General features: G+C 68.8%; 34 protein-coding genes, 1 tRNA gene and 1 pseudogene (1 of these 36 only partly in view). 23 read left to right on the forward strand and 13 right to left on the reverse strand.

From position 1 onward, the window contains the following. The 17 genes from motB to BM388_RS05665 all read left to right on the forward strand — a co-directional run. Positions 1-697 carry the 3' portion of a flagellar motor protein MotB gene (motB, locus tag BM388_RS05585; RefSeq protein WP_089848054.1) on the forward strand. The gene continues 260 nt to the left of window position 1, outside the view, so only the last 697 of its 957 coding nucleotides appear in the window; its start codon lies off the left edge, out of view; its stop codon occupies positions 695-697. Positions 698-731: 34 nt separating this feature from the next. Next, positions 732-2,906, forward strand: a complete 2,175-nt coding sequence (cheA, locus tag BM388_RS05590; protein WP_089848056.1) for a chemotaxis protein CheA — start codon at positions 732-734, stop codon at positions 2,904-2,906. Beyond that, positions 2,903-3,400, forward strand: a complete 498-nt coding sequence (gene cheW, locus BM388_RS05595; RefSeq protein ID WP_089848057.1) for a chemotaxis protein CheW — start codon at positions 2,903-2,905, stop codon at positions 3,398-3,400. The genes cheA and cheW overlap by 4 nt, the downstream gene beginning before the upstream one ends. A 61-nt stretch (positions 3,401-3,461) precedes the next feature. Further along, positions 3,462-5,081, forward strand: a complete 1,620-nt coding sequence (locus tag BM388_RS05600; RefSeq protein WP_089848059.1) for a methyl-accepting chemotaxis protein — start codon at positions 3,462-3,464, stop codon at positions 5,079-5,081. A gap of 54 nt (positions 5,082-5,135) precedes the next feature. Continuing rightward, complete coding sequence (locus tag BM388_RS05605; protein ID WP_245781467.1) at positions 5,136-6,863, forward strand: methyl-accepting chemotaxis protein; 1,728 nt, start codon at positions 5,136-5,138, stop codon at positions 6,861-6,863. 88 nt (positions 6,864-6,951) lie between these two features. Beyond that, the gene (locus BM388_RS05610; protein WP_089848061.1) at positions 6,952-9,117 is read left to right on the forward strand and encodes a methyl-accepting chemotaxis protein; all 2,166 of its coding nucleotides are present in this window, start codon (positions 6,952-6,954) and stop codon (positions 9,115-9,117) included. A 20-nt stretch (positions 9,118-9,137) separates the two neighbouring features. Beyond that, positions 9,138-9,992: a CheR family methyltransferase gene (locus tag BM388_RS05615; RefSeq protein ID WP_089848124.1), complete on the forward strand. Its 855-nt coding sequence runs from the start codon at positions 9,138-9,140 to the stop codon at positions 9,990-9,992. 93 nt (positions 9,993-10,085) lie between these two features. After that, positions 10,086-11,147 (forward strand): protein-glutamate methylesterase/protein-glutamine glutaminase, encoded by a 1,062-nt coding sequence (locus BM388_RS05620; protein ID WP_089848063.1) that lies wholly within the window; start codon positions 10,086-10,088, stop codon positions 11,145-11,147. 62 nt (positions 11,148-11,209) lie between these two features. Beyond that, positions 11,210-12,916: a methyl-accepting chemotaxis protein gene (locus BM388_RS05625; protein ID WP_089848065.1), complete on the forward strand. Its 1,707-nt coding sequence runs from the start codon at positions 11,210-11,212 to the stop codon at positions 12,914-12,916. A gap of 72 nt (positions 12,917-12,988) precedes the next feature. Further along, complete coding sequence (cheY, locus tag BM388_RS05630; protein WP_089848067.1) at positions 12,989-13,378, forward strand: chemotaxis response regulator CheY; 390 nt, start codon at positions 12,989-12,991, stop codon at positions 13,376-13,378. 33 nt (positions 13,379-13,411) lie between these two features. Continuing rightward, positions 13,412-14,104, forward strand: a complete 693-nt coding sequence (gene cheZ, locus BM388_RS05635; protein ID WP_089848070.1) for a protein phosphatase CheZ — start codon at positions 13,412-13,414, stop codon at positions 14,102-14,104. A 134-nt stretch (positions 14,105-14,238) separates the two neighbouring features. Then, positions 14,239-15,405 (forward strand): flagellar biosynthesis protein FlhB, encoded by a 1,167-nt coding sequence (gene flhB / locus BM388_RS05640; protein ID WP_089848126.1) that lies wholly within the window; start codon positions 14,239-14,241, stop codon positions 15,403-15,405. Positions 15,406-15,413: 8 nt separating this feature from the next. Further along, complete coding sequence (gene flhA, locus BM388_RS05645; RefSeq protein ID WP_390882395.1) at positions 15,414-17,486, forward strand: flagellar biosynthesis protein FlhA; 2,073 nt, start codon at positions 15,414-15,416, stop codon at positions 17,484-17,486. A gap of 3 nt (positions 17,487-17,489) precedes the next feature. Beyond that, positions 17,490-19,754, forward strand: a complete 2,265-nt coding sequence (gene flhF / locus BM388_RS05650; protein WP_089848074.1) for a flagellar biosynthesis GTPase FlhF — start codon at positions 17,490-17,492, stop codon at positions 19,752-19,754. Then, positions 19,751-20,248: a hypothetical protein gene (locus tag BM388_RS05655; RefSeq protein ID WP_139233897.1), complete on the forward strand. Its 498-nt coding sequence runs from the start codon at positions 19,751-19,753 to the stop codon at positions 20,246-20,248. The genes flhF and BM388_RS05655 overlap by 4 nt, the downstream gene beginning before the upstream one ends. Beyond that, entirely contained in the window at positions 20,245-20,670 is a 426-nt protein-coding gene (locus BM388_RS05660) for a flagellar protein FlhE (protein WP_089848078.1), read from the forward strand. The genes BM388_RS05655 and BM388_RS05660 overlap by 4 nt, the downstream gene beginning before the upstream one ends. A gap of 63 nt (positions 20,671-20,733) precedes the next feature. Beyond that, positions 20,734-21,438, forward strand: a complete 705-nt coding sequence (locus BM388_RS05665) for an RNA polymerase sigma factor FliA (RefSeq protein ID WP_089848080.1) — start codon at positions 20,734-20,736, stop codon at positions 21,436-21,438. Positions 21,439-21,495: 57 nt separating this feature from the next. On the opposite strand, the gene BM388_RS05670 is transcribed toward BM388_RS05665, so the two are convergent. After that, positions 21,496-22,695, reverse strand: coding sequence for an EAL and HDOD domain-containing protein (locus tag BM388_RS05670; RefSeq protein WP_089848082.1), 1,200 nt, complete (start codon positions 22,693-22,695; stop codon positions 21,496-21,498). A gap of 189 nt (positions 22,696-22,884) precedes the next feature. On the opposite strand from BM388_RS05670, the gene BM388_RS05675 reads away from it, so the two are divergent. From BM388_RS05675 to BM388_RS05685, 3 genes are read left to right on the forward strand one after another with little or no spacing between them, the layout of a single operon-like run. Then, positions 22,885-23,736 carry a motility protein A gene (locus BM388_RS05675; protein ID WP_089848084.1) on the forward strand — a complete coding sequence of 284 codons (852 nt, stop codon included), beginning with the start codon at positions 22,885-22,887 and terminating at the stop codon, positions 23,734-23,736. After that, a complete protein-coding gene (locus BM388_RS05680; protein ID WP_089848086.1) occupies positions 23,729-24,415 on the forward strand; it encodes an OmpA/MotB family protein in 687 nt (228 codons plus the stop codon). The genes BM388_RS05675 and BM388_RS05680 overlap by 8 nt, the downstream gene beginning before the upstream one ends. A gap of 30 nt (positions 24,416-24,445) precedes the next feature. Beyond that, on the forward strand, positions 24,446-25,246 hold the full coding sequence (locus tag BM388_RS05685) for an EAL domain-containing protein (RefSeq protein ID WP_089848088.1): 801 nt from the start codon (positions 24,446-24,448) through the stop codon (positions 25,244-25,246). A 122-nt stretch (positions 25,247-25,368) separates the two neighbouring features. Here the strand turns inward: BM388_RS05685 and BM388_RS05690 are convergent. Next, positions 25,369-25,445, reverse strand: a tRNA-Arg gene (locus BM388_RS05690). 281 nt (positions 25,446-25,726) lie between these two features. Between BM388_RS05690 and BM388_RS05695 the strand changes: the two genes are divergently transcribed. After that, positions 25,727-26,470, forward strand: a complete 744-nt coding sequence (locus BM388_RS05695) for a c-type cytochrome (RefSeq protein WP_245781468.1) — start codon at positions 25,727-25,729, stop codon at positions 26,468-26,470. A gap of 112 nt (positions 26,471-26,582) precedes the next feature. On the opposite strand, the gene rep is transcribed toward BM388_RS05695, so the two are convergent. From rep to pyrE, 3 genes and pseudogenes are all read right to left on the reverse strand, one after another. Beyond that, entirely contained in the window at positions 26,583-28,649 is a 2,067-nt protein-coding gene (gene rep / locus BM388_RS05700) for a DNA helicase Rep (RefSeq protein WP_089848090.1), read from the reverse strand. 104 nt (positions 28,650-28,753) lie between these two features. Then, positions 28,754-29,227 (reverse strand): annotated as a pseudogene (gene trmL, locus BM388_RS05705) (tRNA (uridine(34)/cytosine(34)/5-carboxymethylaminomethyluridine(34)-2'-O)-methyltransferase TrmL); the annotation flags it as partial. Positions 29,228-29,322: 95 nt separating this feature from the next. After that, entirely contained in the window at positions 29,323-30,015 is a 693-nt protein-coding gene (gene pyrE / locus BM388_RS05710; RefSeq protein ID WP_089848092.1) for an orotate phosphoribosyltransferase, read from the reverse strand. A gap of 91 nt (positions 30,016-30,106) precedes the next feature. Between pyrE and BM388_RS05715 the strand changes: the two genes are divergently transcribed. Beyond that, complete coding sequence (locus BM388_RS05715) at positions 30,107-30,874, forward strand: exodeoxyribonuclease III (protein WP_089848094.1); 768 nt, start codon at positions 30,107-30,109, stop codon at positions 30,872-30,874. Between the two features lie 300 nt (positions 30,875-31,174). Here the strand turns inward: BM388_RS05715 and rph are convergent, their stop codons facing one another. Beyond that, positions 31,175-31,912 carry a ribonuclease PH gene (rph, locus tag BM388_RS05720; protein WP_089848096.1) on the reverse strand — a complete coding sequence of 246 codons (738 nt, stop codon included), beginning with the start codon at positions 31,910-31,912 and terminating at the stop codon, positions 31,175-31,177. Between the two features lie 141 nt (positions 31,913-32,053). On the opposite strand from rph, the gene BM388_RS05725 reads away from it, so the two are divergent. After that, positions 32,054-32,917, forward strand: coding sequence for a YicC/YloC family endoribonuclease (locus BM388_RS05725; protein WP_089848097.1), 864 nt, complete (start codon positions 32,054-32,056; stop codon positions 32,915-32,917). A gap of 77 nt (positions 32,918-32,994) precedes the next feature. Here the strand turns inward: BM388_RS05725 and BM388_RS05730 are convergent, their stop codons facing one another. From BM388_RS05730 to BM388_RS05755, 7 genes are all read right to left on the reverse strand, one after another. Then, a complete protein-coding gene (locus BM388_RS05730; protein ID WP_089848099.1) occupies positions 32,995-34,218 on the reverse strand; it encodes an MFS transporter in 1,224 nt (407 codons plus the stop codon). Positions 34,219-34,268: 50 nt separating this feature from the next. Next, positions 34,269-35,456 (reverse strand): MFS transporter, encoded by a 1,188-nt coding sequence (locus BM388_RS05735; RefSeq protein WP_089848101.1) that lies wholly within the window; start codon positions 35,454-35,456, stop codon positions 34,269-34,271. A gap of 113 nt (positions 35,457-35,569) precedes the next feature. Beyond that, positions 35,570-36,085 carry a tetratricopeptide repeat protein gene (locus tag BM388_RS17805; RefSeq protein ID WP_425431908.1) on the reverse strand — a complete coding sequence of 172 codons (516 nt, stop codon included), beginning with the start codon at positions 36,083-36,085 and terminating at the stop codon, positions 35,570-35,572. Continuing rightward, positions 36,009-38,210 (reverse strand): tetratricopeptide repeat protein, encoded by a 2,202-nt coding sequence (locus tag BM388_RS05740; protein WP_089848103.1) that lies wholly within the window; start codon positions 38,208-38,210, stop codon positions 36,009-36,011. The genes BM388_RS17805 and BM388_RS05740 overlap by 77 nt, the downstream gene beginning before the upstream one ends. Next, positions 38,207-39,406, reverse strand: a complete 1,200-nt coding sequence (locus BM388_RS05745) for an alginate lyase family protein (RefSeq protein WP_245781469.1) — start codon at positions 39,404-39,406, stop codon at positions 38,207-38,209. The genes BM388_RS05740 and BM388_RS05745 overlap by 4 nt, the downstream gene beginning before the upstream one ends. A gap of 56 nt (positions 39,407-39,462) precedes the next feature. Further along, the gene (locus BM388_RS17810; RefSeq protein WP_089848107.1) at positions 39,463-40,326 is read right to left on the reverse strand and encodes a polysaccharide lyase; all 864 of its coding nucleotides are present in this window, start codon (positions 40,324-40,326) and stop codon (positions 39,463-39,465) included. Beyond that, the gene (locus BM388_RS05755; protein WP_175535039.1) at positions 40,323-41,585 is read right to left on the reverse strand and encodes an efflux RND transporter periplasmic adaptor subunit; all 1,263 of its coding nucleotides are present in this window, start codon (positions 41,583-41,585) and stop codon (positions 40,323-40,325) included. The genes BM388_RS17810 and BM388_RS05755 overlap by 4 nt, the downstream gene beginning before the upstream one ends. Between the last annotated feature and the right edge of the window lie 96 nt (positions 41,586-41,681).

Raw genomic sequence — 41,681 nt, forward strand, 5'->3', positions numbered from 1 at the left:
CCCGGTGCATGCCGAAGGCGAAAGAGCGCGCATCGATCTGCGCACCCAGACGCGCCCCAGCGATCAGCAGCGCCGCGCCTTTCGCGACCTGCAGCAGCGAATCGAGAGCGCCATCGACGCGGATCCGGACCTGCGCCAGCTGCGCCAGCAGCTGCGCTTCGACATGACGCCCGAGGGCCTGCGCATCCAGCTGCTCGATACCGAGCAGCGCCCGATGTTCGAGCTGGGCAGTGCCCGGGTCGCGTCCTACATGCGCGACCTGCTGCGCACCATGGCCCCACTGCTCAACGAGCTGCCCAACGATCTCAGCATCGGCGGCCACACCGACGGCCTGGCCTATCTCAACGGCTATCGCGGCTACAGCAACTGGGAGCTCTCGAGCGACCGGGCCAACGCCTCACGTCGCGAATTGGTGGCCGGGGGGCTGAACCCCGCCAAGCTGCTGCGGGTCTCCGGCTTCGCCGACCGGGTCGTCATGCCGGGCACCGACGCCAGCGACCCCGTGAATCGACGCATCGAACTGCTGGTGCTGTTCCGCGAGGTCGCCCAGCGCATTCGTTCACCGGGCCTGCTCAACGGCGCGGTGGCACCGTCACCGATCAGCCGACAGGCGGAGAGCGCAAGCGATGAGGCGCCGGTCGAGCGATTCAACCGAAGCCTGCAGCAGGCCCTCGGCACCGAACAAACGCAGCCCTGAGGGGCGACAACCATTCCTGGGTGGGGACACGCGCATGGATATCACCGATTTCTATGAAACCTTCTTTGAGGAGGCCGAAGAGCTGCTCGCCGACATGGAGCGCCACCTGCTCGAGATCGACCTCGAGGCGCCGGATGCCGAACAGCTCAACGCGATCTTCCGGGCCGCGCATTCGATCAAGGGGGGCGCCGGCACCTTCGGCTTCGACGTGCTGCAAAAGACCACGCACCTCTTCGAGAACCTGCTCGACCACACGCGCCGCGGGGAACTGACGCTCCGCCGGGACATCGTCGATACCTTTCTGGAAACCAAGGACATGCTCCACGACCAGCTGGACGCCTATCGCAACGAGGAAGCGCCCGATCAGGAAGCCTTCACTCGAATCTGCCAGACCCTGCAGCAGCTGGCTCGCGAGGAGATCGGCCAGGAGCTCGAGGCGCCCAGCGGCACGCCTGGCGTCGCCGACGCGGCTCCCGCGGCACAGGCCGAGCCAGCACCGACGCCGGACAGCACGCCCGCGGACAGTCAGACCACCGAGTCCGCGAGCGGCGAGCAGACGCTGATCGTGGCGCTGCTGAACGTCGGCGAGAAGGATCGCGGCCTGCTGGTGGAGGAGCTGGGGCAGCTCGGCACGGTGCAGGACCAGCATGGCGACGAGGCCCGCTACGAGGTCACGCTGCTCACCGCGACCGGCCGTGACGACATCGAGGCGGTGATGTGCTTCATCGTCGAGCCCGACCAGCTGCAGATCGAGCCCGTCGCGGCAGCGCCGGCCGCTCCAAGTGCCTCACCGACGCCGCCGGAAGCCGCCGAGGCCGTCGCCGCCTCATCAGCAAGCGACGCGGCAGGCGCCGCCGACGCCAAGAAGGCGGAGGCCCAGAAGGCAGAAAGCAAGAAGGAAGAGAACAAGAAAGAAGAGAGCAAGCAGGAGGGCAGCAAGCCCAAGGCGAAGAAGGCCAAGGCCGGCGGCGAGTCCAGCTCGATCCGGGTCTCGGTGGACAAGGTCGACCAGATCATCAACCTGGTAGGCGAGCTGATCATCACCCAGTCGATGCTCGACCAGACAGTCAGCGAGCTCGACGGCATCACCCACGGCGGCCTGCTCAACGGCATGAGCCTGCTGCAGCGCAATGCCCGGGACCTCCAGGAAGCGGTCATGTCGGTGCGCATGGTGCCCATGGACTACGTGTTCAGCCGCTACCCGCGCCTGGTGCGCGACCTGGCGGGCAAGCTCGACAAGGACGTCGAGCTGGTCACCGAGGGCGAATCCACCGAACTCGACAAGAGCCTCACCGAGCGCATCATCGACCCGCTTACCCACCTGGTGCGCAACAGCCTGGATCACGGCATCGAGGACCCGGACACCCGCGAGGCGGCCGGCAAGCCGCGCACCGGGCGCCTGACCCTCTCGGCCCAGCACCAGGGCGGCAACATCCTCATCGAGGTGATCGACGATGGCGCCGGCCTGGATCGCGACAGGCTGCTCGCCAAGGCCCGCGACAGCGGCCTATCGGTCTCCGACACCATGAGCGACGACGACGTGTGGCAGCTGATCTTCGCCCCCGGCTTCTCCACCGCCAAGGAGGTCAGCGACGTCTCCGGGCGCGGCGTGGGCATGGACGTGGTCAAGCGCAACATCCAGGGCATGGGCGGCCACGTCGAGATCATGTCCCGCAAGGGCCAGGGCACCACCACGCGCATCGTGCTGCCGCTGACCCTGGCGATCCTCGACGGCATGTCGATCAAGGTCGGCAAGGAGGTCTTCATCCTGCCGCTCTCCACCGTGCTCGAGTCCCTGCAGCCCTCCCGCGATGACCTCTATGCCATGGCCGGCGACGACGTGGTGCTCAAGGTCCGCGACGAGTACCTGCCCGTGGTGGCCGTGCATTCGGCGCTGGACGTGGAGGGCGCCAAGACCGAGCTCAACGAGACCATCGCGGTGATCGTTCAGGGCGAGGGGCGCCGCTATGCCCTGCTGGTGGACGATCTGATCGGCCAGCAGCAGGTGGTGGTGAAGAACCTCGAGACCAACTATCGCAAGGTGCCGGGCGTCTCGGCGGCGACCATCCTGGGCGACGGCAGCGTGGCGCTGATCCTCGACATCGCCGACATGCATCGCCTGAACCGGGCAAAGAAGGAGGCGCGACGCCCTCAGCGCGCCACCACCGATCACTCAACGCTGTTCCGCACGGAGGAAGAACCATCATGACCAGCCTGACACGCAACGCTGACCACGCCGCATCCGAGGCCCACAACCGCGAGTTCCTGGTGTTCTCGCTGGGCGAGGAAGAGTACGCCATCGACATCCTCAAGGTGCAGGAGATCCGCGGCTACGAGAATGTCACGCGCATCGCCAATGCCCCGGAGTTCATCAAGGGCGTGACCAATCTGCGCGGCATCATCGTGCCGATCGTCGATCTGCGCATCAAGTTCCACCTCGACACCGTCGAGTACGGCGGCCAGACCGTGGTGATCGTGGTCAACGTCGGCGAGCGGGTGGTGGGCATCGTGGTGGATGGCGTCTCGGACGTCATGACCCTTACCCCCGAGCAGATCAAGCCCGCCCCGGAGTTCGGCGTGACCCTCTCCTCCGACTTCCTGAGCGGCCTGGGCAGTCTCGAGGATCGCATGCTGGTGCTGGTCGACATCGACAAGCTGCTGACCAGCGAGGAGATGGCCCTGGTCGAATCCGTCGGCGAGTGAGGCGCGTCCGGCTCACCTAATCATGACTCGATGATCTAACGACCCGCGAGGGAACGGCACAATGCGGCAACTGACAACAACACAAAAGCTGTGGGGATCGCTCGGACTCATCTGGCTGGCCATGCTACTCATGGTCGGCTGGAGCGCCTGGGAGACCCGCCAGACCATGCTCGAAGAGCGGCGCGCGGCTCTCGAGGTCTACATCGACCTGGCAATGTCGACCCTCGAGGGCCAGGCCGAGCGAGTCGCGGCTGGTGACATCGACCGCGAGACGGCCAAGACGCAGGCCGCATCGCTGATCAAGGACATGCGCTACGACGAGGGTCGCGGCTACTTCTATATCTTCAACGACGACTTCGCCCTGCTCAGCCATCCGCGCCTGCCGGTGGGCACCGAGGTCGGCGATTTCCAGAACGTCGAGGACCGCTACCTGTTCCGCGAATTCGCCGAGGACGTCGCTCAGGACGACGGCTACGTCGACTACCTCTGGCCCCATGAGGAGGGGAGCGAGCCCGCCCCGAAGTCCTCCTACCACGAGCGCTTCGCCCCCTGGGGCTGGACCGTCGGCACCGGCGTCTACATCGACGACATCAATGCCGCCTTCGTTTCCTCGTTGACCAGCACGCTGCTGGCCCTGCTGGTCATCGGCGTGCCGGTGAGCCTGCTGATGGTGATGGTGATCCGCGGTGTGACGCGTGCCCTGGGCGGCGACCCGCGCTATGCCGCCGAAGCGGTGGGGATCATCGCCGACGGCGACCTCACGCGGGAGGTGCGGCTGCGCGCTGGCGACACCGGCAGCCTGCTCTACGACATCGAGCGCATGCGCCGTGCCCTGGCCACCACCATCGGCGAGATTCATCGCGACAGCGACGCCGTCAACACCGAGATGGTCGCGCTCGGCGCGGGCAACGACGAGCTGGCTACGCGCACCGAACAGCAGGCCGCGGCCCTGGCCGAGACCGCCTCCAGCATGGAGGAGCTGACCACCACGGTGCACCACAACGCCGAGCACACCGAGCGTGCTCGAACACTGGCCGGCGACACCTCCGCAAACGCCGCCGGCGGCCGCTCGGCGATGGAGGACGTGGTAGGCGCGATCAACGAGATCAACGACAGCGCCACCCAGATGACCACCATCGTCGACACCATCGACGCCATCGCCTTCCAGACCAACATCCTGGCGCTCAACGCCTCGGTGGAGGCGGCGCGCGCCGGCGAACATGGCCGCGGCTTCGCCGTGGTGGCCGAAGAGGTGCGCAGCCTGGCCAGCCGCTCGGCCACGGCGACCCGCGAAATCAAGGCGCTGATCGAACGCTCCGACGCCAAGGTCGTCGAGGGCACCCGTCGGGTCAAGGAGACCGACGAGCTGATCGCCGGCATGGCCCGAGACGTCAGCCAGCTCAGCGGCCTGGTGGACGAGATCTCCACCGCCACCCGGGAGCAGAGCCAGGGCATCGAGCAGATCGGCGTGGCCGTCACCCAGATGGATCGCATGACCCAGCAGAACGCCGGCCTGGTGGAAGGCAATACCACCGCCGCCCGACACCTGACGACCCAGGCGCAGCGCCTGCGCGAGCGGGTAGCGCATTTCCGCGTCGACCTCGCACGCGGCGAGCAGGACGCACCAAGCGCCCTGCCCGCCGAGCGCGTGCGCGAGGCCCGCGAGCCGGCCGAGGCCTGAACGGCCCTTCGATCACCGGGGCGGCCGGACGCCGCCCGACAACAGGAGAATCACGTGAAGCTTCTCGACAACATGACCGTCAGGGTCAGTTGGAGCCTGGTGCTTGCGGTCTTCGCCGCGCTGATCCTGGTCCTGAGCAGTCTCGGGCTCTATACCGTGCGCTATAGCGAAGACTCGCTGCGCACCCTCAACGAGGTGAACGTCGACCAGGCCTCCACGCTGAATCGAGCCAATGCGCAGATGCTGTTCGCGCAGATGGAACTGCGCAATCTCCACGCGCGCCTTGGCCAGGCCGTCTGGCCGGATGAGCGGGAAGCGGTAAAAGCCGAGGCCGCGGCACTGACCGAGACCTTCGCCGGGATCGAAACGACTCTCCAGGAATTCCTCGCCCTGCCGCGCCAGCCGGAGCAGCAGGCAAGAATCGCTGCCGTCGAGGAGAGCTTCAAGGCGCTGATGAACGAGGGGCTGCGTCCCCAGCAGCAGGCGCTTGCCGAGGGCAGCGCCGAGGCCTTCTCGATCCTCAACGACGAAGTGGAGACACTTACCCAGCGCTTCTACGACGACGCGGTGACCTTCTTCGTCGCCGCCGAGCAGAACGGTCGCGCCCTGTATGGCAACTTCTTCGAGCAGGTCAGCCTCCTCGAGCTCCTGATGATCGCCGCCCTGGTGGTCGCCGCCCTGACCATCGTTGGGGTGCTGTGGGGCGTGACCGTCAACGTCATTCGCCCCCTAGCACGACTGGTCGGCTACTTCGAGCGCATGGAGAAAGGCGATCTCGCCCAGACGATTCCGCGGCTGGGCGACAACGAGATCGGCCGGCTCTACGCCTCGCTCGAGCAGATGCAGCACGGGCTGGCCGAGACGGTGGGCAGGGTGCGCACCAGCGGCGATGCCATCTACCAGGGCTCCCAGAGCATCGCCAGCGGCAACAACGATCTCTCCTCGCGTACCGAACAGCAGGCGGCCTCCCTGGAGGAGACCGCCTCCAGCATGGAAGAGCTCTCCTCCACCGTGGGACAGAACGCCGAGAACGCCCAGCAGGCCAGCCAGCTAGCCGCCGAGGCCACCCGCACCGCGAGGCAGGGCGGCGAAGTCGTCGGCGAGGTGGTCGAGACCATGCACCGGATCAGCAAGGGCTCCCACCAGGTGGCGGAAATCATCGGCACCATCGACGCCATCGCCTTCCAGACCAACATCCTGGCGCTCAACGCCTCGGTGGAGGCGGCGCGAGCCGGCGAGCACGGCCGCGGCTTCGCCGTCGTCGCCCAGGAGGTTCGCAGCCTGGCCAGCCGCAGCGCCGATGCCTCCAGCGAGATCCGCGGCCTGATCAAGGCCTCGGTGCAGCAGGTCGATGCCGGCACCGCCAGCGTCGATCAGGCCGGCCAGACCATGGAGGAGGTCGTCCAGGCTGTGCAGCGGGTCAGCGACATCATGGACGAGATCGCCGCCGCCTCCAGCGAGCAGAGCAACGGCATCTCCCAGGTCAACGAGGCCGTTACCCAGATGGACCAGGTCACCCAGCAGAATGCCGAGCTCGTCCAGCAGGCGGCCAACGCGGCCAACCGGCTGGAAGACGAGGCGAGCCAGCTCAGGGTCGCCGTGACACGCTTTCGGATCGATCCGCAGGCCGCCGAGGAGAGCCGCCCGCAAGACGCCGACGCGACCAGCGATCTGGCTCGCTGGATGCCGTCGCTGATGCAGGCCCAGAAGCCGGAACGTCCCGCCGCGGTTCAGGAGCACGACGGCCGGAAGGCGCGCGACGACGAGTGGGAATCCTTCTGACACACACCGGCGCCACGTGCCTCCAGTGACGGGAGGCAGGCTATAAAAACTAAAACACCTATCCATTTGGCTTAGCAAAGGATATTGCATGCGAAACAATCAGCCCGTTACCCAGCGTGAGCGCCCGCTCGAAGACGAGCACTACCTGATCTCGCGCACCGACCTCAAGGGTCGCATCACCTATGCCAACCCGGCCTTCATCGAGGTCAGCGGCTTCAGCCACGAGGAGCTGATCGGTGCTCCCCACAATCTGGTGCGCCACCCGGACATGCCGGAGGCGGCCTATCAGAACCTCTGGGAGACGCTGGAGGCCGGAGAGCACTGGCAAGGGCTGGTCAAGAATCGTCACAAGAGCGGCGATCACTACTGGGTGGAGGCGAGCGTCTCGCCGGTGCTCGAGAACGGCACGGTCGTCGGCTACGCCTCGGTCCGGGTCAAGCCCACGCGCGAGGCGATCGAGAAAGCCGAAAAGGCCTATGCGCTGATCCGCGAGGGCAAGAACCGGCACTTCACCCTGGATCACGGCCAGCTGCGCCGTCGCGGGCTGATCGGTCGCCTGGGGCGTCTCAACCTGCTCAGCCTGCGGGCCCGCGTGGTGACCATGGTGGTGGTGGCAGGCCTGCTGCTCTCGGCGAGCGGCGCCATGGGACTCTACGGGCTGCAGGTCTCCGGCGAGCGCCTCCAGGCCCTGGATCGCGACGGCCTGCAGGACGTGGCCCGGCTGCAGCAGATCGATCAGCTCGCCACGCGCACTTATCAGTCGCTATCCCGCGGCAAGCGCTTCGAGCTCATCGAGAACAAGGAGCAGCATGCCGATCGACTGCAGGCGGCTCAGGCGTCGCTAGCCGCGCTGTGGCGCGACTATCGGGCCCGCGAGGTCAACCAGGGGGGAGCCGCCGAGGCCTTCGACGAAGACCTCAACCGCTATCTCGAGGAGGGCCTGGGAGGTGCCATCGCGCTGTTCCAGGCCGAGGAGAAGTTCGAGATGTTCACCAGCCTGCCGCCGCACATCGAGGAGATGCAGGCGATGGGGGAGGAGCTCTCCAACGAGGTCAACGCACTCATCGAGAGCAAGCAGACCGACGCGGCCCTGCTGGCCACTGAAGCCCGAGAGGGCCAACAGCAGATGCTGATGGCCCAGGCCGGCATGCTGGCCATCGGCCTGCTGGCGCTGATCGTGATCGGTGCGCTGACCCTGCGCGCCATTCTGCGCCCGCTGCGCGATGCCCAGGCCTTCACCCTGCAGATCGCCTCGGGCAACCTCGCCGCCGACGTGCCGCCGCGCCGTCGCGACGAGCTGGGTCGCCTGATGGAGACGCTGGACATCATGCGTAAGAGCCTCGGCAGCATCGTCGGCGACGTCAACGGCGGCATCCGCGTGGTGACACCGGCCGCACGGGATATCGCGACGGGCAACGAGGACCTCTCCGCGCGCACCGAACAGCAGGCCGCCTCGCTGCAGCAGACCGCCTCGAGCATGGAGGAGATGACCACCACCGTGCAGCACAACTCGGACAACGCCCGTCAGGCCAGCGGCCTGGCCTCCGAGAACGCCGAGCGCACCCAGGAGACCGGCGAGCTGATGCACCAGGTCGTGAATACCATGGGTCAGATCACCGCGGGCTCGCGCAAGATGACCGAGATCATCAACGTCATCGACTCCATCGCCTTCCAGACCAACATCCTGGCGCTCAACGCCTCGGTGGAGGCCGCGCGCGCCGGCGAACAGGGCCGCGGCTTCGCGGTGGTCGCCGGCGAGGTGCGCAAGCTGGCCGGCCGCAGCGCCGACGCCGCCAGCGAGATCCGCGAGCTGATCGACGGCTCGGCCCGCCAGATCGACGACGGTGCCGAGCTGGTGCGTCGAGCGGAGACCTCTCTCAGTGCCGTCATGGAGGCTTCCACCCGGGTCAACGACATCATGAGCGAGATCACCGCCGCCTCCGAGGAGCAGAGCAACGGCATCGGCCAGATCAACCAGGCCGTGGTGGAGATGGATCAGGTGACCCAGCAGAACGCCGAACGGGTCCAGGCCTCGGCGCGCGCCGCCAGCGAACTCGAACAGCAGGCCGACCTGCTCGGCAACGCCATCGCCGCCTTCCGTTTGCGCGGCGCAGGCATGGAGCGAGCGCCCTCCCTGGCGGAGCGCCGCACGCACGCCGAGCCCCCCGCCACATCAACATCCTCTGGTCGTGAGGCCGCGCACCGGCATTCGCCGCGCCAGTCAGAGACCGTCGAGGAGTGGGAGGAATTTTGAACGAGCCCCGAAGCATCGACATGCCCGCGGAGGAGAGCGGCTGGGGAGGTAGTCGGCTCGAGCGCGATCTCGAGCTGACCGACGCCGATTTCTCCAGGATCCGCCAGCTGATCTATCAGCGGGCGGGCATCGTGCTCGCCGAGCACAAGCGCGAGATGGTCTACAGTCGCCTGGCGAAGCGGATGCGCCACCACGGCCTGACTCGCTTCGCCGACTACCTGGCGCGCCTGGAGCGACAGCCCGAGGCGCGCGAGTGGGAGGCCTTCACCAACGCCCTGACCACCAACCTCACGGCCTTCTTCCGCGAGGCGCACCACTTCCCCCTGCTCGCCGATCACGTGGGTTCGCGTCAGGGCAAGGTGCGCATCTGGTGCGCCGCGTCCTCGACCGGCGAGGAGCCCTACTCGATCGCCATGACCCTGATGGAGACGCTGGGATCGCGCGCCACTCAGGCCGAGGTGGTGGCGACCGACATCGACACCGAAGCCCTGGCCCGGGCCCGGGCCGGCATCTACCCGCTCGAGCAGGTGTGCAAGCTCGACGAGGCGAGAACCAAACGCTTCTTCCAGCGCGGCAAGGGGGCCCACAGGGGCTTCGCGCGCATCCGCCCGGAGGTCGCGGCGATGATCGACTTTCAGCCGCTCAACCTGCTCGCGCCCCAGTGGCCGGTGAGCGGCCCCTTCGATGCGATCTTCTGTCGTAACACCATGATCTATTTCGACAAGACCACGCAGAAGCGGATCCTCGAGCGCTTCGCTCCGCTGCTAAAGCCCGACGGCCTGCTGTTTGCCGGCCACTCCGAGAGTTTTTCCTACATTACCGATGCCTTCCGGCTGCGCGGCCAGACGGTCTACGTCCGCACGCCCGGGCGCTGAACGTTAAAGTCTTGCCCCCGCGAGCCGATAGACGTTGCACGGTTAGCCTCGGCGGCCTATTCACAGACCGCCAAGACAACAGGAGACGACCCCTTGAGCGCCAACCCCATCAAGGTGCTGTGTGTCGATGATTCGGCGCTGATACGCGACCTGCTGACGGACATCATCAACCAGCAGCCCGACATGGAGGTCGTGGCCGTGGCCCCCGATCCCCTGGTGGCGCGCGACCTGATCAAGCGGCACAACCCCGACGTCCTGACCCTGGACGTGGAGATGCCGCGCATGGACGGCCTCGATTTCCTCGAGCGCCTGATGCGCCTGCGTCCCATGCCGGTGCTGATGGTCTCCTCGCTGACCCAGTCAGGCTCCGAGATCACGCTGCGTGCCCTGGAACTGGGCGCCGTGGACTTCGTGGCCAAGCCCTCGCTGGGTATCCGCCACGGCATGCTGGAGTACGCCACGGAGATCGCCGAGAAGCTGCGCGCCGCGGCGCGCTCGCGCCCCCGTCAGGCGCGCCGCCCCAGCGCGCCCGGCCCCCAGCCGCTCAAGGCGCCCATCGTGTCGAGCGAGAAGCTGATCATCATCGGCGCCTCCACCGGGGGCACCGAGGCGATTCGCCAGGTGCTCGAGCCGCTGCCGGCCAACAGTCCGGCGATCCTGATCACCCAGCACATGCCGGGCGGTTTCACCCGCTCGTTCGCCGAGCGCCTCGACCGCCTGTGCCAGATCAGCGTCAAGGAGGCCGTCGACGGCGAACGCATCCTGCCGGGTCACGCCTATATCGCCCCCGGCGACGCCCACCTCAAGCTCGCACGAAGCGGCGCCAACTACGTCGCCCGCCTCGACGATGGTCCGCCGGTCAACCGCCACCGCCCCTCGGTGGATGTGCTGTTCCACTCCGCCGCCACCCAGGCGGGGCGCAACGCCATCGGCGTGCTGCTCACCGGCATGGGCAAGGACGGGGCCGCGGGCCTGCTGGAGATGCGCCAGGCGAACTCCGCCACCCTCGCTCAGGACGAAGCCAGCTGCGTGGTCTACGGCATGCCCCGCGAGGCCGTCGCCCTGGGCGCGGCGGCCGAGGTGCTGCCACTGGAAGAGATCGCACCCCGCCTGCTCTCCCTGGCGGCGGCTTCGGGACGCGCCCAGCGGGTATAGACGCCAGGACGCGCAACGTCATCGGGCAGGCGCCCGATGCCAACTCAGAAGGAAACGCCGGCATGACACGTCTCTTGCGTAACATCAGCATTCATGCGGCCATAGTGGCCGTCCTGGCCTGCTTCGTGGCGTTCATCGCCGCGGTGGCCATCATGGGGCAGCTGACCAGCCGGGCGGCCAACGATGCTCTGAAGACCCTCGACCAGATCAACGTGGCCCAGCTCAACGAGATCGGCCGAGCCGATGCCCTGCTGACCGGCACCCTGCTGGATCTCGAGACGGCCGCCAACTACGCCATGCTGGGCCAGCAGGACAGGGCCCTCCAGCGCCAGGCATCGGCGCTGAATCAGCTCGAGCGTGCCGAGGCCCGCTTCGAGGCCTTCGCCGGCGTGCCGCGCACCTCCCAGGGCGAGGCGCTCGGCGAGCGGGTCGAGTCGACCTTCAACCAGATGCTCGTCCTGGCCCGCCAGCAGTACCAGGCCCTCGCTCAGTGGGACACGCCCGAGTTCAACGCGCTGCGAGGACAGATGGAGACGCCGGCCAACGCCCAGGATGCGGCCATCACCGAGTTCTTCCGCTATGCCGATGAGCGCGGCGCCACGATGCTGGCCGAGTACCACGACACCGAGACCCTGCTCCAGCGCATCGAGCTGGCCCTCCTGGCCCTCGTGGCGCTGCTGGTGGGCATGATCTACGTGGGCCTGCGCAAGATCATCATCACGCCCCTGCAGACCGCCGTGGAAACCCTGGAGAGGATCGCCAAGGCCGACCTTTCCGGCCAGATCCGGGTGCTGAGCCGCAACGAGATCGGCAAGCTCTTCACCGCCATGCGCGACATGCAGCAGAGCCTGATTCGCATCGTCAGCGACGTGCGTGACGGTACCGACTCCATCCACGTCGGCAGCCGCGAGATCGCCGGTGGCAACAACGACCTCTCCTCGCGCACCGAACAGCAGGCCGCCTCCCTGGAGCAGACCGCCTCGAGCATGGAAGAGCTCACCGCCACCGTTAGGCAGAACGCCGACAACGCCCGCCAGGCCAACGGCCTCGCCCAGGAGGCCACCCAGACCGCCGAGCGGGGCGGCCAGGTGGTCGAGCAGGTGGTGCAGACCATGCACGGTATCGCCGGCAGCTCCCAGAAGGTCGCCGACATCACCGGGGTGATCGACTCCATCGCCTTCCAGACCAATATCCTGGCGCTCAACGCCTCGGTGGAGGCGGCCCGGGCCGGCGAGCACGGCCGCGGCTTCGCCGTGGTGGCCGAGGAAGTACGCAACCTGGCCAGCCGCAGCGCCGACGCCGCCAAGGAGATCAAGGGACTGATCGACGGCTCCGTGACTCAGGTGCAGGAGGGCTCGGCGCTGGTCGAGCAGGCCGGCAAGACCATGCAGGACGTGGTCAACTCGGTGCGCCGGGTGACCGACATCATGGACGAGATCTCGGCGGCCTCCCAGGAGCAGAGCGACGGCATCGAGCAGGTCAGCCAGGCCGTGGGCCAGATGGACCAGGTCACCCAGCAGAACGCCTCGCTGGTGCAGGAGGCCTCGTCCGCCGCCGCCTCGCTGGAAGAGCAGGCCGACCGCCTCGAGCAGGCGGTGGCGGTCTTCAAGCTGACGGAGGGCCAGCAGAGCACCGCGCCCAGCGGCGGGGCGCCACGGCCCGAGGCGGCGCCAAAGCGCGATGTGCCGCCCGCCGCCCCCGCAGCACCTTCTTCTCCCGCACGGCCCGCGCGCCAGGCGGCCGCCGAGGAAGAGTGGGAAGAATTCTGATTCGTCTGATTTAACAGCGGTCGGCACCGACGTGCCGGCCCCGCATATGCCACGACTGAAAGAGGATATCCGATGGCAGACAAGAACATGAGCATCCTGGTGGTGGATGATTTCCCGACCATGCGCCGCATCGTGCGCAGCCTGTTGAAGGAGCTCGGCTTCACCAACGTGGAGGAGGCCGAGGACGGCCAGGACGCCCTGAACAAGCTCAAGGCCGGGGGCTTCGAGTTCGTGGTCTCGGACTGGAACATGCCGAACCTCGACGGCCTGGAGATGCTCAAGCAGATCCGTGCCGACGACGACCTCAAGGAACTGCCGGTGCTGATGGTGACCGCCGAGGCCAAGAAGGAGAACATCATCGCGGCGGCCCAGGCGGGCGCCAACGGCTATGTCGTCAAGCCCTTCACCTCGGCCACCCTGGAAGAAAAACTCAACAAGATCTTCGAAAAACTGGGCATGTAAGGCGGCCGGCAGGCCCGGCACCAAGGAGCGAGGATGATGAGCAACGAAACGCCGTCCCAGGATCCCCCGCAGGAGGCCAGCGACGAGCTGGTTCAGCGGATCGGGCAGCTGACGCGCATGCTGCGCGAGAACATGCGCGAGCTGGGACTCGACAAGGAGATCGAACGGGCGGCCGAGGCGATCCCCGATGCCCGTGATCGCCTCAGCTACGTGGCGACCATGACCGAGCAGGCAGCCGAGCGCGCGCTCAACGCCATCGACCGGGCCCAGCCGCTGCAGGACGATCTCAGCGACCGGGCCGAGGCGCTGGATGCGCGCTGGGCAGAGTGGTTTGCCGAGCCCAAGGAGCTCGACGAGGCGCGCGAGCTGGTCCAGGATACCCGGCAGTACCTGGGCGACGTCCCCCAGCGGACCCAGGCGACCAACCAGGAACTGCTCGAGATCATGATGGCCCAGGATTTCCAGGACCTGACCGGCCAGGTGATCAAGAAGATGATGGACGTGATCCGCGAGATCGAGCATCAGCTGGTGCAGGTGCTGATCGATGCCGTGCCTCAAGGCAAGGCACGCGAGGATCTCCAGAAGCGCGCCACGGACCAGTGGCAAAACGATGAACGGCGCCGAGAGGAGGGCCTGTTGAACGGCCCTCAGGTCAAGCCCGAGGCAGAAGGCATCGTCACCGGCCAGGACCAGGTCGACGACCTGCTGGACGAACTCGGCTTCTAACCCCTTCCCACCCCGCTCCTGATCGGGCCGAGAGTCGCGGATAAGACCGCGATTACCGGCCCTTTTTGACGCATCACCCCTTCCCCCCCAGCGACACAATGGCCAGGGTCCGCACGACTGCCCGGTGAATGGCCATGGCCGACCAAGACAGCGACCAGGAAAAGACCGAGGAGGCCACGCCACGACGACTGGAAAAGTCGCGCGAGGAGGGCCAGGTCGCCCGTTCCCGGGAGCTGGCCACCTTCATGCTGCTGCTGGCCGGCGTCGGTGGGCTCTGGTCGATGGGCGGCCTGCTCTACGACCAGCTGGGCGTGGTCATGGAGCAGGCCTTCCTGTTCGAGCGGCGCCAGGCGCTTCACACCACGCCGATGCTCACCACCGCGCTGGACCTCGGCGAGCGCACGCTCTACGCCCTGATGCCGCTGTTTCTGCTTCTGACGGTGGTGGCTCTGGTCGCCCCGGCACTGCTCGGGGGCTGGCTGATCTCGGCCAAGTCGCTCAAGCCGCAGCTATCGAAGCTCAACCCCGCCAAGGGCCTGAAGCGCCTGTTCGGCGTCCAGGCGCTGGTGGAGTTGGCCAAGGCGATCGCCAAGTCGCTGCTGGTGGGCAGCGTGGCCGTGACGTTCCTCTACCTGAACCGCGGCGACTTCATGGCGCTGATGGATCAGCCGATCCAGCAGGCGCTGGCCAAGGCGATGGGGATGGCCGCCAAGGCCTGCGGCCTGATGGTGCTGACCCTGCTGGTGGTGATCCTGATCGACGTGCCCTACCAGCTGTGGAGCCACGCCAAGAAGCTGCGCATGAGCAAGGACGAGGTGAAGCGCGAGCACAAGGAGTCCGAGGGCGACCCTCAGGTGAAGGGGCGCATTCGCCAGCAGCAGCAGGCGATGGCGCGCGGCCGCATGATGAGCAAGGTGCCGGAGGCCGACGTGATCATCACCAACCCCTCGCACTACGCCGTGGCGCTGCAGTATCAGGAGACCGGCATGTCGGCGCCGCGGGTCATCGCCAAGGGCGCCGACGAGGTCGCCGCTCGCATCCGCGAGGTCGGCGAGGAGCACGGCGTGCCCCGGCTGGAGGCGCCTCCGCTGGCCAGGGCGCTGTATCACCACGTGGATCTCGACGCCGAGATTCCGGCCGACCTGTTCACCGCCGTGGCCGAGGTCCTGGCCTGGGCCTTCGGCCTGAAACGCGCAGCCAAGGAGGGCGGCGAAGCCCCGCCCTCTCCCGAGAATCTTCCGGTGCCGGCCTCTCTCGAGGTTCCGGCACGCGACGCCGATACTGATGAGGCACGTCCATGAAGGCCTTGATGAACCAATACCTGGGCCAGCGCGACTGGATGGCCCACGTGCCCATGAAGCTGCTGGCCGGCCCGCTGCTGATCCTCATGATCCTGTCCATGATGATCCTGCCGCTGCCGCCCTTCATCCTGGACCTGCTGTTCACGTTCAACATCGCCCTGGCGATCATGGTGCTGCTGGTGAGCATGTTCACCCAGAAGCCTCTGGATTTCGCCGCCTTCCCGGCCGTGCTGCTGTTCACCACCCTGCTGAGACTGTCGCTCAACGTCGCCTCGACCCGCATCATCCTGATGGAGGGCCACCAGGGCGGCGACTCGGCGGGCAAGGTGATCGAGGCCTTCGGCGAGTTCCTGGTCGGCGGCAACTTCGCCGTGGGCCTGGTGGTGTTCCTGATACTGGTGATCATCAACTTCATGGTCATCACCAAGGGCGCCGGGCGCATCGCCGAGGTCGGCGCCCGCTTCATGCTCGACGCCATGCCGGGCAAGCAGATGGCCATCGATGCCGACCTCAACGCGGGGCTGATCGGCGAGGACGAGGCGCGGCAGCGGCGCAGCGACGTCTCCCAGGAGGCGGACTTCTACGGCTCCATGGACGGCGCCAGCAAGTTCGTGCGCGGCGACGCCATGGCCGGCCTGGTGATCATGGTGGTCAACGTGATCGGCGGCCTGCTGATCGGCATGCTCCAGCACGACATGGGCTTCGCCGACGCGGCGCGCACCTACACCCTGATGACCATCGGCGATGGCCTGGTCGCCCAGATTCCCGCCCTGGTGATCTCCACCGCCGCCGGCGTCACCGTCTCCCGGGTCACCACCGACCAGGACGTCGGGCAGCAGATGATCAGCCAGCTGTTCGTCAATCCCCAGGTGTTGATCCTGGCGGCCGCGGTGATGGGCCTGCTGGGGCTGGTGCCGGGCATGCCCAACCTGGTGTTCCTGATCTTCACGGCGCTGCTGGGCGGGCTGGCCTGGTGGCTGATGCGCCAGAAGGAGCGCCGCCTGGTCGAGAAGGAGATCGCCACCGAGGCGCCCCCCTCGCCCGAGGCCCCGGAGGCCAGCTGGGAAGACGTGCAGCTGGTCGATACCCTGGGCCTCGAGGTGGGCCATCGGCTGATCCCGCTGGTGGATGCCCGCCAGCAGGGCGAGCTGCTCGGTCGCATCAAGAGCGTACGCAAGAAGTTTGCTCAGGAGGTCGGCTTCCTGCCGCCGGTGGTGCACATCCGCGACAACCTGGAACTCGGCGCCAACGCCTACCTGCTGACCCTCAAGGGCGCGGAGATCGGCCGCGCCGAGGCCTTCCCCGGGCAGTGGCTGGCCATCGATCCGGGCCAGGTGACCGGCGAGCTCAAGGGCGTGGCGACCCAGGATCCCGCCTTCGGCCTGCCGGCCATCTGGGTCGACGGCAGCCAGCGCGAGCATGCCCAGGTCTACGGCTACACCGTGGTGGACGCCAGCACCGTGGTGGCCACCCACCTCAACCACCTGCTCCACCGCCACTCGGCCGAGATGCTCGGCCGCGCCGAGGTGCAGAAGCTGCTCGACAAGCTCAAGGAAGAGCAGCCGGGACTGGTGGACGACATCGTGCCCAAGGCCATCTCTCTCACGGTGCTGCAGCGCCTGCTGCAGAACCTGCTCGAGGAGGAGGTCTCGATCCGCGACATGCGCACCATCCTCGACGCCCTGGCCGAGCACGCCCCGCAGCAGCAGGATCCCCATGAGCTCACCGCGCTGGTGCGCGTTGCCCTGGGCCGCGGCATCACCCAGCAGTGGTTCGCCGGCCGCGACGAGCTCAAGGTCATCGGCCTGGACAGCCAGCTCGAGCAGATCCTGACCCAGGCGATGAACGGCAACGGCGCCCTGGAGCCCGGCCTGGCCGATACGCTGATGACCCAGACCGAACAGGCGCTCGAGCGCCACGAGGCCAGCGGCGAGCCGCCGGTGATGGTGGTGCAGCACAACCTGCGGGCGATGCTCGCGCGCTTCCTGCGCCGCCGCCTGCGCCATCTCGCGGTGATGTCCCAGGCCGAGATTCCCGACGATCGCACCTTGCGCGTCACCACCGTAGTGGGAGGTCGCTGATAGATGAGCGTGATTCGATTCGTGGGCCAGACCAGCCGAGAGGCGATGCGCCAGGTGCGCGAGTCGCTCGGCGACGATGCCTTGATACTGGCCAACCGGCACACCGAGCAGGGCGTCGAGATCCTCGCCATGGCCGACGACGCCGTGGAGGGCATGACCGCCGCGCCGGCGCCCTCACCGGCGGCCCCGTCGACTCCCCCGCCTTCGCCTGCCGCCGCGCCCGCCCTGCCGACCGGCGAGGCGGCGGTCGATGGACAGGCGCTGCACGCCATGAGCGAGCAGCTGCTGCGTGAGATGCAGGACATGCGCACCCTGCTGGCCCGCGAGCAGACGCGTCACGCGCCGGCCCGCGACGGCCGCACGCGCTTGAAGCGCCTGCTGCGCGAAGCCGGCTTCGGCGAGGCCCTGACCGACGAGCTGCTGGCCGCCCTGCCGGCCGAGCTCGACGCTGCCGAGGGCGACGACGAGCGCCCGCTGGCCTGGCTGCAGCGCCGGCTGGCGTCGCGACTCGCGGTCCTCGAGGAGGAGGAGGGCTTCTTTTCGCCGCCCGGCATCGTCTCGCTGGTCGGTCCCACCGGGGTGGGCAAGACCACCACCACGGCCAAGCTGGCGGCGCGCTTCGTGCAGCGCCACGGCGCCGATCGGGTCGCCCTGATCACGACCGACAGCTTCCGCATCGGCGCCCACGAACAGCTGCGCATCTATGCCGAGATCCTCGGCATTCCGATGCATGCCCTGGCCCCCGACCAGCCGATCGACAGCCTGGCGCCGCTGCTCCGGGGACGGCGCTGGGTGATCATCGACACCGTGGGCATGAGCCAGCGCGATCACCGCATCATCGAGCAGATCGCCCAGCTGCAGGGCGGGCGCGTTCGGGTGCGGATGGTACTGCTGCTCAACGCGGCCAGCCAGCCGGAGACCCTGGAGGAGGTGGCCAGCCGCTATGGCCAGGCCGCCCGCGCCGCCGGGTCGGAACTGAACGACTGCCTGCTGACCAAGCAGGACGAGGCCGGCCGCCTGGCGCCCGCCATCGAGACGGTCCTGCGCCATGGGCTGCGCCTGGCTTTCGTCTCCCACGGCCAGCGCGTCCCCGAGGATCTCGCCCTGGCCGATCCCCGGGCACTGGCCATTCAGGCGCTCGCCACCCGCTCGCCCCTGCCGCTGGATGAGGCGCCGGCGACACCCCGCCCCCGGGCGACGACCAGCGACCTGCTGGGACAGGGGCGGCAGCTCTCTTCCGCCCTGAGCGGGCTGCGTCGCGGGCTGGCCGGGGTCACCGACCTCGAGGCGGCCTGGGATCTTACCGCGCTGCCCGAGGAGCTGCAGGCCCCGCGCCTGGACGCCCTGCTCGAACGAGCGGCCGAACAACAGGCGCGCGTGGCCATGCTCTGGGCCCCGCGGCGCCCGCTAAAGGGCCGCAACTGGGCGATGCCCGACCTCGGCCTGGACGCCCACGGCCACTGGCTGGCACTGCCGGACCTGCAGCACCGACAGAGCGCCGGCCCGCTCAATCGGTTAATCCGGGCCGAGGCGGAGCAGGGTGTCAGGGTGCACCTGCTGCCCGGCCTGCCGGATGCCGAGACCTGGCGGTGGCTGATCGAGAGCGAGAGCGAGAGCGAGGGCGAGGGCGAGGGCGAGGGCGAGAGCATCTGGTCAAGCCAGGTCCGCGCCGGCCAGAGAGTCCGTCACGGCGGCGAGCGTCGCGCGCTCTCTGAGCTGGCCGCGCTGGCGACCCCCGCGACGACGGTCGAGGCGCGCCTGCGCGGCCAGCCGTGCCGCGTCGCGCTGTCACGGCTCAGCGTCACGGCCGCCCCGAACCCACGCAGGGAACAGGGTTCCGAGACGCCCCTTGAAGCCTGGTTCGCCGAGCTGAGCGATCCCGAGAGCGGCGACGCGCTGGGACGACGCTTCTGGCTGACGACCTGCCGTCACCCCGAGGATGCCGTGCCCTTGCTGCTGCGCTATCTCCAGGCGGAAGGAGTCGCCCAGCAGACACGGCGCGCCGAGGAGCGCCTGGTGGAGCTGCTGCCCGCCCGGACGCGCCCCGAGCTGCGCCTGCTGCTGGCTGCCGGCATCGCGACCCAGGCCAGCCACCTCGAGCACATCGGTGACGAGGCCGGCCAGGATCTGCGCGCGGAGCTGCTGGGCCTGGTGGGCGGCCGCCGTCGCCGCCGCGACACCGCGCTGCTCGAGGCGCTGCTGACGCTGTTCAGCGCGCGAGACGCCATGCGCCAGCTGGGCGCTGCCAGCGTGGAGAACATCGAGTGAGCGCGTTCGACCAGGCGGCGGGCCTCCGCCAGTGGGCCGGCGCGCAACGCGGCCCTGCCTCGCCAGGCGCACAGGCCCCCGCACCTCGCGCCAACACCAACGGGGCGCCGCCGAGGACGCTGGTGGTAGTCGGGTTACCGGGCAGTTCTCCCGACCAGGCCGGCCGGGTCATGACGCTGCTCGAGCACTGGGCGGCCGAGGGGCTGCGCTGGGTAAACGACCCGGCGCAGTGGCGGGTGGTGCCCCTGGCGATCAGCAGCCCGCACCTGCCGCTGTTGCTGACCCAGCAGTCACGCTGGGCGCTGTGGGTGGGCAGCGATCCGGACGCCTTTCGCCGCGCCTTCGCGCTGCTGAGCCGGCTTCACGAGCGACAGGGGCCGCGCCGGCTGCTGGCCGTGCACGCCCCCGACCTGCCCCGCCGGGGGCTCTTGAACAACCTGCAACAGGCGGCCTGGCGCTACCTGGGCATCGATCTGCTGGTGATGGCGTCATGAGGCCCTCGAGAAGATTCGCCCCGCGCCCCGACCGTCGATGCTGGCCGGCCCTGGCGCTGCTGCTGGCCGTTGCCAGCACCGAGCTTCAGGCCGCCGGCAGCTGGATCGCCGAGGCCCCCGCGCTGCGCGTCAGCGTGATCGGGCGCGATACGGTGTCCGCCGCCCTGCGGCCGGGCGGCATGACAGCCGAGGGCGAGGCCATCACCAGCATCACCTGGCGCTACCGGTTGCCGCCGGGCCGCGCCCTGAACGCCCGGCTCTGCCACCCGGCCGGCTGTGTGGCGCTGCCCGCCATGCGCGGCACCACCCGCGCGCTGGCCGGGCTGCCAGCCGATGCGCCGCTGGCGTTTCACTTCTCGCTGCCCCGGGGAGAGGATCCGATCAGGGTCGGCGGGCTGCAGGTGATCGTGAACCATCGGTAAAACCGAATCCGGCAACGCCACCCCGAAGCGCGGGTGGCTGCCGGCCAGCTGTGAGGCACGAGGATGTATACCGCACAAGGGAAGATCGATCAGAGCGCACTGCTGACGGAGTACCTGCCGATGGTGCGCCGCCAGGCACTCGCCCTGCAGGTTCGGCTGCCCGCCAGCATCGAGCTGGACGACTTGATCCAGGCCGGCACCGTGGGACTGCTGGAGGCCATGGGCCGCTTCAATGCGGGACAGGGCGCCAGCTTCGCGACCTTCGCCAATCAGCGGATCCGCGGCGCCATGCTCGACGAGCTGCGCAGCCGGGACTGGCTGCCGCGCAGCGTGAGGCGCAGCGCCCGAGCCGTGGACGCCGCCGTGCGGCGGCTGGAGCAGGAGTTGGGGCGCGCGCCCGAGGAGACGGAGATCGCGGCGACGCTCGAGATGCCCCTGGCCGACTACCGGCGCCTGCTCAACGACACCAACAGCGGTCAGCTGCTGCCCTTCGAGGAGCTGATGGCCGAGGGCGGCGAGTCGCGGCTCGAGAGCCGCGCCCTGGAAAGCCCCTTCTCGCAGCTGCTGGATCAGGAGAAACGCCAGCGGCTGGTCGAGGCCATCGAGGAGCTGCCCGAGCGCGAGAAGCTGCTCATGGCCCTCTACTACCAGGAAGAGCTCAACCTGAAGGAGATCGGCGCGGTGCTCGGCGTGTCGGAATCCCGGGTCTGCCAACTGCACAGCCAGGCGGTCAGCCGCCTGCGGGTTCGACTCGCCGAGAACGGCTGACGCCGACGCTTCGGTGAGCGCCAGGAGGCGAGAGACCGGAGACGATCGCCAGGGGTCCTAGAGTCGCCCCATCAGCGCCGCGGTCTTCTCCAGGGCATCGAGATAGCAGGCCTGAAGCCGTTCGGCCGGATGTTCGGGGGGATGCTCGCCGGGCGCGTCCTCGTGCTCCTCACAGAGCGCCAGGATGGCGCCGAGAGGCCCCTCGTGGCGAGCAAGGGCGCGCTGAATGGCGTCGGAAAGCGGCACCCGGGCCAGCAGCGTCGCCTGATCCTCCTCGAGCAGGGCCCCCATCATCGAGAACAGGCCCGTGGTGAAGGCATCCTCGGGATCGATGTTGCGGAAGGGCTCGGCCAGGTTCTGGCACATGAAGCCTCGGGTCAACGCCAGGCGCACCGTGATTCGCGATGACGGCAGGTTGCTGGCCAGCGACATCGTCATCACCAGTCGGCGCAGCTCGTTGAGTCCGATCACCTGCATCGCCCGCCTGAGATCCGACGACGGCTGGCGCTGGCCGAAATGGCTCGAGTTGGCGCGATGCAGGATGGCGACGTGCAGGTGCGGCATCTGCAGCAGCAGGTCGTGGAGGCGCGGCAGGTCGGCGTCCTCGCGGTAGAGCTCGTTGATCAGCCGCATCTGGGCGGCACGATTGCCGTGGCGACCCCGCGGCCGAGAGGCCTGATACTGCGGCTGGGAAAGATAGCGTCCATTGATGAGGTCACAGCCGGCCTCGAGGCACTGCTCGAGCCGTTCATGGTCCTGGATGTGCTCCGCCAGCAGCCGATGCCCCCGCGCCTTGAGGGCGTGAAGACGCTTGCGGTCGAGCGGGACGGAGGCATCGATCTCGACGATGTCGGCGATGGCCAGCAGTTCGGTCTCCATGGGATGACCCACGGGATCGGGCACGGCGATACGGTACTGCCGTTCGGCGATCCGCTCAAGGCGATCGATCACCGCCGGGGTGATCTCGAGACTCGCCGGCAGGCCGATGATCATCTGCTCGGGCGGTGTCGGCAAGAGCTCCGGGCGCATCAGCCACTCGCCGGGCAGTTCGATGTGCAGCGCCCGGGAGGCCAGCCGTCGATGCTCATCCAGCTCGTAGAGCACCGCGCTCAGCGCCCTCGCCATGTGGCCGACCGGGTCCTCGTCATCCTCGTCATGGTGCTGATAGACGAGCCGATCAGCCACATGGCGGTAGTCGGCATCGTGAATCGGATGCAGTGCAATGGTGAAACGCTCCGTCACGCCCTGGCCTGTCATGCGCTATCACTCCCTGTGACTGATGCCTGCCAAACAGATGGTGGAGAATCATCATCATTAGATTTTATGATGCGAAGAATATCACCCCGCCGAAGGACTGTGCGTGCTGCGATGCGGCAAGATTAAAGTATCCTGCGCGGCGTCCGATAATACCTGTATTTCCCTACCCTCTACGGTCCGGAGCCGAGAATGAACCCATCGACACTGATCGGCATACTGGCCAGCTGCGTGCTCCTTGCCAGCGTCCTGTTCTTCACCGCCGAGTCCCCGCAAAGCTTCATCAACCTGCCGGGGCTCGCCATCGTCGTGGCCGGCACGCTGGCGGCCACCTTCATCAGCTATCCCCTCAAGGAGGTGCTGCGGGTCGTGCGTCTGGTGGCCATCGTCTTCCGGCGCGAGAACACCTATATCCGCGACGACATCAAGGAGCTGGTCGACCTCTCCCGACTGTGGCTCAAGGGGGACGTGCGCTCGGTGGAGAAGGCCCTGGAGCACACCCGCAACCCCTTCCTGCGCACCGGCATCCAGCTGGTGATCGCCAACACCAAGGAAGAGGAGATCTTCGATCTGCTGCGCTGGCGGATCTCCCGGCTCAAGGCGCGGGAACATGCCGAGGCCCAGATCTTTCGCACCATGGCCACCTACGCGCCGGCCTTCGGCATGATCGGCACCCTGGTCGGTCTGGTGAACATGCTGGAGGTCATGGAGGCGGGGGACCTGCACGTGATCGGCCCGCGCATGGCGGTGGCGCTGCTCACCACCTTCTACGGCATCCTGCTGGCCAACCTGGTGTTCAAGCCGATCGCCGTGAAGCTCGAGCGGCGCACCGAGGAGCGTCTGATCGCCATGAACATGGTGCTCGAGGGTATCTCGCTGATCACCAAGCGACGCCTGCCCTCCTTCATCGAGGAGACCCTCAACTCCTTCGTCGCCAACTACCACGATGAGATCCGCGACCCGCAGTCCCCCGCCGAACTTCGCAATAGCGCTGAGCAGGAGCAAGGCGGGAAGGATCGCGGCGAGAAGGGCCAGCATGCATAACCGGGACATCAGCGAGGCGCTCAGTCCCCCCGGCCAGGGAGAGGGCGACAGCGAAAGCTGGCTGATGAGCTATCTGGACGTCCTGACCCTGCTGATCACGCTGTTCGTGCTGCTGCTCTCGATGGCGGGAAATGGCCAGGCCGAGAGCGGCGGCCAGTACGGCGGCCAGGCCGTGTCACCCGCGGCGTACTCGGCTTCGCTGGCGGTCGCCGGCGGCATGGCGCCCCAGGCCGCCGGCCTGAAACCCCGCCACGACGGCCTGCAGCCGCGCTTCAAGGGACTCGAGATGGAGGGCGTCAGCGTCGCCGAGGGCAAGGGCGGCATCACGCTACGCATCGACAACAACCTGCTGTTCGCCAGCGGCCAGGCGCGCCTGACAGAGGGCGGGCGCCGGGTCCTGCAGGGCATGGTGGAGACGCTTCAGACATTCGACGGCCGCATCTCGGTCGAGGGGCATACCGACAACGTGCCCATCGCCACGCGTCGCTTCCCCTCCAACTGGGAGCTCTCCACCGACCGCGCGATCTCGGTTCTGCGCCACCTCGTCAAGAGCGGCCTTTCGGAAGCGCGCCTGCGGGCCATCGGCTACGCCGATACCCAGGCGCTGGAAAGCAACGATACCCGCGCCGGGCGCGCCGCCAACCGCCGTGTCGAGCTGCTGCTCACCCGCGACCCCTGACGCCCCGGCACCAGACACCAAGGACAACATATGAGCCACTGCGCAAGAGTAGAGGGGCACTGTGGACGCTGCGAGGGGGAGCTGCCCTTCGACTTCACCATGGCGTTCCAGCCGATCGTCGATATCCGTGAGGCGTGCGTCACCACCTTCGAGGCGCTGGTGCGGGGCCCCAGCGGGGAGTCAGCCTGGAGCGTGCTCTCCCAGGTGAACGGCGACCTGCTCTACCGCTTCGACCAGGCCTGCCGCGTGCGCGCCATCGAGCTTGCCAGCCGACTCGGCCTGCGCCAGAAGCTGTCGATCAACTTCCTGCCCAATGCGGTCTACGAGCCCGAGGCGTGCATCCAGGCCACCCTCGATGTGTGCCAGCGCGTGGGGTGGCCGACCGACCGGCTGGCCTTCGAGTTCACCGAGACGGAACGGGTCAGCGACCGGCGCCACCTGCACCGAATCATCGAAAGCTACCGCTCCATGGGCTTCACCACGGCGCTCGACGACTTCGGCAACGGCTATGCCAACCTGGACCTGCTCACCGACCTGAAACCCGACCGCCTGAAGATCGATCGCGAGCTGGTGATGGGCTGCGATCAGGACACCCGGCGACAGGCGCTGATCCGCGCGGTGAAGGGGCTGGGCGACGCCCTGGGCCTGCTGCTGATCGCCGAAGGAGTCGAGACGCGGAACGAGGCCCTGTGGCTGGCGCGCCTGGGCATCACACACCAGCAGGGCTATTACTTCGCCCGGCCCGCCGTCGAGTCGCTGGGCGAGGATCTCAAGCCGATGCTGATCGCGCTGCGCGAGGAGAGCGAGGGCGGGCGCTCCCTCGGGGCCTGAGGCCCTGTCCGTCAGGACGTCGACGACGAAAGGCTATCCCGCGACAAGAAAGGCTATTCCGCGAAAAAAAGCCCCACGACAACGAAAAGGGCCTACGACGGTGTCGTAGGCCCTCGAATTCGTGGCGCGCCCGGCAGGATTCGAACCTGCGACCCTCGGCTTCGGAGGCCGATACTCTATCCAACTGAGCTACGGGCGCACGGCCTGGCGATGGGTGCCAGGCGGGCGCTATCCTACCCGCCTGCCAGAGCGCTGTCCAGCCGCCCTCCCTTCCGGCCCCGAGCATGGTTTGATCCGGGGGATTTTCCAGGCGTTGGCGATGCCGGTATACTATCGCCCACTATATATGCGCGCCGTGGCGTCCACCGTCTGACGTGATGCCGAGCGTGATTCCGATGACAGGACCGTCGAGAGGTGGTGAGAGTGAAATCCAGCAAGCTGATCATGGGGTGCCTGGCCGCCCTTGGCCTGAGCACAGGCATGGCCGTTGCACAGGACGACGCGGCGCACGATGCCATCGCGGAACGCCTGAAGCCGGTGGGTGAGCTCTGCCTGCAGGGCGAGGACTGCGGCACCGCGATGGCCGCCGCCAGCGGCGGCGACAGCAGTGCCTCCGCGGGCGGCGCCATCGACGGGGCCGGCATCTACAACAACGTCTGCATGGCCTGTCACGAGACCGGCGCCGCCGGCGCCCCGATCCGCGGCGACGAGGCCGCCTGGAGCGAGCGCACCGGCAAGGGCTTCGAGACCCTGGTGAGCCACGCCGTCAACGGCTTCAACGCCATGCCCGCCAAGGGCGGCAACCCGAGCCTCTCCGACGAGGAAGTCCAGGCCGCAGTGGCCCACCTGGTCGAGCCGGTCATGGACGTGCCCGCTCAGGAGAGCGGCGGCGAGTCCGCCTCGGCAAGCGGCGAGGCCAGCACCGAGGGTGAAGCCAGTGCCGAGGGCGCAAGCGAGACCAGCGCCGAGGCTGCCACGGCCGGCATCGACGGTGAGGCGATCTACAACACCGCCTGCATGGCTTGCCACGCCACCGGCGCGGCCGGCGCGCCGGTGAAGGGCGACGCCGAGGCCTGGGCGACGCGCCTCGAGAAGGGCACCGAGACCCTCTACAGCCACGCCATCAACGGCTTCAACGCCATGCCCGCCAAGGGCGGCAACACGTCGCTCTCCGATGCCGAGGTGCAGGCGGCGGTCGATCATATGGTCGGCGCCGTGCAGTAAACCTCCGGTCACGGAAACGCAAGCGGGGCGCCCTTGGGCGCCCCGCTTGCGTTGGAGGAGCGGCCGTCGGTAGCCGGCCGCCGCCTTTCAACCCGGTTTCATCAGCCCGGTCTCAGCCCAGCAGCGAGCGAATCCCCGCCAGGGCGTCCTTGCCCCGCGCCTGCTTCTTCTCCGGGTCCTCGCGGTCGGCGCGCCCCTCCCACTCCAGATCGTCCGCCGGCAGTTCGTCGAGGAAGCGGCTGGGCGTGCAGTCCATCATCTCGCCATAGGTCTTGCGCTGACGCGCCAGCGTCATGGTCAGGGTGCGCCGGGCCCGGGTGATGCCCACGTAGGCCAGGCGACGCTCCTCCTCCACGGTGCCCGCCTCCACGGCGTTGCGGTGGGGCAGCAGATCCTCCTCCAGGCCCATCAGGTAGACATGCGGAAACTCCAACCCCTTGGAGGCGTGCATGGTCAACAGCTGCACCCGGTCGGAGTCGTCCTCCTCGGCCTGCTGCTCGAGGATGTCGCGCAGCACCAGCCGGGAGATCGCCGCCTCCACGTCGTCGGTCTCGGTCTCCTCGCTGGCCGTGTCCTCGGGATCGCGGTTCATGGACTTCTCGAGCTGATCGATCAGGATCCAGACGTTGGCCATGCGCCGCTCGGCGATGGTCGGCGCGCTGGCGTTCTGATAGAGCCAGGCCTCGTAGTCCATCTCGTGCAGCATGCCGCGGATGGCCTCGATGGCGTCGCCCTGATCCATGCGTCGGCGCACCCCGTCGATGAAGTGGGTGAAGCGCGACAGCCGATCCATCGCCCGCTCCGGCAGCTGCTGGGCGAGGCCCAACTCGTGGCAGGCGGCGAACAGCGAGATCGAGCGCCCGGAGGCCTGGTCGTTGGCGTAGTTGGCGAGCTTCTCGAGGGTGCTCGGGCCGATCTCGCGGCGCGGCACGTTGACGATGCGCAGGAAGGCGTTGTCGTCGGCCGGGTTGATCAGCAGGCGCAGGTAGGCCATGGCGTCCTTGATCTCGTTGCGCGAGAAGAAGGAGGTACCACCGGAGAGCTTGTAGGGAATCTGGTAGTGCTGCAGCTTGAGCTCCAGCAGCCGGGCCTGGAAGTTGCCGCGGTAGAGCACCGCGAAGTCGCGCCATTCGGCGGACTCCTTGATGCGCCGGGTGAGGATCTCGCTGGCCACCCGCTCGGCCTCGGCCTCCTCGTGGCGATTGACCACCACGCGGATCGCCGCGCCCTCGCCCATCTCCGACCACAGGGTCTTGTCGTAGACGTGGGGGTTGTTACTGATCAGGGTGTTGGCGGCGCGCAGGATGGTGCCGGTGGAGCGGTAGTTCTGCTCGAGCTTGATCACCTTCAGGCGCGGGAAGTCCTCGCCCAGGGTGACCAGGTTCTCGGGACGCGCGCCACGCCAGGCGTAGATCGACTGGTCGTCATCGCCGACCACGGTGAAGGTGGCCCGCTCGCCCATCAGCAGCCGCACCAGAAGGTACTGGCTGATATTGGTGTCCTGATACTCGTCCACCAGCATGTAGTGGATCTTGCGCCGCCAACGAGCCAGCGCTTCGGGATCGTCGCGCAAGAGCACCACCGGCAGCAGGATCAGGTCGTCGAAGTCTACGGCGTTGTAGGCCTTGAGGTGGCGCACATAGGCCTCATAGACCCGGGCGGCGTACTGCTCGTCGTCGTCCTCGGCGTGGGAGAGCGCCTGGCCCGGCAGCAGCAGGTCGTTCTTCCACTGGGAGATCTGCTGCTGCACGGCGTTGATCTGGTCGGCGTCGACCTGGGCGTCCTTGTTCATCAGGTCGCGCAGCAGCGCCTTGGCATCCTCCGGATCGAACAGCGAGAAGCCCGGCCGGTAACCGAGCGCCTTGAGCTCGCTGCGGATGATGTTGAGCCCCAAGGTGTGGAAGGTGGAGACGGTCAGGCCGTGCCCCTCCTTGCCCTTGAGCATGCTGCCCACCCGCTCCTTCATCTCCCGGGCGGCCTTGTTGGTGAAGGTCACGGCGGCGATGCGCCGGGCGCTCATGCCGCACTCCTGCACCAGGTAGGCGATCTTGGTGGTGATCACGCTGGTCTTGCCCGAGCCCGCCCCGGCCAGCACCAGGCAGGGGCCGTCGATGTAGCGCACGGCCTCCTGCTGGCGGGGATTGAGGCCGGCGACCCGGCGTTTGATGGACGTGGACATCAGGCATTCCTCGCAGGCGCGTGGGGGTCGATGGCCGGATGATCGGCCTCGAAGGTGCCGGCCTCGGAAGGGGCCGACCCCGGGAGGCCGGCCCCCTGAAGCCCGGCGCCCGGGAGGCCGGACCCCACGAATTCGAGCTGGCGCCAGGCCTCGAAGACCACCACCGCGCAGGCGTTGGAGAGGTTCAGGCTGCGGCTGTCGGGCAGCATCGGAATACGCAGGCGCTGGGCCTCGGGCAAGGCATCGAGCAGCGTCTGGGGCAGGCCGCGGGTCTCGGGGCCGAACACCAGGGCGTCGCCCTCGCGATAGCCAGGCTCGTGATAGCCGGTGCGCCCCCGGGTGGAGACGGCGAAGACCCGCGCCGGCGCCACGGCGGCGAGGAAGGCGCCCCAGTCGGCATGCACGCGCACCCGGGCCCACTCGTGGTAGTCGAGCCCGGCGCGGCGCAGGCGCTTGTCGTCGAGCGTAAAGCCCAGCGGCTCGATCAGGTGCAGCCGGAAGCCGGTGTTGGCGCAGAGCCGGATCAGGTTGCCGGTATTGGGCGGGATCTCGGGCTGGTAGAGCACCACGTCAAGCATCAACGGCTCCTGATAGTAAGGGCGTACAACGCGCTCGGGCCCCGTGCGGGGCCCGAGGAAGGGATCGCCTGGCGCGGACATCGCGCCGCCGGGCCTCAGTCGCCGGACACGCCGTAGCGGTCGCGGTAGGCGCGAATCGCCTCGGCATGGCCCTTGAGCGCCTCGCCGGCGTGCTGCTCGAGGTACTCGAGCACCAGGTCCAGGGTGACGATGCTGACCACCGGCATGCCGTAGGTGGCCTCGACCTCCTGGATGGCGCTGCGCGGATCGTTCTCGTCGCGGCCGCGCTCCTGGCGATCCAGGGCGATCACCACACCCGCCGCCTTGGCACCCGCGTCGTCGATCAGGCCCATCACCTCGCGGATCGCGGTGCCAGCGGTGATCACGTCGTCGATGATCAGGATGCGCCCGGCGAGCTCGGCGCCGACGATGTTGCCGCCCTCGCCGTGGGCCTTGGCCTCCTTGCGGTTGAAGGCGTAGGGCAGGTCGCGGTCGTGGTGATCGGCCAGCGCCACGGCGGTGGTGGCGGCCAGCGGAATCCCCTTGTAGGCGGGCCCGAAGAGCACGTCGATCTCAAGCTCGCTGTCGGCGATGGCCTGGGCGTAGAAGCGGCCCAGCTCGGCCAGGGCGCGGCCGGTGCGGAACAAGCCGGCGTTGAAGAAATAGGGGCTGACGCGGCCGGATTTCAGGGTGAATTCGCCGAAGCGCAACACGCCCTGTTCGATGGCGAACTCGATGAATGCCCGCTGGTAGGGTTGCAGGGACGATGTTGTACGCGGGTCCGCCACGGAGCCTCCTATCACGTTTATCGACTGACGCCATTTACCCAAACGTCGAAACGTCGGGTATCATACACGCGCGACGCAAAAGGGACCACGTATGAAAATCGCCACCATCAATGTCAACGGCATCCGCGAAGCGGTCGGACGGGGCTTCCTCGACTGGCTGGCCAACCAGGATGCCGACGTCGTCTGCGTGCAGAACCTCAAGGCCAAGAGCTTCGAGCTGGACGATAGCATCCTCTATCCGGAAGGCTACGAGGGCTACTTCCTCGATGCGGAGCAGGACGGCTTCTCGGGGGTCGGCCTCTACTGCCGCCAGATCCCCAAGGCCATCATGTACGGCCTGGGTTTCCCCCAGTGCGACCACGAGGCGCGCTTCCTGCAGGCGGACTACGACCGCTTCAGCATCGCCAGCTTCCTGATGCCCGACGGTAGCGACTATGCCGCCAAGCAGGCCTTCATGGCCCAGTATCAGGAGTACCTGTCGAAGATGGCCCGCAAGCGCCGCGAGTACATCATCTGCGGCTCCTGGCACATCGCCCACAAGACCATCGACCTGGAGAATTGGGCCGACAACCAGACCACGCCCGGCTTCAAGCCCGAGGAGCGTGCCTGGATGGATCAGGTCTTCGGCCCCACCGGCTTCATCGACACCTTCCGCGAGATCAATCGCGACGCCGGCGAGTATACCTGGTGGCCGAAGCTCGACCAGGAGGTGCCGCGTTCCCGCCAGGAGGGCTGGCGCATCGACTACCAGATCGTCGGGCCGAACTTCCGCCGCCACGTGGTGGACGCCTGGATCGACTACGACGCGACCTTCTCGGAGTTCGCGCCGCTGATCGTCGAGTACGACCTGACGCTCTGAGCCCGCTCCCTTCGTCGCCGTTCCGGCCCGTCCGGAACGCAACGCGCCGGCCCTCGGGCCGGCGCGCTGCGTTTGTGGGAGAGACCTGACCAAGGGCTCAGCCGCCTGACAGGCCTTCCGGAGGCGCTGTGAACCCGTCCCTGGGCGCTACCGGCACCCTGCTGCGCTCTCGCGTCCCGCTCCGCTTGCAGGTCCGGTGCTGGCCATCCATGGCCAACCCGTTCGGAGCAGCGCTCCTCACCCCTGGCGCAGGACCTCCTTCAGCCTGTCGTCGGCACATTTCTACAGCGAGTATGCCACTCAGCCGCGAATGCCCAGCGCCTCGCGCTGGTGGGCGAACAGCTCGGCGCCGGCCTTCTCGGCCAGGTCGAGCATGGCGTTGAGCTCGGCGCGGCTGAAGGTGCCCGCCTCGGCGGTGCCCTGCACCTCGATCAGCTCGCCGCCCTCGGCCATCACCACGTTCATATCGGTACCGGCGCTCGAGTCCTCCGGGTAGTCCAGGTCGACCACCGGAACGCCCTTGTAGAGCCCCACCGAGATCGAGCCGACCAGCTGGTGGAAGGGATCGGCCTTGATCAGCTTCTCGCGCTGCAGGTAGCGGATGGCGTCGATCAGCGCCACGCAGCCGCCGGTGATGGCCGCGGTGCGGGTGCCGCCATCGGCCTGGATGACGTCGCAGTCGACGGTAATGGTGTACTCGCCGAGCTTCTTGAGGTTCACCGCCGCGCGCAGCGAGCGGCCGATCAGCCGCTGGATCTCCAGGGTCCGGCCGCCCTGCTTGCCGCGGGTCGCCTCGCGGCCGCTGCGGGAGTGGGTGGCGCGGGGCAGCATGCCGTATTCGGCGGTCACCCAACCCTGCTTCTTGCCGCGCAGCCAGCGCGGCACGCCGGCCTCGACGCTGGCGTTGCACAGCACCTTGGTGTCGCCGAACTCCACCAGTACAGAGCCCTCGGCGTGGCGGGTGTAGTCGCGGGTGAGGCGGATGTCGCGGGATTGGTCGGCGGCGCGTCCGCTGGGACGCCGGATCTCCGAGGTCATGGCAGCTCTCTTGAATCGGGAAGATGACGGGAAGACACCCGTGGAATGGCGGCCATTCTACACGCTCTGGGCGACACGGTCTGGCCGCGGAATCGGGTACACTGCGGGCCCTGCACACCACGCGTTCTATCGGGAGGCCCCATGGTTCAGAGCATGACCGCCTTTTCACGTCAGGAGCACGACGGCGAGTCCGGCCGCCTGCAGCTCGAGCTGCGCTCGGTCAACCAGCGCTACCTGGAGCCGCACTTTCGCCTGCCCGAGGCGCTTCGCGACCTGGAGCCGGCCTTCCGCGAAGCGCTGCGCACGCGCCTGGCTCGGGGCAAGGTCGAGTGCACCCTGCGCTTCGAGCCCTCCGGCGACGAGGCCGAGCCGAGCGTCGACCGGGCCCGCCTCGACGCCCTGGCCATCACCCTGGCGGAGGTGCGCCAGCGCGTGCCCGACGCCGCCATGCCCGATGCCCTGCGCCTGCTCGATCACCCGGGCGTGCTCGAGCGGCGCGCCCCGGACCTGGAGGCCGTCAAGCGCGAGGCCCTGACGCTGTTCCAGGCCGCCCTGGACGACCTGATCGCCGGCCGCGCTCGGGAGGGCGAGAAGCTCGCCGCGCTGATCCGCGAGCGCCTCACCGCGATCAACGAGCAGGTGGCCGAGGTGCGCCGGCTGATGCCGCGTATTCTCGAGCGCCAGCGCGCGCAGCTGCTGGAGCGGCTCGCGTCCATCCGCGCCGAGCTCGACCCCCAGCGACTCGAGGCCGAACTGCTGCTGCTCGCCCAGAAGGCCGACGTCGACGAGGAGCTCGACCGCCTCGCCACCCACGTCGCCGAGGTGGAGCGCCAGCTCGGCCAGCCCGGCCCGGTGGGGCGCCGCCTGGACTTCCTGATGCAGGAGCTCAATCGTGAAGCCAACACCCTGTCGTCGAAATCGGTGGTCGCCGAGACCACCCGCTGCGCCGTCGAACTCAAGGTGCTGATCGAGCAGATGCGCGAGCAGATCCAAAACATCGAATAACGCCGCGTCAGGCGCCTCGCGACGCCACGACACTTTACTTACGCACCACGCCGGGCCCTTCGCCCAGCGTGGTGCGTTCAGGCCGGACGCTTCCTGTCGGCCTTCGGCGTGCGACGCCTGATCCACAGCAGGCTCGCAAGCGAGATGGCCGCCAGCAGTGCCACGCCAGCGGCGAATCCCATGCCGGCGGTCGCCAGGCCGAAGGCGCGGGCCGCCAGCCCGATGCCCACCACCGGGATCGACAGGGCGATGTAGGCGACAATGAAGAAGGTCGCGGCGACGCCGCCGCGCTGGTCGTCGGGACTGGCCTGCACGACGGCGCCCAGGCCGGCACGAAAGGCCATGCCCTGGCCGGTGCCCGCGACGAGCGCCCCGAGCAGGAAGACGGCCAGCGAGCCAAGGCCGATGCCGACGCCGACCAGCGAGGCGCCGAGGATCACTCCGGCACAGCCGAGCGGTAGCCGCCAGGGCGCCGGGAAACGCTCCTGCAGGAGCTGGCCGAGGGTCGAGGCGAAGAACACCGACCCGGCCACCAGCCCCGACAGCGCCAGGCTGTCATGCCCGAGCACGCCGATCATGAAGGCGGGCGCCGTGGCGGTGAAGAAGCCCAGCAGGGCGAAGCCGGCGAACCCGGCGATCGCCGCCGGAAAGAAGAGCCCGCGGACCTCGTCCGGCACCTGCAGCCGCTGCAGGCTTAGCCTCGGCCACGCCGGGCGGTTCACGGTTTCGGGCACCTTGAGAATCACCAGTACCGCCAGCGCGGCCAGTGCCAGATGCACCCCATAGGCCAGGCGCAGCGGCCAGGGAAGGTATTCGACCAGCAGGCCGGCAAGGATAGGCCCCAGCCCCAGGCCGCCCATGTTGACCGCGGTGGCCAGGAAGGCCGCCCGTCGCGGCCAGGCCCGAGGCGCCAGCTCCATCACCGCCACCGTGGCGGTCGCCGTGAAGATGCCGGCGGACATCCCCGAGATGAAGCGGGCGACCAGCAGGCTATGCAGGCCGTCGCTCGCGAGGAAGATCACATCGCTCGCCGCCGCTGCCGCCAGTCCGGCCCCCAGCATCGGACGACGGCCGAGCTGATCCGACCAGCGCCCGGTCGCCACCAGGGCGCCCATCACCCCGAGCGCATAGACGGCGAAGATCACCGTGATGGTCAGCGCAGAGAAATCGAAGCGCGTCTGATAGACCGGATACAGCGGCGTGGGCAAAGTGGTGCCCAGCATGGTGATCAGAAACGCCAGCGCCACCCCGAAGAAGGGCAGCGCCGATTCCGGCGTGCGGCGTTCGTAAGCCGTCGTCATGGTCTCTCCTTGTCCTCATAAGATCGGCGCCGCATCAGGCTGGCGCAGGATCAGGCAGGCACCTGCGTCTCACGCTCTCGCGCCAGGGCGATCAGGAAGATCGAAAGGCCGGCCAGCGCCATGGCCGTGCCCACGAGACCCGTGGCCGACCAGCCCAGCCCCACCGTCACCGCCAGGCCACCCAGCCAGGCGCCGAGGCCATTGGCGATGTTGAAGGCGGCGTGGTTGAGGGTCGCGGCCATGGTCTGGGCATCGCCGGCGACATCCATCAGCCGGGTCTGCAGCGGCGGCACCAGGGCGCCACAGGTGCCCACCAGGCCCACGAACAGCATGCCGCTCCAGATCTGATCGGCGGCCAGGAAGAAGCCCAGCTGGCAGAACGCCGCCCAGACCAGGGCGCCGCCGATGGCACGGCTCTGGTGGATGTCGGCCAACCGTCCACCCGCATAATTGCCGATGACCGCGCCCACCCCGAAGGTCGCCAGCACCAGCGGCCCCAGCGCCTCGGGCATGCCGGCCTGATGGGTCAGGGTCGGCATCGCATAGCTGAACACGCTGAACATGCCGGCGAAGCCCACGCAGGCCACGGCCAGGGTGTAGAGCACCCGCGGCCGGGTGATCGCCGAGAGCTCCGAGCGCAGGGAGGCGCCATCATTCGGCGGCTGCACCGGCACCCACAGCCGCACCAGCAGCGCGGTGCAAAGCCCCAGCGCCCCCACCAGCACGAAGGCCGCCTTCCAGCCCGCCAGGCCTCCGATCCAGGTGGCCAAGGGCGCCCCGGCCAGGATCGCCAGGGTCAACCCCGCCAGCACTCGGCCGACGGCACGGCCCCGCTCGTGGGGCTCGGCGACGTTGGCGGCCACCAGCGCCGCCACCCCCAGGTAGACCCCGTGGGGCAGGCCGGCGACGAAGCGCAGGGCGACGAAGCCGTGGAACGAGGGGGCCAGCAGAGTCAGTAAATTGGCGGCGGCGAACCACACCATCAGGCCGATCAGCAGCCGACGGCGGGGAATCCGCGCGCCGACCGCCGAGATCAGCGGTGCACCGACCACCACTCCCAGGGCGTAGGCGCTAATGGCGAGGCCCACCTCCTGAACCGCGATGCCATAGTCGTCGGCGATGCGCTGCATCAGGCCCATGATCACGAATTCAGTGGTGCCGATGGCAAAGCCCCCCAGCGCCAGGGCAGTCTCGGCCAGGCGAGGGGTCGATCGGGGACGAAAAGCGTCCGTGGGCATGCCGCGCTCCCTGAGAAAGTGATGGTGCCGCCATCGGGCGGCGTGCAAGGGGGCGCCATTATTCCAGAGCAGCGCGCGGCCTGCGTCACTCGCCGCAAAGAAAGGGGGACGGCCTAACCTTCCCGCCGCGGCTCGGGCGCCGGCGGGCGTTCCGCCAGCGCCAGCGAGTCGTCGGCCTGAATGACGCCATCGAGCCATAGCCGCGCCTCGCGGCGGCCGGCATAGCGGTTCGTCAGGCCGTTGGCGCGCAGGTAGGCCGAGACCAGGGAGAAGCGCGCCTCCTCATGACCACGCCGCACGGCGCTCACCAGATAGCGCGCGCCCTGCTCGGGCCGGAAGGGCAGGACGTCGCCGGCGAGATACTCGCGCCCCAGGGCAGATAGGCTGCCGAGGTGTCCCGCCTCGGCGGCCGCACTCAGCAGGCGATGCGCGCGCGGGACGTCCGGCACGAGACCGCTGTCGTCGCTCAGCAGCATCCGACCCAGCGCCCCCTGGGCATAGAGGTCGCCGGCCTCGACGGCCAGTTCCAGGTAGTCTCGTCCGCGGACGATATCACGAAAGGGGGCGGGCCCCTCCAGCAGCGCCTGGCCGAGCTCGCGCGCCGCGACGGCATGGCCGCGATCGGCCAGCGGCGCGAGGTAGCGCTCGGCGGCGTCGAGATCCTGCGCGAACCCGCCCTCGGGCAGATATGCCCGCCCCAGAACGAGGGCCGCGTTCGGCTCGCCCGCCGCGGCGAGCGGCACCAGATAGCGCCGCGCGCGCTCGGCATGTCGCTTGAGCACGTCGCCGTCCAGATAGGCCCGCCCGAGGCTCAGGGCGGCCCCGTCGCGACCGGCCGCCGCGGCCTCGACGAGCCACCGCTCGGCCTGGCCGGACCGAACGGCGACCCCCTCTCCCGTCAGATAGCGCTTCCCCAGGGCCTCCATGGCACCGGGATGCCCCCCCCTCGGCCGCCTCGATCAGCGCCGGCACACGGCCCGCGAGCCCCTGTGCATAGAGGGTATTGCGCAGCGCCCGAGGCGCCGAGGGGTGGCCGGCCTCGACGGCACGGCGCAGCCAGCGCTCGGAGGCCACCAGATCGACGCTCAGCCCGCCCGGCGCCTGCCGATAGGCGCGACCGAGCAGCAGCATGGCATAGTCGTCGCCGCGGTCGGCGGCCGCCTCGAGCAGTTCGAGGGCCCGCTCGGGTCCGGCACCGCCCAGCTCGCCGTTCAGGTAGGCGTCGGCGAGGCGCGCCATCGCCGTCGTGTCCCCCAGCGCCACGGCGCGCTGCAGGAGGGCTTCGGCTCGCGACGGCCGAGCCGCCAGGGCGGTGCCCGCCAGGTAGGCCTCGGCCAGGTCGCGCATGGCCGCGGTCTCGCCGCGCTCGACCGCCGAGGCGAGCAGCGCCTCGCCCTCCTCGGGGCGGGGCGGGAGGTCTTCGGCGCCACTCAGCCGCAGCCGGCCGAGCTCGATCGTGCCCCAGACGTCACCCTCTCGGTGGGCCCGCTGCAGGTAGCCCAGCGCCAGGCGCGGCCGCTGCGGCAGGCCCGTCCCCTCCAGGAAGGCGCGACCGAGCAGGGTCAGGGCGCGAGGCTCACCATGCTGAGCGGCGGCCTCGAGCAGGGCGCGGCCTCTCGCCGGGTCGGGCTCCAGCGTCTCGCCGACGAGCAGCGCCTCGCCGAGGTCGGTCATGGCCGATGTCGAGCGGTTGTCGACGGCCTTCTCCAGCCAGAAGCGGGCCTGGACGGGGTCGGCCAGCGCCGCCGGGGCCCCGAGCCGGATGGCCCCAACCGTGGCCATGGCGGGCACGCTGCCGCGGTGGGCGGCACGGCGCAGCCACTCGAAACCCCGCGCCGGGTCCTCGACGAAGATCAGCTCGCCCGCCCGGCGCATGCCGTCGGTGCTACCGCTTTCCGCGGCGCGCACCAGCCAGGCCAGACGCCGCTCGGGCGCCGGGCCCAGCCGTCCCTCGGGGCCATAGAGACGTGCCATGTCGAGCATCGCCTCGACCTCACCCTCGGCGATGCGCGCATTGACCAGGGTCCGATAGCGCGCCAGGTAGTCCCGGGAGGCGTCGGCGTCCGCGGGCAGGAAGCCGCCGTCGTGATAGGCCTCGGCGAGGGCCAGCAGGGCCTCGTCGCTGCCGAGCCGGACCGCCTCACGATAGAGCGCCTCGGCCGCCTGGCGATCGACGGGGATGCCGTCCCCGCCGCTGGCCCGCAGGGCGGCCAGTTGCACCAGGGCCTCGGCGCGACGCTGCCCCGGCAGGGCCTGCTGCAGCAGACGGTAGGCCAGGACATCGTGATTGCCGAGCGCATCGTGAGTCAGGTAGAGCCGGGCCAGGTTGTAGGAGGCGTTGTCGCGAATCGAGGAGTTGACGCGAATGGCGGCGTGATAGAGCCCCTCGGCCCGCCGCAGATCGCGGCTGACGCCATGGCCGTAGTGGTACATCTTGGCCAGTTCGTAGTGGGCCGGCGGCAGACCATCGGCGGCCATCTCCTCCAACCGTGCCAGGCCGCCGACGTAGTCGCCCCGCTCGACGGCCTGGCGCGCGCGACGCACCCGCGTCCAATCGAGGTGATTCATCTCATAGGGCCAGGTCCAGGCCAGCAGCGCCCAATCCTCGACGGCCACCGGAGGGAGCCCACCCTCAGGCAGGCGCGAGGAGAGCCCCTGACACCCCGCCATCGCCAGGGCGAGGCCTACCCCGACCGCCGCCCTGACGAGGCGGGCGACGGGACGCCGCGCGGGCGTCGAACCGACTGCGTTCATGAATCACCATAGGGATCGAAATCGTAGGCGGGCGCCTGCTCGTCGCGCACCGGCGAGCCCGGCAGAGCCAGCTGCTGCGCCTCGGGGGACATGAAGTAGAGCGTCAGGTAGCCCCCCGCGCTGCGGTTGTAGATGGCCCGGTAGGGGCGCAGGAAGTCATCGATGCGAGGATCGGCGTAGCGCGCCTGGTAAATCTCCATCCAGGCAAAATACTGAGGATCGTCGATGAAGCCCAGATACTGCTCCTCGGGCACCTCGAGGCCCACCCGCTCATGGAAGTGCGACGGCGCCGTCAGCCCCCTGAGCGCCAGCTCGACGCCGTCATGGATGGTACGGCCCTCCACGCTCAGGTCGAAGATGTCATAGCCCTGGCGCGCGATGACCTGCATGTTGGTGATCAGGTAGAGCAGCGCGTAGTTCTGGTAGTGCAGGGCGCGGCGCCCCCGCGCCAGTTCCCGGGGAAAGCCCCCCTCCGGGGTCATCTCGGCCAGCGCCGAATGGACGGCGCTGACGCCGAAGCGAAAGAGCGCATCGTCCTCGGTCAGCACGCCCACCATGCTGGCGTAGAGGGCGCGGCGGTAGAAGTGGTTGTTGCAGCAGCTGCCGCCGCTGCGGCCGGGGATGCCCGCATGACGATGGGCCAGTCGATTGAGCCACGCCTCGACGCGCTGCGTGCGCTCTTCCTCGCCCTCGACGGCGGGACGCACGATCGAGTAGGCCATCGCCGCGGCGAAGATCATCGATTCGGTGGCGTACCAGGCCTGGGGCTCGTAGATCTGGTAGTGAAAGTCCAGCAGGCCGTCGTGACGCGCCCAGCGGTCCAGATAGCGCACCAGGCAGTCGGCGTAGTAGGCCTCCCCGGTGGTCATATAGGCCCCGGCGAGCCCGGAGACGGTATCCTCGAAGCGGAAGTAGGGGCGCGAGGCCTCGTACCACCGCTGCGGTCGCGGATAGAAGCTCGGCAGGCGCAGGCCCTCGCTCAGCACCGGCTGCGCGAGACTCTGGCGGCAGCTCTGGGCGTTGTCCAGGCGATCCATCTGGTGGAGCAGCAGGGCGTTGTCGGTGGTCGCCAGCAGGCGTCGACGCTCGGCCACGTCGAAGTAGGAGGCGCCCGGGCGAGTCACGACGTAGTGCGACAGGTCGAGGGCCTGACGCTCCTCGAGGCTCAGCGCCTGAACGCCGCCGCTCAGGGACACGAGGGCCGCCGCCAGTACGGGGCCGAGCGCGGAACGGAGTGAGCGCAGCGCAACCCTCATGAGGCGGGCCGGTAGAAGCGGAAGTCGGCGAAGTCGACCCGCTGGTCGCGGGGCGTGCGCCAGCTCGGCCCCGTGCCGCCGAAGAAGGTGGAGAACATCAGGCCGTCGATGCCCAGCGTCTCGGTCTCGCGATAGCGCAGCTCCTCGTGCGCGAAGACGAGCTCGCCGTTCACCCAGACTCGCGCCACGCCGTCGGACCGGCCGGGTGCGTTGAGAATGAGCTCCTGCTCCAGGGTCAGCCACTCGCCGGTGGGGAAGTCCCAGCGCCCCCGACCCAGGGAGACGCCATAGTCGCCCTGAGGCTCGACCACATAGGCGTAGAGCTCGCCCTGCCCGGCCTCGCGCCACATGAAACGCATCGAGAAGCCATTGTGACCGTCCGCCTGGCGCCCCCCGCTGGGGGCGTCGCCGCCATAGAGGCCCGGCAGCTTGCCACCCTTGACGAAGTCGAAGCCGCCGGGGAAGCGCAGGCGGTACTGCAGGCAGGCGCGCTCGCTGCCGCTCAGGCCCGGGGGCGCGGCGTAGAAGCCACCGCCGCCGCGCACGCCGGCATGGTCGCTGTCGCTGGGCGAGGAGGTGCCTGCCGGGTAGTCGACGCTCAGGACGCGGCCTTCGGCGTGCCCCGCGTCCCCGGACACGCTGAAGTTATCCACACCCCATAGGCGCGTGGCGGCGAAGCCCTCTTTCAGCGCCTGCTCCGGATCCCTCGCCTCGCTCGGCGAGGCCTGACCCACCGGCACATAGCGCTGCGAGCAGGGCGCGAGGCCCGGCGTCGCCGAGGTGGAGGACGCCAGGAGCGGCGACGCGCCGAGGATCAGGGCCAGCGTCAGCAGACCCGTCGAGCCGCGCCGCCACCTCACGACGGTTCCCCCTCTGACGTGCTGACGAAGCGTCCGATCAAACCGTTGAAGGCGCTCAGGAACCACTCGGCCACGGCGTCGAAGGCGGGGGCGTCACTGAACCGCACCTCGACGGGACGACCGACCAGGTGTGGCGGCAGCGGCCGCTCGGGCACCAGCAGCACGCTGGCGACGTTCTGCTGCTGGCGGACCCAGTGGGGGAAGCCGGCCCGGGGCTGGCGCTCGATATCCAGGGCGATGCTGCGGACCCGCGCCTCGATGACCTCCTTGCCGTTGCCCAGGTCGACGAAGGCCAGCTGGTGCGGCTCGAGTCGCGAGATGTCCTCCATGTGGACCAGCGCCTCGACCAGCACCGCCTCCGGCTCAGTGCGGGTCAGGGTCATCAGGGGATCGCCCTGCTGAACGTAGACATCCCCGGCGCCGTCGACCGCCCAGGCCACCAGGCACTCGCAGGGGCTGAAGAGACGATGTCCCGACAGGCGGGTCTCGAGGGCGTTGACCCTGGCCCGTTCGAAATCGACGCTGGCCTCGAGTTGGTCGACGCGCTCCCGGGCGATGCCCGCATCGGCGGTCTCGAAGGTGGTCGCCCGATAGTCGTCAGGGCGCGTGGCATTGAACAGGCTGACCCGCTGGGTGTCGGGGTCGGCCAGGCGCGTCTTGAGCGTATCGATCAGGCGCTGGTTGAAGCGCTCGCCCGCCTGCGCCAGGGCCAGCTCGGCGCGCAGCTCGCGGTTGTCGATGTTCACCAGGAGTTGATCGCGCTCGACCCGATCGCCGGGCGTCAGGCCGTGATCGGCCAGCACGCCGTTGCCGGGCGCCACGATGTCGACCCGCGGCGCCGTCACCGCGGCGAAATCGGGCTCGACCAGCAAGAGGTTGCGATACAGGGTCACCGCCAGCACCAGCAGCAGCGCGAGGCTTGCCAGCAGCAGCAGCGAATAGCGCCAGAGCGACCCAGAGGCCGGCATCGACGCCCCCTCCGGCATCGAGCGGCGGGGTGTCTGCGGGTCCTCGGCATCGATCAGCTCCTCGACGCTGGCATGCCGCCCGGCGAGGTAGGCCCGGATAACCCGGCGCAGCAGTTCCCGCTGGGCCGGATCGAGGCGGGTGATGACGAAGGCCACGAGGTACTGCCCCCGCGACTCATCGAAGTGCTGGCGCAGGCAGCGCGCCTCGACCGGGATGGTCAGCTCGGCGCTGCCCGCCGCCACCAGCAGCGAACCGCGCTTGATGACGCCGGCGTCTACCGGCGCTTCCATGCCTGGATTCATAGAATAACTGCAGCGCTTTGGACCACACGGTAGAGGTAGGAGGGCCAGCGCCGATACCCTCCCTGCTTTACCGACCAAAGTGAA

The sequence above is a fragment of the Halomonas saccharevitans genome, from assembly GCF_900116405.1.
GTDB lineage: Bacteria > Pseudomonadota > Gammaproteobacteria > Pseudomonadales > Halomonadaceae > Halomonas > Halomonas saccharevitans.

Coding starts and splice junctions, on each gene's coding strand:
- cheA (WP_089848056.1), top strand. CDS start 732: ATGGATATCACCGATTTCTATGAAACCTTCTTTGAGGAGGCCGAAGAG.
- cheW (WP_089848057.1), top strand. CDS start 2,903: ATGACCAGCCTGACACGCAACGCTGACCACGCCGCATCCGAGGCCCAC.
- BM388_RS05600 (WP_089848059.1), top strand. CDS start 3,462: ATGCGGCAACTGACAACAACACAAAAGCTGTGGGGATCGCTCGGACTC.
- BM388_RS05610 (WP_089848061.1), top strand. CDS start 6,952: ATGCGAAACAATCAGCCCGTTACCCAGCGTGAGCGCCCGCTCGAAGAC.
- BM388_RS05615 (WP_089848124.1), top strand. CDS start 9,138: ATGCCCGCGGAGGAGAGCGGCTGGGGAGGTAGTCGGCTCGAGCGCGAT.
- BM388_RS05625 (WP_089848065.1), top strand. CDS start 11,210: ATGACACGTCTCTTGCGTAACATCAGCATTCATGCGGCCATAGTGGCC.
- cheY (WP_089848067.1), top strand. CDS start 12,989: ATGGCAGACAAGAACATGAGCATCCTGGTGGTGGATGATTTCCCGACC.
- cheZ (WP_089848070.1), top strand. CDS start 13,412: ATGATGAGCAACGAAACGCCGTCCCAGGATCCCCCGCAGGAGGCCAGC.
- flhB (WP_089848126.1), top strand. CDS start 14,239: ATGGCCGACCAAGACAGCGACCAGGAAAAGACCGAGGAGGCCACGCCA.
- flhA (WP_390882395.1), top strand. CDS start 15,414: ATGAACCAATACCTGGGCCAGCGCGACTGGATGGCCCACGTGCCCATG.
- flhF (WP_089848074.1), top strand. CDS start 17,490: ATGAGCGTGATTCGATTCGTGGGCCAGACCAGCCGAGAGGCGATGCGC.
- BM388_RS05660 (WP_089848078.1), top strand. CDS start 20,245: ATGAGGCCCTCGAGAAGATTCGCCCCGCGCCCCGACCGTCGATGCTGG.
- BM388_RS05665 (WP_089848080.1), top strand. CDS start 20,734: ATGTATACCGCACAAGGGAAGATCGATCAGAGCGCACTGCTGACGGAG.
- BM388_RS05670 (WP_089848082.1), bottom strand. CDS start 22,695: ATGACAGGCCAGGGCGTGACGGAGCGTTTCACCATTGCACTGCATCCG.
- BM388_RS05675 (WP_089848084.1), top strand. CDS start 22,885: ATGAACCCATCGACACTGATCGGCATACTGGCCAGCTGCGTGCTCCTT.
- BM388_RS05680 (WP_089848086.1), top strand. CDS start 23,729: ATGCATAACCGGGACATCAGCGAGGCGCTCAGTCCCCCCGGCCAGGGA.
- BM388_RS05685 (WP_089848088.1), top strand. CDS start 24,446: ATGAGCCACTGCGCAAGAGTAGAGGGGCACTGTGGACGCTGCGAGGGG.
- BM388_RS05695 (WP_245781468.1), top strand. CDS start 25,727: ATGGCCGTTGCACAGGACGACGCGGCGCACGATGCCATCGCGGAACGC.
- rep (WP_089848090.1), bottom strand. CDS start 28,649: ATGTCCACGTCCATCAAACGCCGGGTCGCCGGCCTCAATCCCCGCCAG.
- BM388_RS05715 (WP_089848094.1), top strand. CDS start 30,107: ATGAAAATCGCCACCATCAATGTCAACGGCATCCGCGAAGCGGTCGGA.
- rph (WP_089848096.1), bottom strand. CDS start 31,912: ATGACCTCGGAGATCCGGCGTCCCAGCGGACGCGCCGCCGACCAATCC.
- BM388_RS05725 (WP_089848097.1), top strand. CDS start 32,054: ATGGTTCAGAGCATGACCGCCTTTTCACGTCAGGAGCACGACGGCGAG.
- BM388_RS05730 (WP_089848099.1), bottom strand. CDS start 34,218: ATGACGACGGCTTACGAACGCCGCACGCCGGAATCGGCGCTGCCCTTC.
- BM388_RS05735 (WP_089848101.1), bottom strand. CDS start 35,456: ATGCCCACGGACGCTTTTCGTCCCCGATCGACCCCTCGCCTGGCCGAG.
- BM388_RS05740 (WP_089848103.1), bottom strand. CDS start 38,210: ATGAACGCAGTCGGTTCGACGCCCGCGCGGCGTCCCGTCGCCCGCCTC.
- BM388_RS05755 (WP_175535039.1), bottom strand. CDS start 41,585: ATGGAAGCGCCGGTAGACGCCGGCGTCATCAAGCGCGGTTCGCTGCTG.